This window comes from Klebsiella pneumoniae complex sp. WS1778, assembly GCF_049472055.1.
Taxonomy (GTDB): domain Bacteria; phylum Pseudomonadota; class Gammaproteobacteria; order Enterobacterales; family Enterobacteriaceae; genus Klebsiella; species Klebsiella quasipneumoniae.
The window spans coordinates 1456492-1512826 of record NZ_JBKGTJ010000001.1; the positions used below are offsets into that span (position 1 = coordinate 1456492).

Here is a 56335-nt window from a genome sequence, read left to right on the forward strand (position 1 = left end):
CTCCCTCCGTTAGCGCACAATACGCCGTTTTCGTTTTTTCGGGTTTAACGTTATGTCTCACCGCGATACGCTTTTTTCCGCGCCGATTGCCAGCCTCGGCGACTGGACCTTTGATGAACGGGTTGCTGAAGTCTTCCCCGATATGATCCAGCGTTCTGTGCCTGGCTACTCCAATATCATCTCGATGATCGGCATGCTGGCCGAGCGCTTCGTTCAGCCCCACACCCAGGTTTACGATCTTGGCTGTTCGCTGGGCGCCGCCACTCTTTCCGTGCGCCGCAATATTAGCCACCCGGGCTGCCGCATTATCGCCATCGATAACTCCCCGGCGATGGTGGAGCGCTGCCGTCGCCATATTGACGCCTATAAAGCACCGACGCCGGTCGAGGTGATTGAAGGGGATATCCGCGATGTGGCCATTGAAAACGCCTCGCTGGTGATCCTGAACTTTACCATTCAGTTCCTTGAGCCGGGCGATCGCCAGGCGATCCTCAATAAAGTCTATCAGGGGCTGAATCCCGGCGGCGCGCTGGTGCTCTCGGAGAAATTTAGCTTCGAAGACGCCCACGTCGGCGAGCTGCTGTTCAATATGCATCATGACTTTAAGCGCGCGAACGGCTACAGCGAGCTGGAGATCAGTCAAAAACGCAGCATGCTGGAAAATGTAATGCTGACCGACTCTGTGGAAACCCATAAAAAACGCCTGCGTCAGGCTGGGTTCGAACATGCCGAACTGTGGTTCCAGTGCTTTAACTTTGGCTCGCTGGTGGCAGTAAAATCCGGGGAGCAGGCATGATCGACTTCAGTAACTTCTATCAGCTGATCGCCAAAAGCCCGCTGTCTCACTGGCTGGAGACGCTGCCTGCCCAGGTAGCCGCCTGGCAGCGCGAGGCCCTGCACGGCAAGTTTCGCGAATGGGAGCGCGCCGTTGAGTTTCTTCCGGAATTAACGCCCTGGCGTCTGGACCTCCTGCACAGCGTCACCGCCGAAAGCGAAACGCCGCTCAGCGAAGGCCATCGGCTGCGGATAGAAAATCTGCTGAAAAACCTGATGCCATGGCGCAAAGGGCCTTATTCGCTGTACGGCATCAACATCGATACCGAATGGCGCTCCGACTGGAAATGGGAGCGCGTCCTGCCGCACCTGTCCGATCTTAGCGGACGAACCATCCTCGACGTGGGCTGCGGCAGCGGCTATCACATGTGGCGGATGATCGGCGCCGGCGCGCATCTGGCGGTCGGCATCGATCCCACCCAGCTGTTCCTGTGTCAGTTTGAAGCGGTACGTAAGCTCCTCGGCAACGACCAGCGGGCGCATCTCCTGCCGCTGGGCATCGAGCAGTTGCCGGCGCTGGAGGCCTTCGACACCGTGTTCTCGATGGGCGTGCTCTACCACCGCCGCTCGCCGCTGGATCATCTGTGGCAGCTGAAAGATCAGCTGGCGCCGGGAGGCGAGCTGGTGCTGGAGACGCTGGTGGTCGAAGGGGATGAAAATACGGTGCTGGTTCCGGGCGACCGTTATGCGCAGATGCGCAACGTCTATTTTATCCCCTCGGCGGCGGCCCTGAAAATGTGGCTGGAGAAGTGCGGATTTATCGATGTGCGCATCGTCGACGCCTGCGTCACCTCGACGGAGGAGCAGCGGCGCACAGAATGGATGACCAGCGAATCGCTGGCCGATTTCCTCGACCCGCGGGATCAGCGCAAAACCGTGGAAGGCTATCCGGCGCCATTACGGGCTGTGATCATTGCCACTAAACCGGAAACCCAGCAGTCGCTGGCAAAAAAAGCGAGATAAAAAAAGGCCCCTGTTTAATGGGCAGGGGCCTGGTACGGGCAATCATCATATTGGGCGACATGATGTGCAGCAAAAACCGTTTAACTTCTGTTAGCGGAAATTATCTTTTTCATCTCCGCCACCGCTGCGCCATTCACGGCGTAGCGTCTGTATTCGTCCGCATCGGGATCGGCTGACATCGAAACGCCTGGATGACGAAAGCGCATTTCCGATGGCAACCACTGGCCTGCAGAGCTATGAACCTCTTTCACCCCCGCCTGCAGAAACAGCGGCAGGTTCGCGGCGCGCACTCCCGCACCGGCCATAATGATTGGAGTATCCCCTGCGGCAATAAGTTCCGTAATTAATGAAATACCTTTCTCCGCCGAGGATTGCTGACCGGAAGTCAGGATACGTTTAACCCCCAGCTCACCCAGCGTCTCCCAGGCCTGACGCGGGTCGGCGCACAGATCGAACGCGCGATGAAAGGTCACCGCCAGCGGCCCGGCCGCAGCCATTATTTTTTTCATCCGCGGGATATCGACCTGACCATCGACATCCAGTACGCCGGTCACCAGCCCGGGAAAGCCGAGCTCCCGCACCATGCGGATGTCGCTAAGCATCGCGGCGAACTCCTCTTCGGTATAGCAGAAGTCGCCGCCACGCGGGCGGATAATCGGATGCACCGGGAGAGTAATCGCCTCGCGGACCGAGACCAGCACCCCGTAAGAGGGGGTTAATCCCCCTTCCTGCGGCGCGGCGCAGAGTTCAATACGATCGGCGCCGCAGCGCTCAGCTTCCCTGGCGCACGCCATGCTGTAACAACAAACTTCCAGTACCGCCATTCCTCACTCCCTGATCCAGACAACTTTCTTAGCATGTCATGATTTCACGCGGCAGACGCCGCGCAGCTTCACACTGTTACGTATCGGCTTGCTCGCTGGCGACGATTTGTTCAATAGACCACGGATGAAATTTGACCGTCACGCTGCCGTCGGTGACCGCCAGGGTGGGATTAGGCAGGCGCTCGTGTTCCCCTTTCGGCGAGCTGGTTTTGACGACGATCCCCGGCTGGCTGAGTCCGTCATCGGCCAGCAGCGCCAGAGCGCGGGCATTTAAGGTAGCCGGATCGCCGGGCAGGACAATTTCGATATGCTCCCAGCCTTCATGGGGATAGCGCTTTTCACCCGGCCACGGCAGCTCAACGATATGGAAGCGCCAGTGCGCCACGCAGACCGGCTCCGCCAGTTTAAACAGGCAGATAGGCCGGCCGTTGATTATATTCTCCGACAGCAGAGTGCCGCACTGCGCCAGACCGCTGCGCCAGCGCTCCGCGGTAGCGTTCTGATGACAGCGCAGGGAGATATGGTCGGCGTCGAGTCCGCCGATCTCCAGTCCCACTCGCGCAGCGAAGCGCTGCAGTGCATCGGAAAATCGCGGGAGATCCGCCGTAATATCGGCCAGTTGTTCAATCTGCTGCCAGTTCGCCATGGGTTTGCTCGTCAATTAGGTTCGTCAATAATAAAAAGGCTAATCTACCGTGTTTCCGGCCGCGGACCAACCGCCACCCTGCCGATGCGTGACTGACCGGCGATGGATTGCCCACGCCGCCGGGCCGCGCGCGATGCTGACGGACGGGGACAAATGCAGTATACTCCCGCCCTAATTTGTCCACATTCCGGCGCCGCCTCCCTCGGGGGCTGGCGCATTACACGTAAGGTATTCCGGTGAATATTCAGGCTCTTCTCTCAGAAAAAGTCAGCCAGGCCCTGATCGCGGCAGGCGCGCCTGCCGATTGCGAACCTCAGGTCCGCCAGTCAGCAAAAGTTCAGTTCGGTGACTATCAGGCCAACGGCGTGATGGCTGTCGCCAAAAAACTGGGCATGGCGCCGCGACAACTTGCAGAGCAGGTACTGTCTCATCTTGACCTCAACGGCATTGCCAGCAAGGTTGAAATCGCCGGGCCGGGCTTTATCAATATTTTCCTTGACCCCGCGTTCCTGGCGGACAACGTCAACCGCGCGCTGCAGTCCGAACGCCTGGGCGTCGCCACGCCGCAGGTACAGACCATCGTCGTCGACTACTCGGCGCCGAACGTGGCGAAAGAGATGCACGTCGGCCATCTGCGTTCGACCATCATTGGCGATGCCTCGGTCCGTACCCTGGAGTTTCTTGGCCATAAGGTGATCCGCGCCAACCACGTCGGCGACTGGGGCACCCAGTTCGGCATGCTGATCGCGTATCTGGAAAAACAGCAGCAGGAAAACGCCGGTGAGATGGCCCTGGCCGACCTCGAAGGTTTCTATCGCGAAGCGAAAAAACACTACGACGAAGACGAAGCCTTCGCCGAGCGCGCGCGCAGCTACGTGGTTAAGCTGCAGGGCGGCGATGAGTACTTCCTGCAGATGTGGCGTAAGCTGGTCGACATCACCATGTCGCAGAACCAGATCACCTACGATCGCCTGAATGTGACGCTGACCCGCGATGACGTGATGGGCGAAAGCCTGTACAACCCGATGCTGCCGGGGATCGTCGCCGATCTGAAAGCCAAAGGGCTGGCCGTTGAGAGCGAAGGCGCCACCGTGGTGTTCCTTGATGAGTATAAAAACAAGGAAGGCGAACCGATGGGCGTCATCATCCAGAAAAAGGATGGCGGCTACCTCTATACCACCACCGATATCGCCTGTGCGAAGTATCGCTATGAAACGCTGCACGCCGACCGCGTGCTCTACTACATCGACTCCCGTCAGCACCAGCACCTGATGCAGGCGTGGACCATCGTGCGCAAGGCAGGCTATGTGCCGGACTCCGTGCCGCTGGAGCACCATATGTTCGGCATGATGCTGGGTAAAGACGGCAAGCCGTTTAAAACCCGCGCCGGCGGCACCGTGAAGCTGGCGGATCTGCTGGACGAAGCGCTGGAGCGCGCGCGTCGCCTGGTGGCCGAGAAGAACCCGGAGATGTCCGCTGATGAGCTGGAAAATCTGGCGAAAGTGGTGGGTATCGGCGCGGTGAAATATGCCGACCTGTCGAAAAACCGCACCACCGACTACGTTTTCGACTGGGATAATATGCTGGCGTTCGAAGGCAACACCGCGCCGTATATGCAGTATGCCTATACCCGCGTGCTCTCCGTGTTCCGCAAAGCCGGCATTGACGAAAACGCCCTCACCGACGCACCGGTGGTGATTGCAGAAGATCGCGAAGCCCAGCTGGCCGCGCGCCTGCTGCAGTTTGAAGAGACCCTCTCCGTGGTCGCTCGCGAAGGGACGCCGCACGTGATGTGCGCCTACCTCTACGATCTGGCAGGCCTGTTCTCCGGTTTCTACGAGCACTGCCCGATCCTCAGCGCGGAGAGCGAAGCGACCCGCAACAGCCGCCTGAAGCTGGCGCTGCTGACGGCGAAAACCCTCAAGCTGGGTCTTGATACCCTCGGTATCGAAACCGTCGAGCGTATGTAAAACCAACCCGGCGAAAGCCGGGTTAATTTTTTCAGGCGCCGCGCCAGCGGGCTCTCTTGCTCAGAAATACTTGCGCAGATACTCGGTCAGACAGAGGATCGCCATCGCCTGGCCGTAGGGCATCGAGGTGAGTGGGATCTGGCGATAGAAATCGAGGTCTGACCCCATTCCGGTGCCAAAGGAAGTCTGCAGCAGCTCCCCCTGCGGCGATATATTCTGCACAATTCCGCGAATCGCTTTTTCTGCCACCCCGGCATAGTGCTGCCCGACATATCGCTTGCGCACCGCTTTAAGTATGCCGTAGGCAAAGCCGGCGGTCGCCGAAGCCTCAGGATAAGAGTGCGGGTCGTCCAGCAGGGTATGCCACAGGCCGCTGTCATCCTGGCATTTCGCTAAAGCGGCAATTTGCGCGTTCAGCACCTCGGTCAGATAGCGCCGTACCGCATTCCCTTCTGGAAGATCCACTAACTCAAGAAAATCCGGGATCACCATGGTTAGCCAGCTGTTGCCCCGTGCCCAGCGCGCCCGGGCAAAGTTATGCCGACCGTCATAGCTCCAGCCGTGAAACCACAGTCCGGTTTCCCGGTCCATCAGGTTTTGCACATGAAGCAGGAACTGATAGGTCGCCTCCTCCACATAATGCGGACGGTGAAGCAGCTTGCCTATTTTGGCTAACGGCAACACGGTCATCATCAGCGTGTCATCCCACATTTGCTGGTGGTTCTCTTCCGCCAGGGTGATGTGCTGCATACCGCCCTGCTCGGTACGCGGCATCTCATACATCGCCCACTCCGCCCAGCTCTCCAGCCACGGCAGATACACCTTACATCCGGTCTCTTCAAAGCGATAAGCCAGGGTCAGGAACGGCGCCATGGTGTTGACGTTTTTGGTCGTTGCCCCCTCGGCGAAGCGGTCGGCAAACCAGCGGTCGATGATATCGCGCATCTCGATATCGCCGGTTTGCTGATAATACTGATAGATGCCGTACAGCCCTACGCCGTGGGTCCACTCCCAGCCGGCCCAGCCTTTGGTATCAATAACGCGCCCGTCATCCAGGCGCAGTAAAAATTGCCCGCTCTCATCCTTAATATTCACCAGGTTTTGCGTCACGTTGCGGATCAGCGCCTGCAGTTCGCTGCGGGCGATAAAACGCTCAGGCTGACAGAGTAATGGGCTATGTTTGACCGGCCAAACTTTCATGTTGTTAACCTCGGGTATATGTCGAATTCAAAGCGCCGCCCTGGGTGAGCGCCGGGGCAGCAGGTTTATGACGATTCAGATAGCCAATATTGTTATTCCCCCACAGGCAGTCGTAGGGCATCCCCGCCAGCATCTCGACCACCGCGCGGTGTTCCGCACTGGTCAGCTCCGGCCGGGCGTGACCGCTTTCGCGCATTCTGAGGGTTTCGCTGCGCAGGACGCTGTGGGTGTGCAGATTGAGTTTGAAGCGCAGTGAAACGAGGAAGCCGCAGGCTAACACCACCAATGTACCGACGCTGAGGATCAGCAGAATGGTATGGCTGACCCCTTCAGGCTGTATTTTTTGCCCGGAGACAAACCCCGACAGTTGCATAATGATGCCCACCAGCATCACCGCCCCCGCCTGCGAGGCTTTGCGGGTCAGGGTCATGATGCCGGCAAAAATCCCCTCCCGGCGCTGGCCGGTGATCGCTTCATCGACGTCGGCAATATAGGTGTAGGTATTCCACGGCACGTAGTTAATCCCACCGCGTCCCAGTCCGGCGACAGCAGAGATGAGCAACAATAATGAATAGACGTCGCTCAGTCCGGCGTAATAGAGCAGCGCATAGGAGAGCGAACTCAGGCCAAAGAGGACCACCACCATGCGGTACGACGGCGCGGGGCCAAAGCGAATGCACAGCGGGATCATGGCGATCACGGCAATAAACTGGAAAATCGCCATCGTCCCCAGCAGATTCGAGGCGACAGAAGCTTCTTGCATCAGAACAAAGACCACGTAATAGGTAAACACGGCATTGAAGACGTCCTGGGCGATATAGCCCCCCAGATACATGCCGAGGTGCTGGCGGAAAATTTTTATCCGCAGCGTAGAGCTCAGCTCAATCACCAGGCGATTGAGGCTCTGGGCGAGAGTGAGGTTCTGTTTTTCCGCTTCCGCCCGCAGCGCCGCCTCTGACCAGGCCTCACGCGGCCGCTCCCAGGTGAAACACCAGACGAAGGTCAGCATCACCGCGCACAGGACCGAGAACACCAGACTGGCATAAAAGAACGAGCTGGCATTGTCTTTGCCGAGCCAGGTAAGGAGGATCCCCGGCAGAAAGGAGGCTAAAATCGCCGACATTTGCGCCATTGAGATGCGCGCGCCGGAGAATTTGGTTTTCTGTTTAAAGTCATCGGTCATCTCCGGCACCAGCGTCTCGTAGGGCACCAGAATCATGGTGTAGACCATATCAAACAGCAGATAGGTGACCAGGTAGTACCAGAATCCCATCTCGCCGACCCACATCGCCGAGTAGCTGAATACGCAGGGGATGCCGAGCAGAATAAAGAATTTTCTGCGGCCGAAGCGCTTGCCGAGCCAGGTGGTGCCGAAGTTATCGGTGAGAAAGCCCATCAGCGGGCTCACCACCGCATCCAGTACGCGGGCGGAAGCGAATATAAGCGTGGCTTCTATCGGGGAGAGTCCGCAGAAGGTGGTGTAAAAGTAGAGCAGCCATGCGGCGGTTAGCGCCGTGGTGCCGGCGCCGAGAAAATCGCCCGCGCCGTAGGCCAGGTAGTTAGCCAGTCCAATCTTTCGTGTTTTCATCGCCGTGATCCTGTGTCTTTTTTTAAGAGAACGCCGACAATCTTTCCGGATTTGCCACCGGAAGGGAGTGGGTACCTGGCTACACTAAAAGCAGTGAAACGACGTTACCTTTGTGTTTTTGCCACGGAAGAACCGCCGATGGCAAAATGACAAAGAGACGATGTCTCAACTTCACTCATTTATAAAACAGCATTTCTTTTAAATAAAAAATTAGGTTCATTTATGTGATCTTGTCGGGGAAACACGGACTGGCGAAGAGCGTCGCAAATCACGGGAGCGGCCCTTGCGTAGCAGGGTAAACAGGAGTAAAGAAGGAAAGAAAGGGTTATTCCGCGTATCTCAAGGAGGCCAGATGCCTTATTCACATCTGCTGGTTGCCGTCGCGCCAACGCCGGAGAGTCAGGTATTAATTAAAAAAGCGGTGTCAATTGCCCGCCCCGTGAACGCGAAAGTGAGCTTTATCACCCTCGCCACGGATCCGGAGCTGTACAACCAGTTCGCCGCGCCGATGATGGAAAATCTGCGCGAGGTGATGCAGGAAGAGACGCGTGATTTTCTCAACGAGCTGGCGCGTCACGCGGACTACCCGATAGAAAAAATGACCATCGCCTGCGGCGAACTGGGCCATCATATTAAGGACTTCTGCCGGTCACACCAGGTCGATCTGGTGATCTGCGGCAATCATAATCATTCCCTTTTTTCGCGCGCCACCTGCTCGGCGAAAAATATCGTCGGCAGCTGCGGCGTCGATGTCCTGCTGGTTTCCCTTGAAAAGGGCTAACGCCGGTTAGCCCTTTTCCTGAACTAGGCCAGTTTAGGGAACGTGGCTATCTTCCCCCGCAGGCGGCTCTCCTCGCTGCGCGGCGAAATATGCTGCAGATCGTCGACAAAGCGCGCCTGCCAGTTATGAATATCATTCTCTCTGATCACATCCAGCATCGCGGAATGACGGGCAATACGTTCCGCCAGCGGCATGCTTAGGGCGCGATCCAGCGCGGCAGCAACCTCGTCGCGATCGTAGGGATTGACGATCAGGGCGCTGTTCAGCTCTTGCGCCGCGCCGGCAAACTGCGACAGGACCAGTACGCCAGGGTTATCCGGATCTTGCGCCGCCACGTATTCCTTCGCCACCAGGTTCATGCCATCGCGCAGCGGCGTCACCAGCCCAACGTCAGAGTAGCGGAAGACCTTCATCAGCAGCTTACGGTCAAAATGCTGGTTCAGATAGTAAAGCGGAGTCCAGCCAAGCTGGCCGAACTGGCCATTGATGCGTCCGGCTGCGGTTTCCAGCTGGTGGCGGATATCCTGATAGGCCTGCACATCGCCGCGGGACGTCGGCGCGATCTGGGTATAACGGATCTTACCGTGATGCTGAGGATACTTTTCGAGCAGCGTCTCATAGGCGAGGAACCGCTCCGGCAACCCTTTCGAGTAGTCAAGGCGCTCCACTGAGAAGATATTCTTCACGTTTTTGAGCTCGTTTTTCAGCTGGACCAGCTTCGGCGGCAGCGGACCTTTGGCGTTGCGCGTAATCTCGTCCGGATCGATCCCTATCGGATAAACCTCGGTGCTAAACGCTTTACCCCACGCCTGATAGCGTTTGTCTCCGAGGTCGGAGAGTCGGGTCTGCATGGCTATGCTGTCGAGAAAGGCGGTTCTGTCGCTTTCAGTCTGGAAGCCCAACAGATCGTAGTCGCACAGTTGCTCCAGCAGCTCAGCGTGCGGCGGTAGCGCGTTAAAAATCTCCGGCGTCGGGAAAGGAATATGCAAGAAGAAGCCGATGCGGTTGTTGACCCCGCGCTTGCGCAGTTCGCTGGCGAAGGGCAGCAGATGGTAATCATGGATCCACAACGTATCATCTGGCTCGATCAGCGGTAGAAGCTTGTCCGCCAGCATGGCGTTAACTCGCTGATATCCCTCCCAGGCTTCGCGCTGGAAGCTGACCAGATCAAGACGATAGTGGAAGGCCGGCCACAGCACGGCGTTAGAGAACTGGTTGTAGTATTCATCATGGTCACGTTCGTTAAGGTTGAACGATGCCCATGAAATATTTCCGCGGGAGACCTGCTTCAGCGGCTGCTGGTCATCGCCAATTTCGCCGCTCCAGCCAAACCACAGACCCCCTGCCGCTTTCAGTGCCCCCAGGATGCCGACGGCCAGACCGCCAGCGCTCGATTTTTTATCGTCCGGTAAGGCGATACGGTTAGAGACTACGACTAAACGACTCATGGTCATCCCTCCTTTCGGTTTGCGCGTCATACGCCAGATGTTGCAACCACGTCCTTACGGCGGCGGCATCCGCCAACCGCCAGTGCGCCTGAGTTTCCCCGGCGCCAACTTTTATCGACATTCCCTGCAGTTGATTCACCACGCTGAATCCCGCCTCGTCGGTCAAATCATCGCCGACAAAAACCGGTTCGCGACCGGCAAACGGCGCTTCCTGCATGAAGGCAGTGATCGCCTCCCCTTTGTTGACACCGCGGGGTTTAATCTCCACCACGCACTTGCCAAGCTGCAGCGCCAGCAGCGGGTAGCGCTGAACAATGCGCTGCGCCAGCTCCAGCACCGCGGTCTGCTGCTGCGGGGCCTGACGGTAGTGCAGCGCGAAGGCCATCTCTTTACTCTCCAGCTCGCACCCGGGGAGCGCCTGCAGTGCCGAGCTCAGCTCAGCCGCGATTTCATCCCGCAGGGCCGACGGCAGAGAGACAATATAGGTTTTACCATTGATATCACGGCGCTCGGCCCCGTGAACGCCGGCCAGCGGTAGCCGCCAGGGATGGGTCAGCGCGTCAAGTTCAGCCATTGAGCGCCCTGAAATCAATGCCACCGCCCCGCCCTGCTGCCGGGCCAGCGCGTTGAGCGCCTGCAGCGTGTTGTCGGGTATCACCACCTGATCGGGGTGCGGCTGGATATCGGCAAGAGTACCGTCGAGGTCAAAGAAAAAAGCGTAGTTTCCGGTTAGCGCAGGCGGTACAGATATCTGGTTATCCACCCTGTTTCCTCCTTATCATGGCCAGCCGAAGCTGGTTGTTAATTATATGTTAGCCATGTAAGTATAGACAGTGTGACCAACCTCGCCATTTTTGATAGATACCGCCAGCGAAACGGGCGCTGGCGGCAATTACTCTGTAGACTTAAAAGTTATGCCTGAAATCAGGCCGCACGTTTGGCTTTTTGTTTGTAGCGGTCAAAGATCACCGCCGCCAGCAGGATGACCCCGCGCACGACGTATTGCGAGAACGGCGAGATGTTAAGCAGGTTCATCGCATTCTCCACGGTCCCGAGGATCAGGATCCCGGCCACCACGTAGGAGATCTTGCCGATCCCGCCCTTCAGCGACACCCCGCCCAGCACACAGGCCGAAATAACAATCAGCTCATAGCCAATCGAAGTCATCGGCTGGCCGCTGGTCATTCGCGACGCCAGGATAATCCCCGCCGCGGCGGACACCAGACCGGAGAGCACAAAAATAATAATCTTGGTGCGCACCACCGGAACGCCGGCCAGACGCGCCGCCTCTTCATTGCCGCCTATAGCCAGCGTATTACGGCCAAAGGTGGTTTTGTTTAGTAATAATCCGAAAACCACCAGGCAGGCGACCGTCAGCCAGATCGGCGCCGGCAGACCAAACCAGTTGGCGTAACCGAGGGTGAAGAAGCGCTCATCTTCGATCCCCACCGCTTTACCGTCGGAGATAATGTAGGCCAGGCCGCGGACAATCTGCATAGTGGCCAGCGTGGTGATCAGGGCGTTTATCTTCAGACGGGCAATGACAAAGCCGTTGACCAGGCCACTGACCGCCCCCAGCAGCAGACCGGCGGCAATCCCGAGCCACAGACTTTCGCTCAGGTTAATCACCACCGCGGTAGTGACCCCGGCACAGGCGATAACCGACGCCACCGACAGGTCGAAATCGCCGGAGGCCAGGCAGAAGAGCATGCCGCAGGCCACCATCCCGGACATCGAGATCGCCAGCCCCAACCCCTTCATGTTGACGAATGAGGCAAAGTTAGGCACAAAAATTACGCAGCCGATAAACAGCACCGCAAACACCACCAGCATGCCAAACTGATCCCAGATACGGGCGAAGCTAAAGGCAGAGCGGGTAGCGCCGGACGTAGTCACTGATGACATCATTTACTCCTTACTCAGGCGACAGCCTGACTCACTTTTGGCATCGCAAGGCTTAACGCCTGCTGTTCATTGGCTTCTTCATGCAGCAGTTCGCCGGCGACTTGCCCTTCACGCATCACCACGATGCGGTCGGCGACGCCCAGCACTTCCGGCAGGTCGCTGGAGGCAAATACCACGGCGACACCGGCGGCGGCGAGGCCATATATCACGTTGTAAATTTCATGTTTGGCGCCGACATCGATGCCGCGGGTGGGCTCATCAAGCAGGATCACCTTCATCTCTTCCGACAGCCAGCGGCCAAGGATCGCTTTCTGCTGGTTGCCGCCAGACAGGTTCATGATCAGCTGTTCCGGGCCCGGCGTTTTAATGTTCAGCGACTGGATATGCTGATCGGCGTTGTCCGCCTCCCAGGCGTTGTTGATCAGGCAGCCGGCGTGGATATGCTTGCGCCGGGCGCTGATATTGATGTTGTCGCGCACGGAGTGAACCGGAATAATCCCCTCCGCTTTACGATCTTCCGGACACAGCATCATCCCGGCCTGGATGGCCTGGGCCGGTTTGCGGATGTCGACGGGCTGGCCATCGATATACACCTGACCGCCGGTGATCCGCGTCCCGCCGAAAAGACCTTTCATCAGTTCGCTGCGCCCGGCGCCCACCAGCCCGAACAGGCCGACGATTTCGCCACTGCGCACCGAGAGGCTGACCGGCGTGCGCACGCCCGGGGCTTTGACCTCCTCCAGACGCAGCCGCTCTTCGCCATAGGGACGAGGTTTCCAGCCGTAAATATCACCCAGATTGCGCCCGACCATCGCCTGGACCAGCGCGTCGTGGCTGACGCTCGACATATCGTCAAAGGTGCAGACGTAGCGACCATCCTTAAAGACGGTGATGGCATCGCTGAGGGCAAAAATTTCTTCCATCCGGTGTGAAACATAGATGATGACCCGCCCCTCCTCCCGTAGCTCGCGGATAACGCGAAACAGGTTGTCGATCTCCCGGGCGGAGAGCGAGCTGGTCGGTTCATCGAAGGCGATAATCTTGGCGTTACGCGCCAGCGCTTTGGCAATCTCCACCATCTGCCACTGGCCAATGGAGAGATACTTCAGCGGCGTCTCCGGGTCGATATCCAGCCCCAGATGCTCCAGCTGCAGACGGGCCTCATAGTTGAGCAGCGAGCGGTTGACGATGCCGCCTTTGTGCGGCAGCTGGCCAAGATAGATATTTTCGGCGACGGTCATCTCCGGGATCAGATGCAGCTCCTGATAGATAATCGCCACGCCGGCGTTGAGCGCCGCCATCGTATAAGTGAACGCCATCTGCTGGCCGCCGATCTGCAGGTGGCCAGCGGTGGGGATGTAGTTACCGCTGAGAATTTTCAACAGCGTCGATTTGCCTGCGCCATTTTCGCCCATCAGCGCGTGGATCTGTCCTGGGTAGCAGTCAAAACTGATATCGGACAAGGCCTTTACGCCAGGGAACGTCATGGTGATGCCGCGAAATGAGAGATAAGGGGTAGACTGTTGCATAACGACTCCGCTCTTCTGCACTCAGCCCCCGCCGCGGCGGGGGCCAGTTCAACCGGGCTGTTACAGCCCTTTTTTCGCCAGCTCTTCTTTGAAGTTATCGCGGGTAATCAGCACCACATCGGTCACCGCAGTGAACTTCGGCGGCTCAACGCCCTTGGTGACCCAGTTGTAGAGCATTTCACTGGTTTTATAGCCATGGATGTCCGGGCTTGGCAGCAGGGAGCCATAGAAGCCGGTCGGCTGCGCCTTCGACAGTTCGTTGACGGCATCCACGCCGTTGATGCCAATACCAATCACATCCGGCGCTTTAAAGCCCTGCCCTTCAGTGGCACGCACGCCGCCAAGCACAGTGTTATCGTTCATCCCAACGATCAGCCAGTGTTTCACCTGCGGGTGCTGGACCAGCATTGAGTTACCGGCGTCAAACGCCCCCGGGATATCGTTAGATTTTGTCGGAACGCGGTAGATTTGCGCTTCCGGGAAGCCGGCCGCCTTCAGGGCATCGATGGAGCCGGTGGTGCGACGACGGGCGGTGTCCAGCTCATCGGCGGTGATGGCCATCACCGCAGTGTCTTTGACATCCCAGCCGCGTTTCTGCATTTCTTTATACAGCTCCTGTCCCTGGCGGGCGCCAATTTCGCTGGCCGCCATCATCACCAGCGGCACGCTCTCCATCGGTTTACCTTTGGCGTTGACGAACTGGTCATCGACGGTAATCACCTTCATGTCATAGCCGCGTGCTTTAGCGACTATCGCCGAGCCGAGCTTAGGATCGGGGGTACAGATGACAAAGCCCTTCGCGCCGCTGGCCGCCAGGCTATCGATGGCGTTCAGGGTTTTCTCACCATCCGGTACCGCTATTTTAATGACGTCAAAGCCTAAATCTTTTCCTGCTTTATCAGCAAATTTCCACTCGGTCTGGAACCATGGCTCTTCCGGCTGTTTCACCAGAAAACCTAATTTAAGGTTTTCCGCCATAGCTGATTGTGACATAACCGCTGCGAGACCAATGGCCGCCAGCGCTTTAGTAAATTTGTGCATGGTAAACTCCAGCTTTAATTCGCTTTCATGTAGGGAAAAATCGGAATTAACTTTTTTATCAGCATCAAAACAAGGCATTAGAAAAATCGCATCCCCTACTGCCGTTGTTAGAGTAGTAATACCCGGAAATTATTTCTCCATACGAGAGCATTATCACATCGCGGAATTACAGTAATTGCGTACATAGATTTAGCAAAAAAAGACATAAAAAAAGACATAATTGTCATACAATTTAACCAGTGAATAGCAGGATCATCTATACCACCAGCAGGCTTATCCTTGTGATGTCAGTGGGTGTTTAACAGAGGGTTACGGCACTGTTATAACCAGCGGCTAAGGGGGTCGCAGCGGCGGTCGACTGCCCGCCGGCGCTGTTGTGCAACAGACGCGCGCCGCCAGTCCAGCGTCGGCCGTTTTATATCGCGATAAAACGGATCTTTTGCGTAATTTATTCCGAATTGATAAAAGATATTCCCGCTGCATAGAAAAGCCTGCAACAAAAAATAAAAATAATTATCATCACAACGAAACATTGCCCTCTGAAATAACTTATAGCTTTGAGTTATACGATGAATCTCGTAGTCAAATATCTATAACTTATACCTGACACACCGCACCAACGCCCCAGCCTGAGCCGCAATCCCACTGCATGTCGTCATGCAGGAATAATGGTGTAACAAAACGTAAATTATCCATCTTGAGAGTTTTCTTAATCGCATTCAGCGAGTATTCTTAAATTGTCGGCAAGTGGAAAAATTACCCGACTCATACGGAATGTGTAGAGTTTTATTATTCTGCAACAGTGCAGCGCGTCACTCTTTTATCCTGTTGTTTGCTCCAGGAACCGTTGACGCGCACCAGTAACCCCTTCCCGGTTAATAAGGATATTTTTATGGCAGTTCCAGGAATGGCACAAAAGCTAAACACCCAGATGAACCTTGAGTTCCACGCCTCTAACGTTTACCTGAACTTAAGCGAGTGGTGTGCCCGTCATCGCTTCGACGGCGCCGCGACATTTCTGCGCAACCGCGCGCAATGCAGCATCACCCTCACCATGCGCGTATTTGACTATCTGAAAAAAGCCGGCAGCTGGCCGATAGTCAATCCCGACCGCGCCTGTAATCCCGAATGTACCTCGCTGGAAGATCTCTTTACCCAAACCCTGGTCGATTACCGCCAGCGGAGCAGTATGCTGAGCGGTCTCGCCGAGGAAGCCAAAGCGCAGAGCGATGACAACACCTGGCGTTTTCTGACCCGCCTGGCGGAAGAGCAGCAGCAGGATGGGCTGCTGCTGCAAAGCGTGCTCGAGGAAATTCGCAATGCCGACAAAGCCGGGATAGGTATGGAACAGACCGATCGCCGTCTGATGACCCTCGTCGGAGCGTCACAGAACCCCCACTAATCAGACGCGCCGGGCCTTTCTCGCCCGGTCAGGGGGAGCGCGTTCGCGCTGCCCCGCCCTGTTTATTAATCCGTTCTTGCTATTCTCCCCTGCTATTTATTCCTCAAACGAATAAAAAAGTTTTAACTCGATCCCATTCCCTCGTCACTGTTACCCCTTAGGGGGGATTAGTGAGCGCGGTCACTTTTTGTTGAGTCATAAAGAAATATAAAAACACTGTTTCAAAAATATAAAACACGAGGTTTATTTTTTATGGCTAGATACACGGCTTCAGCCTCTGAAGGGCTGCATGGAAGACCGATCTTGTTACGCCATCAGTTAGCCTACGGCGGCGGTAACCTGTTAGGGAGTGGCGCACTGGCGATAAGCGGAGCATGGCTACTCTATTTTTATACGACCTTTTGCGGCCTGACGCTGATCGAGGCCTCATTTATCTTCTCCGTCGCCAGCATCATCGACGCCATCAGCAACCCGCTGATGGGCTATCTGACGGATAATTTTGGCAAAACGCGGTTAGGCAAGCGCTTTGGCCGTCGGCGCTTCTTTTTGCTGATCGGCATTCCTCTGATGCTGTTCTACCCGCTGCTATGGGTAGAGGGCCTGAGTTTCTGGTACTACCTGTGTACCTATGTGGTGTTTGAGATCATCTATACCTCCATCATGGTGCCCTATGAGACGCTGGCGACAGAGATGACCGATGATTTCTCGCTACGCTCAAAGCTCACCGGCTATAAAGCCATCTTCGGCAAGCTGGCCAACTTCCTCGCCGCGTTTATTCCCGGACAGTTCATTCTGCTGTACGGCAAAGATTCCGCCACCCCTTTCTTCCTCACCGGGCTGACCTATGGCGCGATCCTGATCGTCGCGATTACCTGCCTGTGGCTGTGCAGCTGGGAGCGCGAGCGTGCGGAAGCCGTGGATACCAGCGCGAAAAAGGGGCTGCTGAGCACCCTGCTGTCGCTGGCGAAAGACATGCGTTCCACCTTTTATCTGCGCGTGTTCCGCAAACATCTCGGTATGTACCTGTGCGGGTTTGGCGCGGAATGGCTGTTTGCCTCCATCTTCACCTATTTCGTGATATTCGTTCTGCAGCACGATCCGGCAATGGTGGCCGGGCTGAACAGCCTGAACTCGATTCTGCAGCTGATCTCCACCGCGCTGTTTATCGGCCTGTGTGTGAAAAAGGGCTTTAGCAAACCCTATATCCTCGCGCTGGGGATCGTGATTTTCGCAGTCCTGCTGTATACCTCGCTGTGGTTCTTCCATCTGCCGTCAGGCCTGGCGACAGTGCTGATGTTCGGTATTACCGTGCTGTTCGGCCTGGGGACCGGCGGGGTTTACTATATTCCCTGGACCGTTTACACCTTCCTCGCCGATGTCGACGAAATCTACACCGGACGCCGCCGGGAAGGCATCTATGCCGGCGCCATGACCTTCTCAGGGAAAATTCTGCGCTCGATTGTGGTGTTTTCGATGGGAGCCATCCTGAGCTTTTACGGTTTCCAGTCAAAAGCGCACAGCCAACCGGAAAGCGCCGTGACCGCCATCGCGGTGGTATTCTGCGTCGGTGTCGTCGCCTTAGCCCTGGCCGCCATCGTCTTCAGTAAGCAGATGAAACTGGACCGTAAAGCTCATCTGGTGGTTCTGCAGGAAGTCGCGCGGATTAAAGCAGGCGGTAAAATCAGTGATATTGCGCCGGAGGTGCGGGCAATCGTAGAGGATCTGGTTGGCCATCGCTACGAAGAGTGCTGGGGCAACAGCAAATTGTTTAAAACCGCTGAGCCTGCGCCAGTGCAGACCGTGGTTTCTCATTAAAGAAAAAGGCCCCGGCGGTAATCCGCGGGGCCGGTTATTAATGCGTTTCTTCCTGCGGGGTAAACTTCAGCTCAATCAGGGCAATCGCTTTTTGCACCGCGCGAAGCGTCACCGGGTCGGCAGAAGCCGGGTGACTGGCGAAGTCGATGGCTTTCAGCTGACTGGTCATTTTTTCACGCACTTCCACCGGCGCGATGACGTCAATCACGTCGAGGATCTGCTTGATAACCAGCTGGCAGGCAACCACATCGGAAACCAGCTCGTCGTGTTCGGTAAGATGTTGAGACATTAATTACTCCTTTTTTCAGGAGCGTAATAGTACCCTAAATCGATAACGATAATAAAACCTGCCGCGGCAGGTTTTTTTCACCACCCGAGTGGCTGGCGGCGCCTCTGCTGCCGCTTTGCCGAGGATCCCCTTGATGGCAGCGACAACATGAACACCGCGATCTCTTCCGGTAACGAACGTGCTTTTTCAGCCCCGGCGCTGCTGGTGGCTGGCGCCTTTTTTATGGAGTTTCTCGACGGGACGGTGATCGCTACTGCCCTGCCCGACATGGCGAGAGATTTTGGCGTCACCGCCGTCGAGCTTAATATCGGCATCAGCGCCTATCTGATAACCCTCGCGGTGCTGATCCCGGCCAGCGGCTGGATCGCCGATCGCTTCGGCGCCCGGGCTATCTTCACCCTCGCTCTGGCCATTTTTACCCTTGCCTCGATCTTTTGCGGCCTCTCCAGCGAGGTGCATACCTTTGTCGCCATGCGTATCCTGCAGGGAATTGGCGGCGCGCTGATGGTCCCCGTCGGCCGTCTGGCGGTACTGCGCACCACGCCGAAACACCTGCTGATTAAAGCCATCGCCACCCTCACCTGGCCTGCGCTGGTGGCCCCCATTATCGGCCCGCCTTTGGGAGGCTTTATTACCCGCTACGCCAGCTGGCACTGGATCTTCTTTATCAATGTCCCGCTGGGCGTTGCGGCGATTATCCTGTCGCTGCGCATCATTCCTGATATCCGCGAAACGGAGCGGCGCGCCTTCGATATGACAGGATTTATCACGACCGCGGTGGCGATGGTTAGCCTGGTCACCGCGATGGAACGGCTCGGCGCTCGCCAGCCGGAGATCTGGCCCACGCTGGCCCTCGCGGCGCTGGGCTTCGGCTGTCTGTTATATTCCATTCGTCATTTCCGCCGGGCGGCGGCGCCTATGGTTCGTCTCGACGCCCTGCAGGTGCCGACGTTCCGGGTGACGATGTACGGCGGCTCGCTGTTCCGGGCCTCCATCAGCGCGGTGCCCTTTCTGCTCCCCCTGCTGTTCCAGGTGGGGTTCGGTATGGATCCCTTTCACTCCGGCCTGCTGGTGCTGGCGGTATTTGTCGGCAATTTAACCATTAAACCCGCCACCACGCCGCTGATCCGCTGGCTGGGCTTTCGTCGCCTGCTGTTGATCAACGGCGCGCTGAACGTCTGTTCGCTGCTGGCATGCGCGCTGCTCACGCCGCAAACCCCGGTCTGGGCGATCATGCTGATCCTTTATCTCGGCGGGGTGTTTCGCTCTGTTCAGTTCACGGGCGTGAGCACGCTGGCCTTTGCCGATGTCCCCGCCGCGCAGATGAGCGATGCCAATACCCTGTTCAGTACCGCGTCGCAGCTGGCGGTGGGGCTGGGGATCACGCTTGGGGCGATCGGCATTCGCCTGGGGGAACAGGTCGGCGACTGGCTGCACCTTTCCGCCGTGCCGGGGATCAGCTTTCGCCTGGCATTTGTGTTTATCGCGGTGATCTGTCTGGTGGGGATGATCGACAGCCTTCATCTGGCTAAAACGGCAGGCAGCAGCGTGTCGGCGAAGAAAACCTGAATGATGGAAGGGCCAGCGGCGCTGGCCCTGATAACGATTACCCGACGATCTGACGGACGAACGCTTCGATCGCTTTATCCTGGCAGTTTTCGAAGAAGCACTGCTGGAAGCGAGGGCCAGAGACCGCAGTTTTCACCAGCTCCGGATCGATGGCGCGCAGGGTGTCGAGATAATTTTCTTTGACTACCGCCGCTTTGACCTGGTTGAGGATCCCGGCATTACGCACCTGCGGTTCTTTGCGCTCCGGCGGATAGCCTTCGCCGTTACGACCGGTAAAGGCTTTTTCAAAGATAAAGCGCACATTCAGCTCGGCGCCCCAGCCGAAACCTTTGGCAAACGGCAGCGACAGCGCGTTACCGTTGTTGATCTGGGCAAACAGGAACGCGTCCGCCGGGTCGATACAGTAGCCGCAGACCACGCCAGGATGGATGTTCAGCGACATCAGCGCTCCCTGGCCGGTACCGCAGCCGGTGACCACGAAGTCGACCGCCTTCGAATTCAGCAGGATGCTGGCCATGATCCCGAGGTGAATATAGGTCAGATGATGATCGTTCTCATCGCTCATACCGACGTTAAAGACCGGAAATCCTTTTTCGTCGGCAACCGCGTTAAGCTCCTTGAGGATGATGGCGTTTTTGTTCGCCTGGCTGTTCTCCATCATCAGTGCAATCTTCATGGTTTACTCTCCTGAATGCTGTGCGGGCCTGCCCGCAGAATGTCATTGGCGTTGACTGCACTCTACTACCTGGAAAACAAACTTTCAAATTTTATGAAAAGTTGTTTTAAAAATTACGCAGCGCTTCACACTTTCACCGCCTCTGCCGCTCAGGTTACCGTGTCGCCCCTCATCAGGACGACTCCGCATGGCGCTCCCCACCAGGCAACCCGCAGAGGGCGTCGTTTCGCTTCCGCAAAAAACTAATAATAAATTAAAACTATTCTCATTTATTATTAAATTGCCAATGCGTGTTATTCCCATTAGCATTTTAAATAAAATATTTTTAAATTTACTTTTTGCAAATAATTAAATAACAAATTATAGTGGCAGCCGATAACATCTATTTTTTAATTCCAGGAGCGCGACGATGCTGAAAACGGAAATGATCGACAAACTGAATGAACAGATGAATCTTGAACTTTATTCTTCTCTTCTTTATCAGCAGATGAGCGCCTGGTGCAGCTACCATAGTTTTGAAGGGGCTGCGGCCTTCCTGCGTCGCCATGCCCAGGAAGAGATGACCCATATGCAGCGCCTGTTCGACTACCTGACCGACACCGGCAGCCTGCCGCGCATCAACGCCATCGCCTCCCCGTTTGCCGAGTATGCGTCACTGGATGAACTGTTCCGCCAGACCTATGAGCACGAGCAGCTGATCACGCAAAAAATTAATGAACTGGCGCACGCGGCTATGACCAGTCAGGATTACCCGACCTTTAATTTCCTGCAGTGGTATGTCGCCGAACAGCATGAAGAAGAGAAATTATTTAAATCGGTAATTGACAAACTGACCCTCGCCGGGAAAAGCGGTGAAGGTCTGTACTTTATCGACAAAGAGCTGGCCACTCTCGATACGCAGAATTAATTGCTCGCGCCGCGAAGCTTCTCCGTCGCGGCATTTTTAATCCTGGCAAATCTTATTTTCTGCGGTGGTAAACCCTGTCGCTCTGGCAATAAATTTACCTTTTTGCTCTAAAAACGCCACCAGCTCCGCAGCGCTCAGATTTTCCGCCGAACAGGTGTGAAAGCGCGCCTCTGCGCCAAAGCGACGGTGTATGGCCGCCTCCAGCGAAGCTGCCGTCCAGCACTCCCCCGACGCCAGCATCATCTGCAGCACTTCATGACCATGAATAGAAGACATAACCCCTCCGGAAAAAACGTCAGCTTAGGCCAGACCGGCGGCCCGTGCCTTGCGCCAGCGCAGGCTTTCGCCCTTTCGAGTTCGTAAAGTTTTAATTACACTGCCTGTAACCCTGATTTGACGAAAGACGCAATATCCCCTACTCTGCGCGGCATAAATTATTGTGATTTGCTGTAGGGATAGCGAAAAGCGTGAAGAACCGCACTCTGGGCAGTATTTTAATCGTAGCCGGCACCACAATCGGTGCAGGAATGTTGGCAATGCCATTGGCCGCCGCAGGCGTCGGGTTTACCGTCACGCTGGGTTTACTTTTCACCCTGTGGGCATTGATGTGCTATACCGCCCTTTTGCTGCTGGAAGTCTACCAGCATGTCCCTGCCGATATGGGGCTCGGTTCTCTGGCGGCGCGCTATCTGGGCCGTTACGGACAGTGGATCACCGGGTTGTGCATGCTGTTTCTGTTATACGCCCTCACGGCGGCCTACATCAGTGGCGCCGGCGAATTACTCGCTTCCAGCCTCAACCAGTGGCTGGACTGGCAGCTGCCGCCGGCCGCAGGCGTACTGATCTTCACCCTGCTCGGCGGGGCGGTGGTGTGCATTGGCACCGCGCTGGTCGACCTGTTCAATCGCTTCCTGTTTAGCGCCAAAATCGTCTTCCTGGTGATTATGCTGGCCCTGCTGATGCCGCACATTCATCAGGTGAATCTCCTCACGCTGCCGGTTGAGCAAGGCCTGGCGCTGTCGGCCATTCCGGTGATCTTTACCTCCTTCGGCTTTCACGGCAGCGTGCCGAGCATCGTCAGCTATCTGGGGGGCGATATCCGTAAACTGCGTCGGGTGTTTATTATCGGCAGTTTTATTCCGCTGGTGGCCTATATTTTCTGGCAGCTGGCGACGCTGGGCAGTATTGACGCCCCAGCCTTTACCGCCCTGCTGGCGCAACATGCCGGTCTGAACGGTCTGCTGGAGGCGATCCGCGAAGTGGTAGCGTCACCGCACGTGGAGCTGGCAGTACACCTGTTTGCCGACCTTGCGCTGGCGACCTCCTTCCTCGGCGTCTCGCTCGGGCTGTTTGATTATCTGGCCGATATGTTTCAGCGCAAAAACAACGTCAGCGGGCGTCTGCAGAGCGGGATGATCACCTTTTTGCCGCCGCTGGCGTTCGCCCTGTTCTATCCCCGCGGCTTCGTCATGGCCCTGGGCTACGCCGGGGTGGCGTTGGCCGTTCTGGCCCTGATGTTACCGGCCATGCTGGTCATGAAGAGTCGCCGACTGCATCCGCAGGCCGCCTGGCGGGTGGCCGGCGGCGCCCCGGCGCTGTGGCTGGTCCTGCTGTGCGGGATCGGCATCGTGGCGATCCAGTTCTGCATCGTCGCCGGGCTGTTACCGGCGGTGGGATAAAAGAAGGGGCCAGCCGGCCCCTTTTTCATTTCGCTAAGCAACACTGCTTATACTTTTTACCGCTGCCGCACGGGCAGGGATCGTTACGTCCGACTTTCGTCTCATTTCTTACCGGCTGCGGGACCACCTCCGGCTGCGGATTCGCCATCCAGTACTGGTAAAGCGCCAGCGCCGCCGGGGTGATACGCTCGATACTGGCGATAAATTCATCCGCCGTCAGATTATCCAGCGCGGAAAACTGTTCTTCGCTACCGTGAAGCGCAATCGCCTCCAGCTCAGGCTGAAGTTCAGCGGGTAGCGTCGACCAGTCGCTCAGCGCCACGCCGCGCAGATAGCCAAAACACCACTCTTCAACGATGGTCAGTTCCTGACCTTCCGCTTCGCGGGTGCCGAACAGCGGTTCGAACTGATCGGGATAAGACTCAAGCCGTTCGGCGATATCGCTCATATGCTGCAGCGTCAGATTGACAAAGCGATCGCGCTCGCGGTCGTTGGCCCAGCGTGGCACATTATCTGCGCCACCCCAGATCGCCAACAGCCACTGGGCGGGTTCAATAGCGGTGGGCGCCGAGAGGATCGCCGTCAGCAGGCCATCCAGTTCAGAGACATCCAGAATAGCGCCTTCGGTGGCGTATTTCGCCAGCGTCTCGTCCAGCCATTCCAGTTCGTTTTCGTTTAAGGGTCCGGTATTCATTCACAGGCTCGCATGGTAAAAATCGGGCCTACAGTAGCCGAAATGCCGGCAGAAAGCCACCCGGCTGCTCCCATTGCGCCTGCGCCGACCCGACACAATCAGGCCAGCCCTTGTAGCGCCGCCGCCACGTCGCGACATGCCTCCGCTCCTAACGGCAGCAAGGGGCGGGGAAGCGAGTCAGGGTCGCACAATCCCAGAATGGCCGCAGCGGCGGCGACCACCCGCAGGCTGCCGCCGTAGCGGTCAAAGCACCGCCAGAGGGGCGCCAGTTGCTTATTCAGCGCCGCCACCTGTTCCGCGTCGCCGTGACGGATGGCTTTTACCAGCGCCAGTGAGATCCGGGGAAAGAGTCCGCCGCAGACCGAGTACCAGACCTCACAGCCGGCCTGCAAGCCGGCTGTCGCCTGGACGTCACCACTCACGCCAAGCGTGACGCCGCAAGGCAGATGACGACGCAGCGCCGCCACCCGTTCGCTGGCCTGTGGCGCGGGCAGACCGGGAATTTTAATCGAGGCGATGGCCGGTAAGGCGGCAATGCGCCCCTGCAGCTCATCCGATAACGTCACATGGGTGGTACGGGGATTGTCATACAGGCAAACCGGCACCGAGGCATGCCGGCAGACCTCCTCGTAAAAAGCATAGATCTCCTCCGCAAACAGCGGCTGATAGGACATCATCGGCAGGAGCAATGCATCCGCCCCGGCCTGCTGGGCATCTTCCACCAGCCGCAGCACCTCGCTGGTGGCGATGGCGCCGACGCCGACCATCATCGGGGTCGACCCGGCATGCGCCTTCGCCACCTGCACTACCCGCTTGCGCTGCTCACGACTGAGATAAGCGTAGCTGCCGGTTGAACCTAAGATGCCCAGGGAGTCGACTCCCGCATCGGTAAGACGAGCAAGAATACGAATAAACGCTTTTTCATCGATATTTTGCTGATGCAGCGGCGTTAACGGAAATGCGCAAAGCCCTGTGAACATGATGCCTCCGGCAGGCTGGGAGAAGTGTCCGGACGATAGTAGCAGGGAGAGATGGTTTTGTCCTGGGACAAATCAGCGATTGCCGGTGACAATGGGGTGGTTCCCCACTACGGGGTGATCCCATTCGCGATATTGCCGCTTTCAGCCCAGACATCGATAGCCACCCGATTCTGCCGAGGATATTCAACGACGCCGTTCCCTGCAGTCGCTATTTTTGCTGCATTGCCAATCTTAAATCAATTTGCCATAAGACCGCATGATTGATGTTGTTATATATAAGCAGCAATTAAATAAGGTACCACTACGGCTTCAAATGGATAAAAAATGGCAGATGACAACCAGGAAAAATATCTAAAAATATGATTAATAAAGTCAACGTATAAAATATTACTGGGTCGACCTGGAGATCCTCACGCAACTTCTGACAAGCCGCTTGCAGAATCAACACAACTTCTTAACGCATCGCTGATAAACAGTGACGAGTTCATGGGATTAACAACATCCAGAATGGCATTCGAGAATATGTGTCTCCCGCCACATTGTGTATCAGGGACGGAGACTCAAGAGCGGTTGGCTGTAAAGCACATTGTGTCGCCAGGAAGCCATTGTTTAACATCGCGGACACTGAAAAAATTCAATCTGAAAACACCACACTGCCTTTTGACTGGATTTTTTCCTGCCCCGCGATGGTCATCGATTGCCTGAAGGACGATTTTCACCCATCGCGATCCCTCGAACCGTTTAGGCGTATTACGTCCGGGCAGTAAAGAGGTTCAGGAACATATTAAAAAGCGCGGATGGCAAGCTTTTTGTCATTTGCTGCAGAGAAGAGATCATTCTTGTAAAGGTGCCCCCGGCATTAGTCGCCGAACTTGCTCAGCATACGACGAACTTCTATCTGTTAGCTTTTTCACTGCGGAAACCCTCTCATATTCAACTGGAGAGCATCGCTCCTGGGGACAATTATTCGCTATATCGTTTTACCCCGGAGTCTGAAGAAATATTTACCGGCAAATTCCCCTCGCTTACGGATGAGATGGTATTTATATCGACAGTACTTTCTTTCAACCTCGAACTATAGAGACGGTTTCAACGCCGGTCCGCTGTCTCGTCTTGTACCCACTCGCTTCCTCCCTGCTGGCCTGGGGGAGCGAGATCGTCCCGAACGTATAATCACCCACCCGTTAAGCGACCCGGACCTGCTTCGCGACGGTAAGCCTTTACGCCAGAAGTCTGTGCCGGTCACAGACCTTGACTTCAAGCTTCTCCTTGCCCGGATTCAGAGCGGGACCCCGTATCTCCAGGCGCAGGCTTAGCCAGTGACAATAATTCGGGTGTAGCGCAAGATGGACAAGAGAAACAGGATGACATGTCGTGATGAAGAGGGATTTAAAAACAAAAAAACCACCCGTAGGTGGTTTCACGACACTGCTTATTGCTTTGATTATTCTGCTTTTATCCCAATGGTACCCGGAGTGGGACTTGAACCCACACAGCGCGAACGCCGAGGGATTTTAAATCCCTTGTGTCTACCGATTCCACCATCCGGGCTCGGGATATAAAGTGGAGGCGCGTTCCGGAGTCGAACCGGACTAGACGGATTTGCAATCCGCTACATAACCGCTTTGCTAACGCGCCTTTGATACTGAAGCACCCGCCTATGCCGATGCTATTAATTTGGAGCGGGAAACGAGACTCGAACTCGCGACCCCGACCTTGGCAAGGTCGTGCTCTACCAACTGAGCTATTCCCGCATCATCAAGTTATTTGCTAATCACTTGATTTTGTTATCGTCTGGAAGACTGTGCCGCCGTTCGATGCGTTGCATTCTACTTATCTCTCGCGGTGAGTCAACGGTATTTTTCGCAACTTTGCATCGTTTGCTGAAAATAACGGCGAAACGATCACTGATCAAGCAAATCGCCGCGCGCCGCGTTCAAATATTGCAGCATCGACCACAGCGTCAGCACCGCCGCCACGAGGAAAAGCGCGATCCCTGCCCATTCCACCCACGGATAAGGACGCCACAACATCCACACCAGGGCGGTCATCTGCGCGGTGGTTTTTACTTTGCCAATCCACGAGACCGCCACGCTGCTGCGTTTTCCCAACTCCGCCATCCACTCGCGCAGCGCGGAGATAATAATTTCCCGGGCAATCATCGTCGCCGCCGGCAGCGTGACCCACCAAGTGTGATAGTGCTCAGCGACCAGCACCATGGCGATAGCCACCATGACTTTATCGGCCACCGGATCGAGGAAGGCGCCGAACCGGGTACTCTGGTTCCAGCGACGGGCGAGGAAACCATCAAACCAGTCGGTCACAGCGGCAACAAAGAAAATCAGCGCGCAGGCAAACGGCGCCCAGCTAAAGGGCAGATAAAACGCCAGCACAAAGAACGGGATCAGGATGACGCGGAACAGAGTAAGCAACGTAGGGATATTAAATTGCATAGTGACGGGTAACTATCTGTTGTAAGTAAAAATTAGCCCTATGTTGCTACAGAGCCCCTAATGTTTCAACGAGTAGAAGATCTTTTCTGCCAGAGCGTGAGAGATGCCCGGTACTTTGGCAATTTCTTCGACGCTGGCCTGCTGCAGCCCCTGCAGTCCACCCATGTACTTCAGCAGCATCTGGCGACGCTTCGGCCCCACCCCCTCGATAGTCTCAAGCGAGCTGGTGTTCTTCACTTTCGCCCGTTTTTTGCGATGGCCGGAGATTGCATGATCATGCGATTCATCGCGGATATGCTGGATCACGTGCAGAGCCGGCGAATCCGGCGGCAGGCTAAACCCCTCGCCTTCCGGCTCAAAGAATAACGTTTCCAGGCCGGCTTTACGATCGCTACCTTTCGCCACGCCCAGCAGCAGCGGATGATGTTTATCCCAGGGGACGTCCAGCTCCGCAAACACCGCTTTCGCCTGCGCCAGCTGCCCCTTGCCGCCGTCTATCAGGATCACATCAGGAATCTTGTTGTCATCAATCGCTTTACCATAGCGACGGCGCAGGACCTGATTCATCGCCGCATAGTCATCGCCCGGGGTGATGCCGGCGATATTGTATCGCCGGTACTCCGCGCGCAGCGGACCATTGCTGTCAAATACCACGCAGGAGGCGACGGTCTGTTCGCCCATGGTGTGGCTGATATCAAAGCACTCCATCCGCTTCACCGCCGGCAGCTCCAGCACGGAGGCCAGCGCCTGCAGACGCTGATGAATAGTCGATTGCTGAGACAATTTGGTGGTTAACGCCGTCGCGGCATTGGTGCGCGCCAGCTTAAGATAACGCGCCCGGTCGCCGCGCGGCTTGGTCTGCACATGGATTCGACGCCCCGCCAGTTCTGACAGCGACTCGGCCAGCAGCGTCTTATCTCCGAGGTTAAAGTCGAGCAAAATTTCCCCCGGCAGCGTGCGCATCTGGCTGCCCTGCAGATAGAACTGGCCGACAAAGGTCTCGACGACCTCGCCCAGCTCGGTACCGCCCGGCACTTTCGGGAAGTAGCTGCGGCTGCCCAGTACTTTACCCTGGCGGATAAACAGTACATGGACGCAAGCCATGCCGGCATCGAAGGCAACCCCGATCACGTCAAGATCGTCGCCGGTGTTAGAGACAAACTGTTTCTCCGTCACGCGGCGGACGGCCTGAATCTGGTCGCGAATGCGCGCCGCCTCTTCAAACTCAAGGTTCTGGCTCGCCTTCTCCATCCGCGCGATGAGCTGAGTCAGCACCTGATCATCTTTGCCGGCAAGAAACAGCCGCACATACTCCACCTGCTGAGCATACTCGTCTTCACTGACCAGCCCCGCCACGCACGGCCCGAGGCAGCGGCCAATCTGATACTGTAGACAGGGACGGGAGCGATTGCGGTAGACGCTGTTTTCACACTGACGGATGGGAAAGATCTTCTGCAGCAGCGCCAGGGTCTCGCGCACGGCATAGCCGTTGGGAAAAGGACCAAAATACTCGCCCTTCGCATGTTTGGCGCCACGATGCATCGCCAGACGCGGATGGGTATCGCCACTGAGGAAAATAAAAGGATACGACTTATCGTCGCGCAACAGCACGTTGTACCGCGGCTGGTACAGCTTGATATAGTTGTGCTCAAGCAGCAGCGCTTCCGTCTCGGTATGGGTGACGGTCACGTCGATTTGCGCGATCAGCGCCACCAGCGCTTCCGTTTTACGCGACGCGAGGTTGCTGCGGAAGTAGCTGCTGAGCCGCTTTTTCAAATCTTTGGCTTTGCCAACATAGATGACGGTTCCGCCAGCATCATACATCCGATACACACCGGGCTGGCTAGTTACCGTTTTCAGGAAAGCTTTTGCGTCAAAAACATCACTCACTGGCTTGCTAACGACTCCGCATTACACAGGCCATGGCGAATTGCCAGGTGGGTCAGCTCGACATCGCCATGAATGTTCAATTTGCTGAACATCCGATAGCGATAGCTGTTAACCGTTTTAGGACTCAGATTCAGCTGCTCTGAGATCTCATTCACCTTCTGACCTTTGGTGATCATCAGCATAATCTGCAATTCGCGTTCAGACAAACTGGCAAACGGCGATTCTGTTTTTTCCGGTTCAATCTGACTTAACGCCATTTGCTGAGCAATATCAGAGGCAATATAACGTTGCCCTGACGCGACGCAGCGAATCGCATTCACCACTTCCTGTGGCGCGGCGCCCTTACTGAGATAGCCGGCCGCCCCCGCCTGCATGACCTTGGCAGGTAAGGGATTCTCAGTATGCACGGTCAACATGATCACTTTCGTGCCCGCTACCGAGCGCGCAATTTTGCGCGTCGCTTCCAGACCCCCGATCCCGGGCATGTTCATGTCCATCAGGACGACATCGGCGGAATTAGCCCGGCACCACTTGACGGCGTCTTCGCCGCAGCAGGCTTCGCCAGCGACTTTAATCCCTTTTATATCTTCCAGAATGCGTCGTATCCCTGCGCGCACCAGTTCGTGGTCATCAACAAGAAGAACGTTGATCAAAGGAATAATCTCCAGAATGAGGGATAACGCTACTGATACTTTATCTCCCACATATTACCGGGTTTTATTGCTATTTTAAAAGGCAAAAAAATGCCCTCGCCTCGATTTGGCTCTCATTTATGGCAATGTCTGTGCACACTCAGTGGAAAGTCATTGCGAACAGTCGGTTGCACGAGTCTTATTTTTTAACAATCCCCATACAGAAGGCACAAAAAACACAACAGATTACGTAGCGCATAAATACGAAGCTAAATATGTAACAATTATTAACGTACTAAATAGATAGTGGCAATTATTGGCCTGACGATGGCTATTACGTCTTATCTGAAGCATAAAACCATTCACAGCTCAGATGAGAGAACAGAAATTAAGCACTCCTTTTTTTTCTGTCGCTTGTGGTATACTGCGCGGCCTTCACATTGAGTAGAGCGCAATAGCGCAGCGAGTAAACGAGGATATCGATGAGCACACCAGATTTTTCCACTGCAGAAAATAATCAGGAACTGGCGCAGGAAGTCTCCTGCCTGAAAGCGATGATGACGCTGATGCTGCAGGCGATGGGCCAGGCAGATGCGGGTCGCGTGATTATTAAAATGGAAAAGCAGATCGCGCAGATGGAAGATGAGGCTCAGGCCGCCGTATTCTCCAGCACCGTTAAGCAAATTAAACAAGCTTATCGGCAGTAATCCTGTACCGGCTGAAAGTATGACTGACAGCCGGTATCACGTCTGGCACGCAGAACGGCAGGCGCCTTCAGATTAACCCTGTCGCCACAGCGTAACAGGCAATTTGCGTTTTATTCGGCGCGTTAAATTTCCGTTGCATATTCTTCTGATGGAAATTGACCGTATTTTCCGAAATCGAGAGGATCATCGCCACCTCCGCAGAGGTCTTTCCTTCCGCGGTCCATTTGAGGATCTCCAGTTCGCGCCGGCTGAACTTCATCTCCGGTGGCATCACCATCTCATCTTCAAGACGCAAGAGCGTCAGCAGGCTCAGCTCCGTCAGCGTTCGCAAGCGCAGCTCCAGCTCATCTTCAGCATAAGCATTCGGCAAACGGTTGTTCGCGGAGACGGAGAGAAAACCCTGAGCATGATTCGGCAACGTCAGGCACTGTGTCACCCCTTTTTGCAGACCATGGTCGCGCGCGCCGTCCCATAACGCCTGCGCATCGCGAAACAGCCCATCTTCCCACGGCAGATGGCCACGCATAAAATTCTCCGGGCGTAATACGGGATCTATGGCGAAATAATTCTCTGCCTGGTAATGAGACATCCATGCGCGGGGATAGGTCGACTGAAACGTGACGCGGGGGCGAGTGAAAGGCACCGGGTGACGCACACAAAGCGTATAGAAATCATATTCCAGCGTTTCTGTTTCTCGTTGCAGGAGATTATAAACCTCCTGAGCGGCGGCCATGGACTGAAATTGATGCAGCATATCCCGCCGCCAGCTGAAAAAATCATTGTCCCTCATAGCTGTGCAAATAACTCCTGATTGATAATCATTATTATAAATACAGAAAACTAACACATAAATCTTATTTATATGTATAAAATATCGTAGCTGTCGCATTTATTAGCCTGAAGACTTGCCTTTTCCCAGTTCGCTGCGCTGAAACTAAGGCCCCTCCCTTCATTTTCTACACCCTACAAGGGGGGATGGGAAGCGGTGTATACGGCCAGGGGAGTAAATAGCACAAAGACGTGACGATGGGGTGTTACCCCAGCGTGGAATTGGGCTCATTGCGGCGGCTCACACGAAGGCGAGCCGCCGCGCCTGCGCCTGCTCTATTGCATCAGGAATTTTTCGAGGAACTGGCGGGTACGCGGCTGCTGAGGCGAGGCGAACAGCGCTTTGGCCTCGCCTTGTTCAACGATGCGTCCCTGATCCATAAAAATCGCCCGATCGGCAACGTCGCGAGCGAAGCTCATTTCATGGGTCACGATAACCATGGTACGTTTCTCCTGCGCCAGCTGGCGGATGGTATTGAGCACCTCCCCTACCAGCTCGGGATCGAGAGCCGAGGTCGGTTCATCAAACAGGATCACGTCCGGACGCATGGCCAGCGCGCGGGCAATGGCGACCCGCTGCTGCTGCCCGCCAGAGAGGCGGCGCGGATAGCTGTTCTCTTTGCCGCTGAGGCCCACTTTCGCCAGCAGATCGCGCGCCCGCGCCATCGACTCCTGCTTGTCTTCACCTTTTACGATGACCGGCCCTTCAATGATGTTCTCCAGCACCGTCCGGTGGGGAAACAGGTTGAAGTTCTGGAAGACAAAGCCAACGTGCTGGCGCAGCCGACGGATAAGCCCTTTTTGCGGCCCGAGGCTGCGACCAGCGTCGATCGTCACATCGCCGACGCGGATAGTGCCGCTCTCCGGTTGCTCCAGCAGATTAATGCTGCGCAGCAGGGTGGTTTTACCCGAGCCGCTGGGGCCGATGATTGCCACCACTTCGCCTTCCTGCACCTCGAGGTCGATACCGTGGAGCACCGTCTGGCCATGGAATTTTTTCACCAGGCTTTTTACTTCAATCGCACTCATTTCGGATCACGCTCCTGGCGGTTCAGCTGGTTTTCAAAATAGTTCTGCAGCGAGGAGAGTACCGTCGCCATCACCCAGTAGATCAGAGAGGCGGCCAGATACATGGTGAAGACCTCCAGCGTACGCGAGGTGATAAGCTGCGCCTGACGGAACAGCTCCGGCACCTGGATCGTCGCCGCCAGCGAGGTATCTTTTACCAGGCTGATAAAACTGTTAGAGAGCGGCGGCAAAGCGACCCGCGCCGCCTGGGGTAAAATAGCCCGACGCATCGTCTGCCAGGGGGTCATACCGATACTGGCCGCCGCTTCCCATTGCCCTTTGTCAATCGAGGCGATGGCCGCGCGCAGGGTTTCCGCCGCGTAGGCCGCCGTGTTCAGCGATAAGCCGATCATCGCCGCCGGGATCGGGTCAAGCTCAATGCCAAACTGCGGCAAACCGTAGTAGATCATAAACAGCTGAGCGATAAGCGGTGTCCCGCGAAAAATGGAGATATACATGCGCGCCAGCCATTTTACCGGCCAGAGGGTCGACATGCGCATCAGCGCCAGGATAAAGCCCAGCACCAGGCCGAAAAACATCCCGCCAATGCTCAGCTGCAGCGTAAAGACGGCGCCTTTCAGCAGAAAAGGCGCAGAATCGATGACCAGTTGAATACTTTCTTGCATGCTGTGGTTTCTGTATTAGAGGTGAGGATGATAGGCAAACAGCGCCGGCGCTCCGCCGGTATGGACGAACAAAATCGGCCCTTCATCCTTAAAGCGTTTCTGCGTAATGCCATCGATAAGTCCGGCCATCGCTTTGCCGGTATAAACCGGGTCGAGCAAAATACCTTCCAGTTGCGCCAGCAGCTTCACGGCGGCAATTCCTTCCTCATTTGGCGTCCCGTAGCCTGGGGCAAAGTAATCGTCCCACAGGATGATGTCGGCTTTCGCCTGCAGCTCAAGGCTGTTGGCCACGGCCTGCTGCAGCGCTACCACTTTCGGCAGCTGGTCGGCAACCGCACGCGACACCGTCACCCCAATCAGTTCCGCCTGCGGCATCAGCTGTTCAAGGCCGACCGCCAGTCCGGCATGGGTGCCGGCGCTCCCGGAGGCGACCACCACCGACGAAATCTCCACCGCGTCTTCGCACTGCTGGGCGATTTCCAGCGCGCTTTCCACATAGCCTAGCGCCCCAAGGGCGTTTGAACCGCCGACCGGAATGACATACGGGCGGTACCCCTGCGCTTCGATACGGGTCGCCAGCTCGTCGAGCTGCGCAGCGGGATCGGTCAGGGCATCGCACATCTCAACCTGGGTATTAAACAGATCCAGCAGCAGGCGGTTGCCATTGCTCAGATAATTCTCCGCACGGGTGCCGATGGGATTTTCCAGCAGCGCCACGCAGTGCAGGCCCAGTTTGGCGGCGACCGCCGCCGTCTGGCGCACATGGTTAGACTGGATCGCGCCGGCGGTAATTAAAGTATCCGCCCCTTCGCGCAGCGCATCGGCGGCGAGAAACTCCAGCTTGCGCAGTTTGTTTCCTCCCATCGCCAGCGGCGTCGTATCATCACGTTTGATAAAAATTTCGCGCCCGAGGTGATCGGACAGACGCGGCAGATACTCCAGCGGCGTCGGCGCGCCGATCAATTCCAGACGCGGAAAGCGGGTTAAATTTTGCAGTGACATGGCCCCTCCTGACTCAGTTATGCTTCATTATGCACACAGTTACGCGCTAAATAAAAAAAGGCGCTTCCAGGAGCGCCTTTTTTCACCGCTGGCCTTTATTTTGTCACGTCAGCGCCAAACCATTTCTCTGACAGGGCCTTCAGGCTGCCATCTTTCTGCATATCCGCGATCGCGCCATCTACCGCTTTCAGCAGGTCATCGTTGCCTTTGCGCAGTGCAACGCCAGCTTCCTGACGGGAGAACGCTTCGCCGGTTACCGCCAGCGTGTTGTTAGTTTTCTTCACCAGATCCAGCGCCGCCAGACGGTCAACCAGAATCGCGTCAATACGGCCTACGCGCAGATCCTGGTATTTGGTCGGATCGTCATCATAGGTGCGGACATCCACGCCCTGGACGTTCTGACGCAGCCACTCTTCATAGTTAGTGCCCAGCCCGACGCCCACTTTCTTGCCTTTCAGATCCGCCGCGGTTTTAATCGCGCCTTCGTTGCCTTTCTTCACCAGCGCCTGCACACCGGAGATCGTGTACGGGGTGGAGAAATCGTATTTTTTCTTACGTTCATCAGAGATAGTGACCTGGTTAATCACCACGTCAATGCGCTTGGAATCCAGCGAGGCCAGCATACCGTCCCACTTGGTCGGTTTGAGGTCAGCCTTCACGCCCAGATGTTTCGCCAGCTCGTTGGCGAACTCCACTTCAAAGCCGGTCAGCTTACCGTCATCGCCCTGGAAGCTAAAAGGAGGATAGGTGCCTTCGAGGCCCACGCGCAGGGTGCCGCGCTCTTTAATCTGATTGAGCAGGTTTTCCGCCGCAAAAGTTTTCACGCTAACGCCAGCCATCAAAACAACGGCCATCGCGCCCATCAGCGCCTGACGACCCAGAAGTGCTAATTTCATAGATACCCCGAAGGTTAGGATTTTCCTGTAGTGTAAAGCGCTTAACGGCCCGACACCAACATCGTTACGCTACATCTTATGCAAATTTATTATATATGATCCGCTTTAGGGTATAGCGAAATTCAGGGCTTTCCTCACCCGTTTTGCGGGATATCTCCCATACTGCAAAGGTCAGCCTGTTGACGTCTGGAGCATGGAAGATGAAAAACCCCACCTTGTTGCAATGTTTTCACTGGTACTACCCCGCCGGCGGCGAACTGTGGCGTGAAGTCGAAGCGCTGGCCCCCAGTCTTAACGAAATCGGCATCAATATGGTCTGGTTGCCCCCCGCCTACAAAGGCGCCTCGGGCGGCTATTCCGTCGGCTATGACACCTACGATCTCTTCGACCTCGGCGAGTTTGATCAAAAGGGCTCTGTCGCCACCAAATATGGCGATAAGACCCAGCTGCTGGCGGCAATCAACGCCCTGAAGGAGCACGACATCGCCGTGCTGCTGGACGTGGTGGTGAACCATAAAATGGGCGCCGATGAAAAAGAGGCCCTGCGCGTGCAGCGCGTTGATGAGCAGGATCGCACGCAAATTGACGAGACGATCATCGAGTGCGAGGCATGGACTCGCTATACCTTCCCGGTGCGCGCCGGACAGTATTCGCAGTTTGTCTGGGACTACAAGTGCTTTAGCGGCATTGACCACATCGAGAATCCGACGGAAGACGGTGTATTTAAAATCGTCAACGACTACACCGGCGAAGGCTGGAATGAACAGGTCGATGACGAGCTTGGCAACTTCGACTACCTGATGGGCGCCAATATCGATTTTCGTAATCACGCCGTCACCGAAGAGATCAAATACTGGGCGCGCTGGGTGATGGAGCAAACCGGTTGCGACGGTTTTCGTCTTGACGCTGTGAAGCATATCCCCGCATGGTTTTACAAAGCGTGGATCGAGCATGTTCAGGAGGTAGCCCCGCAGCCGCTGTTTATTGTTGCGGAATACTGGTCCCATGAAGTGGAAAAGCTCCAGCAGTATATCGATCTGGTCGAGGGCAAGACGATGCTGTTTGACGCCCCGCTGCAGATGAAATTTCATGAAGCGTCCCGCCAGGGGCGCGATTACGACATGAGCCAGATTTTCAGCGGGACGCTGGTGGAAGCCGACCCCTTCCATGCCGTCACCCTGGTCACCAACCATGATACCCAGCCGCTGCAGGCGCTCGAGGCGCCTGTTGAGCCATGGTTTAAACCGCTGGCCTATGCGCTGATCCTGTTGCGTGAAAATGGCGTACCCTCGGTCTTCTATGCCGATCTCTTCGGCGCCTCCTATGAGGATACCGGCGGCGACGGACAAACCTACGCCATAGAAATGCCCGTTATCGAACAACTCCACGAGCTGATCGACGCCCGTCAGCGTTTTGCCCACGGCGTGCAGACTCTCTGGTTCGATCACCCCAACTGCATTGCCTTCAGCCGCAGCGGCACGGACGAGGATCCCGGCTGCGTGGTGGTGATGTCCAATGGTGATGAGGGAGAAAAGACCCTGACGCTGGGCGAGAATTATGGCAACAAACGCTGGCGGGATTTCCTGGGCAATCGGGAAGAGATTGTCGAAACCGACGGCGAAGGCTGCGCCACCTTTACCTGTAACGGAGGAAGCGTCAGCGTGTGGGTGCTGGAGGCGGTGCTGTAGTCATCTGACGCCGGACGGGCCAGCGGTGGCCCGCCGGAATCTTAGTGCGCGGTGGTCGGCGCGCTGACTGGAGCGGTGGCACGCGCTTTAGCCCACGCTTTCTCGCACTCCGGGGTGAGACGTTCAACGCGGGTCAACGTCATACGATCGTAGGAAAGGGTGTTGCCCTCGCGCTCGATCGGGTAGATATCCAGGGAAGCGGTCACGTTGTAGATATCGCTATCGCGGTTCATCAGTTTCCCCGGCTGGGCGATCACGCGCTGCCACTGGCGGCAGTCGAAGGTGTCCCCATCTTTGGTGACGATCAGGCTGGCGATGGCGTCCGGACTCATCATCTCACTCTGCGGCCCTTTCGTCTGCCAGTAGCCTTCCAGGCCTGCCGGCGCAGGGGCTTTAACAACGTCTTCGTAACGATCAACCTGCACGCATCCGGCCAGCGCCACCACCATGCCAGCAAAAACTAACTGTTTCATCATTCATCCCACAAGCTGATAAAAAAGTATTGTGGCATTAAAGCGTTAAGCCTTCCACCCCCGCTGCGGGCGGAGAAGCCGGGTAAAACACGGCCAGGCATCGCGACCTTCATATGAAATAAGGAAATTCTGAAAGTAAAAGAATCTTTGGCGCCTAACCATAGCAGCCACGGGCACTTTTTGTTTTTAATTCGCTCACACTACCGGTTCTCGACTTTACTTTAAGAGTTTTCCTGGCAAATTATATGCAGAGATGCGGAATAGTTTAATGGAACTAATGGGTTCTTTCTTAAACCTACTATTATTACCGCCCGCAAGGACTGCTTCGCACAGCCAGTGCGAAGTGTATATCGTTACGTGTTGATTGAGGATGGGTCATGTCAACGATGATTATGGATTTGTGCAGTTATACCCGGTTAGGACTTACGGGATATCTGACCAGTCGGGGAATTAAAAAACAGGAAATCGTTGAGGTCAACTGCGCTGAGGATCTGCACAGGCACTGTGCGTCATGTTGCCCGGCGGTGGTGTTTCTGAATGAAGATTGCTTTGTGCATGATGATGAAAGTAATAACATTATTCGCCAGATCATCACGCAAAATCCGGCGACGCTGTTTGTGATTTTTATGTCGCTGGCGAACATCCATTTTGACCGCTATCTGCGGGTACGTAAGAATCTGCTTATCAGTTCAAAATCGATCACCCCAAAAGACCTTGATGTCATTCTGGTTAATTATCTTAAATACAAGAACACGAGCCTGGGGCAGTTGAATTTACCGACGTTGTCGCTAAGCAAAACAGAATCAAATATGCTGCAAATGTGGATGGCCGGGCATGGTACTTCGCAAATTTCAACGCAAATGAACATCAAAGCGAAAACGGTATCATCGCACAAAGGTAATATTAAAAAGAAAATACAGACGCATAATAAGCAGGTGATTTACCACATCGTTCGGCTGACCGAAAACATTACCAGTGGTATTCAGGTGAATCTACGCTGAAACAAACTGGCGGTGGCCCCGCCAGTTCGGTTTTACGAGATTTCTTTTTCCACGAAGATCCCATCCGGGTGCCCTATTTCATTGAAAAACCAGATCCCCAGGGGATAGTCTTCCAGCGAAACCAGATACATCGTCCCTTCGCTAAACGACTCAATTGCCAGCACTACGCCCGATCGACGTGGGCCACCGTCGGTCTTCACCGTGACACGATCGTTCACCTGCATAATCCATCTCCTCTCTATTTTCAGCCAGTGTAGAACAAAACCACGCCGCTCGCAGCGTCGCGGCCGGTGACTGGCGTTTTTTTAGACCGACTATACTTAAAAAGGCTTGAGCGACGCTCAGCGAGGGGGGTAATGATGAAGAACCGATTGACAGACCAGACCGGGAACGACGTTGATGTCAACGTTGATGCCCTGCTGGCGGCGATTAATGAGATCAGTGAAAGCGAAGTCCACCGCATCCTCGATGACCCTCAGCGCGCCAGTATCGATGGCCGCGGGGCGCATACCTGGCGCGAACTGGCGGAGGCATTTGAACTCGATATTCATGATTTCAGCGCCAGTGAAGCCAACCGCTAGCGATGGGCGAAAAAAATCCCGACTCGCAGGAGTCGGGATCAAACTTGCTAATGCAAGAAGCACTTGAAAATTCGTTACACCGGGAAATCCGATGCGTTGAAACATTATCCTCAATTATTTTGCATGACAAGAGATATTCATGACGCAAAATATTGAGAAAGTCGGCGCTTCGCAGCAGAAAGGGCTGCAAGGCTGATGCGAGAAGGCTTAGCCGCAAACCGGTTTCATCCGATAGTACAATCGCCAGACATTACTTTAAGATAAATCTCAAATCCGCTGGCGCGAGCGAAACGTTTTACTCACGCTTCGCTGCGATAACAGACCTGGTTGCGGCCATTCTGCTTGGCCAGATACAGTCGACCATCGGCGACCGACTGCAGCGCTTCAAAGTGATACTCTCCCTGCTCTTCGCTGGCGCTTACCCCTAACGACGCGCTGACCCGCAGCGTCACGTTGTTATGCAAAAAGACCTCCCGGCCATGAATACGCAGGCGTAGCCGCTCCGCTATCGCCGCCGCTTCCTGCAGCGTGGTATTCGGCAGGACGACACAAAACTCCTCTCCCCCCACGCGGCCCAGCAAATCGCCTTCCCGCACAGTGCCGGCAAGGGTACTGGCCACCATCGACAGCACCCTGTCACCTGCCTGATGACCATAGCGATCGTTAATGCTCTTAAAGTGATCCAGATCGAGCTGGATCACCGCCAGCGGTAGTCCGCTGCGCTGGCAGGCGCTGGCGACCGCCATCGCCTTTTCAAACAGCGCCCCGCGATTGAGCAGGCGGGTTAAGGCATCGTGCCAGGCCTGCCACTCCAGAGAGGTCTGGAGGACGCTCATATTGCGGACCATACGGCGGATCACCAGCCAGGAGAGCAGCAGCATCAAGGTGAAGAGGATCCACATCAGGGTCAGGGCGATGGTGATGGTGCCAAAGTTGCCGCGTACGCCTTCCCGCAGGGTGTGGATCCGCAGCAGCACGCCGTCAAAATTCCGTAGTTTGGCCCAACTGATATAGCGCGTCAGCAGACGCAGGCCGCCCTGGTTATCATGGGCAAACGCGCGGCTGAGCAGCTCCTGCTCGCGCGGCGACAGCAGCGTCAGGACATTCCCCGGCGCAGAGGAGGCCAGCAGGCTAAGATGGCTGTCATAAAGCTGGTATTCCCCCTCCTGCCCGCCCTTCATCGCGCTGATTAAAAATGCTTTTATTTCGCTGACTGAGAAATCCATCGCCAGCACGCCGCGCCAGTAACCGGCAAAATCCAGCGGTATCGAGGCGGTAACCACCTGCTCTTCCAGCTGCGGGTCATCGTCAGGAAAGGTTTGCCAGATAACGCCGCGGTACGGATTGTTCCGCTGGGTCTGCCGGGTAAACCAGAGGGCGCTGATAGCGCGCGAATAGTACGTCTTCACCTGCGATTCATCGCGCAGCGGCAGGGTCGAGGTGAAAAAGCCGCTGCGGGAGATATATTGCATCCGCTCGGCAAAATCGCGGTCATGCTGCGTCAGATTTAACAGATAACCCAGCTCCAGCGTCGCCATCAGTTCATTGACCACCAGCGGATCGTCCGGCAAGAGCAGCGGGTTCTCCCTGACGACGCTCTCCGAGACGCCAAACACCGGCAGCGTCCGGCGGTTCGGGAGCGCCACCCGCCAAATCTCCTGATGGCGCTGGTTCAGATAGCGCTGGCTGGCCTCGTGCAACACATCGACGTCGAGGGGGCGTTCAAGTGCGGACTGCATACCGTGGCGAAAAAACATCATCCTGTCGATGTTAAACTGCAGCAGCCCATCCATTTCATGCGCGACGTTAGCCAGATTATTGCGCTGGTTCGCCACGTAGGCCTCTTCCAGGACGTTGATTTCACGCCAGATCAGCAGCGTGGAGAAAAATAGCACCACGATAAAACAAACGTTAACCACATGTGCCGGGCGAGTCAGGAAGTAGCGCTTTTTCAACTTCAACCGCAGTGGCTTATCCATCTTTCTCTCGTAGTACGTTGCGCAAACCTGACGTCGTCAGCGCACGCGGTTTCTGTCGATACCGGACGCGCTTTTTAGCGTAGACCACGCGGCGCCAATACGCGGCGCCGCACCTGATTACTTCGCAGCGCCACGCAGGCGGCTCACCGCCTTGACGCCGGCCAGGACCACCGCACCGATGATAAAACCCAGCACCAGATTGACCACCATCGGCAGCAAGGCGGCCAACATGCCGCCCAGGCCCGCGCTCCAGTGCTCAATGGCATGGTGCAGCGGCGCAATACCGTGGACCACAATCCCGCCGCCAACGAGGAACATGGCCAGCGTCCCGACGACAGAGAGCAATTTCATCAGCCAGGGAGCCACGGCCAATAACCCTTTGCCCAGCCACTGCGCCAGCGTACTGCGTTTCTCCGCCAGCCAGTAACCCATGTCATCCAGCTTGACGATCACCCCCACCAGGCCATAGACCCCGATGGTGACCAGAATCGCGATCCCCGAGAGAATGAGGATCTGATTCAGCAGCGGCGCTTCCGCGACAATGCCGAGGGTGATGGCGACAATTTCCGCGGACAAAATAAAGTCGGTGCGAATCGCCCCTTTTACTTTGTCACGCTCAAAGGCCAGCGGGTCACGATCCGCCAACGCCTGAAGACGCTGCTGCCGTTGCGCTGGGTCCTCCTTGTGCTTACGCGCTTCCAGACTGTGGAGCACCTTCTCCACCCCTTCAAAACAGAGAAACGCGCCACCCACCATCAGCAGCGGCGTGATCGCCCAGGGAATAAAGGCGCTGATCAGCAGGGCCAGCGGCACGAGGATGATTTTATTGACGAACGACCCTTTCGCCACACCCCAGACCACGGGCAGCTCACGATTTGCCCGCACGCCGGTCACCTGTTGGGCATTCAGGGAAAGATCGTCGCCCAGCACCCCCGCCGTTTTTTTCGCCGCCAGCTTGCCCATCATGGAGATATCGTCCAGCAGCGTGGCGATATCATCAAGTAATGTTAAAAGACTACTTCCTGCCAAAATGATTTTCCTTCTCTTTTCATCAATGTCTCCCTCGAGTATGCGTTAAAAAACGGCCGCTGCCCAAGGTACAATTAGTCAATATAAATTTAACAACCTGGCGCAAATTAAGCGCTCGCCAGCAGGATAGTTTTCACGTTTACTATATGTCCCCTTTCTATCTCTGCACCGTCGTGAGGAAGTATGTCTACCCGTCAGCTGTTACCGCTTATCGGGGCGCTGTTTGCGCTGTATATCATTTGGGGCTCTACCTATTTCGCCATCGCCGTCGGCGTCGCCAGCTGGCCGCCGCTGATGATGGCCGGAATTCGCTTTCTCTCTGCCGGCGTGCTGCTGCTGGGATGGCTGTTGGCCACCGGCCATAAACTGCCGGCCCGCAGGCCGTTGCTTAATGCCGCGCTGATCGGGGTTTTGCTGCTGGCCGTCGGCAACGGCTTTGTCACCCTGGCCGAACATCAGCACGTTCCCTCCGGGATCGCCGCGGTGATGGTCGCCACCGTTCCGCTGTTCACCCTGTGCTTCAGCCGCTTTTTCGGCATCGCCACTCGGAAGCTGGAGTGGCTGGGGATTGCCATTGGCCTCGCGGGTATTGTGATGCTTAACAGCGGGGGCAACCTGAACGGCAACCCCTGGGGCGCACTGCTGATTCTGATTGGCTCTCTGAGCTGGGCCTTCGGCTCGGTTTACGGCTCGCGGATCGTGCTGCCGACCGGCATGATGGCGGGGGCAATCGAGATGCTCGCCGCCGGGATCGTCCTGCTGGCCGCCTCATGGCTGAGCGGTGAAACCTTAACCCGCGTTCCGTCGTGGTCCGGGATCGCCGCCGTAGCCTATCTGGCTATCTTTGGCTCGCTGATTGCCATCAACGCCTACATGTTTTTGATCCGCAATGTCACCCCGGCGGTGGCCACCAGCTACGCCTATGTCAACCCGGTGGTAGCGGTTCTCCTTGGCACCGGATTCGGTGGCGAAAGCCTGTCACTGATCGAGTGGCTGGCGCTGGCGGTGATTATTTTCGCCGTCGTGCTGGTGACGCTGGGCAAATATCTCTTCCCGGTTCGCAGCGAAGTTACTCCTTGTAAGGCGTCGAAATAAGCGCCAGTTCGCGGATCCCCTGGGTGTCGATCTGCGCGTCGTGTCCGGCGCCGCAGATCCACTCTTCCAGACGCTCGGTGAGCGCCTCGTCATTCAGCTTCAGGCGACCGCGCAGGGCGCACTCCCAGACGATAAGCACCCGCCAGCCCTGCGCGGCCAGCTTTTGCCGGTCACGGGCATCGCGCGCTACGTTGCCGGCGATCTTGTCCAGCCAGAACGCCGTCCGGGTGGCCGGCACCTTAAACAGGTAACAGTCATGGTGGTGCCAGAAACAGCCGTGGGTAAAGATGACGCAACGGTAGTCGGGTAAAGCGAAATCGGGGCGCCCCGGCAGCTCGCGATCCTGAGCAATAAAGGTGAATCCCGCCTGAGTCAACAGCGCCGCTATCCGCTTTTCGATCGCCGTATCGCGCGTGGCGATAGCCCGCATATTTTTACTGCGTGTGGCTTTATCGTGAACATCCGCCATCGTTATCATCCGCTTCGCGACGCGCCACCGCCTGAGCGATGCGCGGGGCCAGGAGCTTCGCCACCGCGGCGAAGACCGGAACCACTACCGAGTTGCCGAACTGACGATAGGCCTGGGTATCCGACACCGGGATGCGGAAACGCGCCCCCTGAGGCGATTCGAAGCCCATCAATCGGGCGCACTCCCGCGGCGTCAGCCGACGAGGACGCCGCTGTTGATTCTGCGGATCGTCAAAATGCGTCTCGCCCAGCGGCCGGTCCCAGCCGCGATCGACGAGAATTTCGGCGCCATCTTTATAGTAGCGGGCGGAGAGCGTCCGGGCCACGCTGTGAGGATTCGCGGGGTCCACCAGGCCATAACCAAAGCCATTGCCCCGCGCCTGATGCTTGCGCGCATAGCGATAAAGATATTTCCACAGTACCGGCGTGAGGATAAATTTGGCATCCACCGTCGGCTCCAGCAGCTCGCCAAATGTTGGCCGAACCGCCGGGTAAAGCGCCGCGATATCGCGCAGCGTAAACCCTTCGTGCAGGTGCAGATCGCGACGGAAGCCTACCAGCACGATGCGCTCCCGGTGCTGTGGTAAGAAATGGCGCCCGTCGATCACTTTCGGATCGTCCGGCCCGCTATGCCCGGCGTCAGCGACCTCATACCCCAGCTCATCCAGTGTCTGCATGATGATGCGGAAGGTGCGTCCCTGATCGTGACTTTTGAGATTTTTAACATTCTCCAGCACAAAGATCGCCGGCTGACGGGCGGCGATAATTCTCACCACATCAAAAAACAGCGTCCCCTGGGTTTCGCAGGCAAAGCCGTGGGCGCGACCCATGGCATTTTTTTTCGATACGCCGGCGAGTGAGAAAGGCTGGCAGGGAAAGCCGGCCAGCAGCACATCATGCTGCGGGATAGTCTCGCGGATATGCTGCGCCGCCTCGTCATCGCTAACGTCGGGGCGATGGCTGAGGGTGATATCGCGGATATCTTCATTGAAACGGTGTTGCTGCGGATCGCAATACCAGTTGGCCTTATAGGTGCGCACCGCATGCTTATTCCACTCGCTGGTAAAGACGCACTGCCCGCCGATGGCTTCAAAACCGCTGCGGATCCCGCCGATACCGGCAAACAGATCGACAAAGCGGAACCCATAGTGCGGATGATGGGCCGGCGGCGCCGGCAGCAGCGTCGCCAGATGAGCGACCTCCTGCGGACGCAAACGCCCCGCCGCGCGGCCGAGGGCCGCCACGCGCTTGAGGATCGCCGCGCTCCAGTGCTGCTCCCCGACGCTAACCAGCTCGGCGACCAGCGTTTTCACATCGTAGATCGTCATCAGCTGACGCAGCAGCGCCTGAGCCTCTTCACCGGCCTGCTCCGTCAATGACAACGACCTGTTTTCCTTGATTAACTTTTGTGGCATATCCTCAACCAGCGCGGACGATTTTTGCAGAGAGTACCATAAATCACTGGTCGGTTGACGGCTGTGGTGCAAAGCGGCGTAAAACCGCCTCATCCAGCGCCATAGGCTCCCCCTTCAGCTCCGCGCTGATCTTGGCCATAAACTCAACGAGGAAGCGCGCATTATGCTGCGCCATAGCCCTTCCTGCGGCGGTCTGCATGGTTTCCGGCAGGCGCAGGAGTTTGCACTGGAAATGGTCGAGGGCATATTTTCTGTCATCCAGCGCTCGCCGGTCGGCGAAAGGATCGTCGGCATCAAACAGAATGGTGTTCAGGGCGCCGGCGACGGCGAAGACCCGCGCCAGGCCAATCGCCCCAAGCGACTCGAGACGGTCGGCGTCCTGGACGATTTTCGCCTCCAGCGTGCGCGGCGGGATCGCCGCGCTAAAGCTGTGCGCCTCAATAGCATGGCTGACCGCCGCATAGCGGTCTGCGGGAAAATCGGTAAACGACGACTGCAAAATCGCAAGGGTTTTCTCGGCAGCCATCATCGAAGAGCGGCTTCGCTCCGGATGATTTTTAGGCAGACTGACAATGTCATGAAAATAGCAGGCCGTGAGAAGCACCAGCCTGTCGACTTCCACCTCCCCGGCGGCCAGCCGGGTGGCGGTGGCCCAGACGCGACGAAAATGGGACAGATCGTGCGCCGCATCCTCCTGGGCGTGGTGCGTCAGTATCCAGTGCTCAAATCGTTGCTGCCAGTCTACCAGGTTCATAGGCGTTCCTTATCTGAAGGTCAGCCTCGAGCATAGCAACTTTACGACCGATGATCCCGCCTGCTTCTGGCGGGCCGTGTATACCAGACGACAGCACCTAGGATCGCGCCAATGCCGGCGAGCACCAGCATCCCCAACAGGGCGCCAAGCCATTTCCCTGCCATTGTGCCAAAGTCGCCCTCCGCGCTGGCGCCGGGAACGCTGTGAATTTTCCCTACCACCCACCAGTAACGCACAATGACCCAGACACAATATCCGCAAAAGGCATACAACGCCCAGAGCGCGAGTTTGCCGCCCGGGCTGCGTTTTGCCTGCTCTTCCATCTCATTCTTCTCCGTGACAAATCATACTACTGCCACCCAAAACGTGACACACATCACATTATAGCGCCAACCTGCGCCACAGGCAGCAGTTTCATCCTTGTCTTCTGCACCTACTTATCACTTATGCTGCCAATGGAAATACCCAAGGGTTTGTTCTTTATTACTTACCCACAGGATTAAACATTAACGACATCAACCATGCCGCGTATTGTACTTATCTCACCCGGCGAGTTTGTCTCATAAATTATATTTAAATGCTGAATAACCCCCTCGCCGCAAATTAATAAAAATAATTTCATTTGGTTAACCGAGTCCGCAACAAAACAACATAACCTATTGCTATATAATAAAATAATAATAAAAGCAGATTCATTTAAATTTAATATAACGAACCATTTGGAAATATTTTGCAATATCTTACATTATTTATTTACATATTTTATTTTAAATAAAAATGAACCTGGTCGTTAGTATCTGATAGTCATTCCGGAGGGATTGTCATAATTCACAGAAATTATTATTAAAAGGGAATATATAATGAAAAGAAAAGTACTGGCTCTCATGGTTCCGGCATTATTAATGGCCAATGCCGTTAATGCCGCGGAAATCTATAACAACAACGGCAACAAACTGGATCTTTACGGGAAAGTCGCCGGCCTGCACTATTTCTCAGACGACACTTCAGAGGACGGCGATCAGACCTATGCACGCTTTGGCATCAAAGGCGAAACGCAGATCGCTTCCGAGTTAACCGGCTACGGTCAGTGGGAATACAATATCAAGGCCAATACCAGCGAAAATGAAGGAGCGAATTCCTGGACCCGTCTGGCCTTCGCCGGTCTGAAGTTTGCTGACTATGGCTCACTGGACTATGGCCGTAATTACGGCGTGGTGTACGACATCGAATCCTGGACTGATATGCTGCCGGAATTCGGCGGCGATACCTACACCCAGACCGACGTTTACATGACCGGCCGCACCAACGGGGTGGCCACCTACCGTAACAGCGATTTCTTCGGCCTCGTCGACGGCCTGCATTTCGCCCTGCAGTACCAGGGTAATAATGAAAACGCCGGTTCTGGCGAAGGCACTAACAACGGTGGTGCTCGTAAACTGGCGCGGGAAAATGGCGACGGGTTTGGTATCTCCAGCTACTACGATCTCGATATGGGCATCAGCTTCGGGGCAGCCTACTCATCTTCCGACCGTACCCATAACCAGCTGACGGCAGCACGTAGCAGCCATATTTATGCCAACGGAGATAAAGCCGACGCCTGGACCGTCGGCGCCAAATATGACGCCAACAACATCTATCTGGCCGCCATGTATGCGGAAACCCGCAACATGACCTTCTACGGTAACGGCGCTATTGCCAATAAGACGCAGAACTTTGAAGTCGTCGCCCAGTACCAGTTCGATGAGTATAATTTACCGCTGCGTCCGTCTGTGGCCTATCTGCAATCAAAGGGTAAAGATCTCTACTCCTCTTCTCGCTTCGGCGACAAGGATCTGGTCAAGTATGTCGACATCGGCATGACCTACTACTTCAATAAAAATATGTCCACCTATGTGGATTACAAAATCAACCTGCTGGATGAAGACGACCGCTTTTACAGCAACAACGGTATCTCGACCGATGATATCGTGGCCCTCGGTCTGGTTTACCAGTTCTGATCCCCATCTAAGCCCGCGCTCAGCGGGCTTTTTCTTGTTCCCGCTCCGTTGAGATCACTCTTTTCGACATTGCCGCTTTCCAGGCGTACCTTCCCTCTTTATGATGCGTTTAAGCTCGTTCGGGCAAATTGCGGCGGTAAGACCACAAAAGGACAAGGCACAGTACCGCGTCTTTACGCTGAAACCAGGACGATGATGATGGCGATACCCCAGCGCAGGCGTTATACCTGAAGCTAACGGTGTTATTGAAGGGGAATGGTCAGAGAAAGAAGAGTGGCGGAGAGAGGGGGATTTGAACCCCCGGTAGAGTTGCCCCTACTCCGGTTTTCGAGACCGGTCCGTTCAGCCGCTCCGGCATCTCTCCGCTGTTGTGGTTGCTATAATGCCAGGATCTTTGGCATTTTAATAGCTCCCGTTTCGGTAATCGTGTTCAAGTGACGACTTTGCGAGCAATATGATGTTTAAATGGCCCTGGAAAGCAGATGATGAGTCCGGCAACGCAGAGATGCCCTGGGAGCAAGCGCTTGCCATTCCGGTTTTAGCCCACCTTTCGCCCGCTGAGCAGCATAAGCTGACGCAGATGGCTGCCCGTTTCCTACAGCAAAAACGTCTGGTAGCGCTTCAGGGACTGGAGCTGACTCCGCTGCATCAGGCGCGGATAGCTATGCTCTTTTGCCTGCCGGTACTTGAGCTGGGGATAGAGTGGCTGGACGGTTTTCATGAAGTGCTGATCTACCCTGCCCCGTTTGTCGTGGATGATGAATGGGAGGATGATATTGGCCTGGTCCACAACCAGCGGGTGGTGCAATCGGGGCAAAGCTGGCAGCAGGGTCCCGTGGTGCTAAACTGGCTGGATATTCAGGACTCCTTTGATGCGTCAGGCTTTAACCTTGTGGTGCATGAGGTAGCGCATAAGCTCGATACGCGGAATGGCGATCGGGCCAGCGGGGTGCCGCTGATCCCACTGCGCGAAGTCGCCGGCTGGGAGCACGATCTCCACGCGGCGATGAACAACATTCAGGATGAGATAGATCTGGTGGGGGAAAGCGCAGCCAGCATTGACGCCTATGCCGCCACCGATCCCGCTGAGTGCTTTGCCGTCCTATCGGAATATTTTTTCAGCGCGCCTGAACTGTTCGCGCCCCGCTTCCCGGCCCTGTGGCAGCGTTTTTGCCATTTTTACCGCCAGGATCCGCTGGCGCGCAGACGGGAGAATGGCCTGCAGGACGAAGACGATCGGCGCACTGTTCACTAAAACAACGTGTTGAGCTAAATTTAGCCATTTGAATCAGCAGGTTAATTTTAGTGTTGACACAAAAATGCCGGGCCAGTAGTATGCGCCTCGTTCACACGATTCCTCTGTAGTTCAGTCGGTAGAACGGCGGACTGTTAATCCGTATGTCACTGGTTCGAGTCCAGTCAGAGGAGCCAAATTTAAAAAGCCTGCTTTTAAGCAGGCTTTTTGCTTTTCGGGTCCCGCCGGGCCGCCATCCCGCATCAAGGCTTAACTTTTTCCACCGCTACAAACTTCCCTGCGCCGCTGTGGCGCTGATATTCACCGGCATGCCGGAGCGGCGCAGCAGGGTTTGCTCGGCCTGCGAAGAACTCACTCCCGGCCCCTGAGTAAATTCGCGCAGCGCCGAGGTCATCGGCAAGGGGACTTTTCTGTCGGATTCAAATTCCGCCCGGTTGCGCGACAGCGGCTCGTGCACCTCCAGCCAGTGGCTGCCATCCGGTTCCACGGTGTACTTCACCGGCTGATCGATCAGCTGGACGCGCGTCCCCACCGGTACGTTATCAAACAGGAATTTAATGTCGTCATTGCGCAGGCGGATGCATCCCTGGCTGACGCGCAGCCCGATGCCAAAGTTGGCATTGGTGCCGTGGATGGCGTACAGCCTGCCGATATAGATCGCATACAGCCCCATCGGATTATCGGGGCCGGGCGGCACCATCGCCGGCAGGGTTTTGCCCTCTTTCGCATATTCACGGCGGGTATTGGCGGTCGGTACCCAGGTGGGCCCTTCCTGCTTGCGCTCTACCGCCGTCACCCAGTTACGCGGCGTTTCGCGTCCCGCCTGGCCAATGCCGATTGGCAGGACTTCCACGCTATTGCCCAGCGGCGGGTAATAATAGAGGCGCATCTCGGCGACGTTGATGACGATCCCCTCCCGCACGGTGTCAGGCAGGATCAGCTGTTGCGGAATGGTCAGCGTCGAACCGGAGTGCGGCAAATAGACATCGACGCCGGGGTTAGCTTCCAGCATATTGCTCAACCCCTGGCCGTACTGGGCGGCAAAACTTTCCAGTGGTTGAGTGTTATTCTCCGGCACGGCAATGGTAAATGCGCTGCCCACCAGACGGCTCCCCTCCGGCGGCAGCGGATAGCTAACGGCCAGTGCGCTGTGGCTGGCGAGCAGCATCAGCGCCGAACAAAGTAATTTCACACGCCGCATCGTCATTTTCCCTTCCTCAGTCGCGACTCTCATGTGTGAATTATAGCGGTATTTCCTCTCCCCGATCCGCTGGCCAGCATTTCCTTAAATCTGATAGTCGATAGCGGCCTCTTCCGGCTCCATCGCCTGGCGCTTGATCTCATCCAGCGACAGTCCGGCATTGCACAATTCGATAAAACGCCAGACGTAATTACGCTGTAGCTGGCCCCGCTTCAGTCCCAGCCACACGGTATTGGCATCAAACAGATGGCGGGTATCGAGGCGCGTAAAGGTGTCCGCTTCGCGGGCATCCCCGGACTGCTCGGCGACCAGCCCGACGCCCAGCCCCAGCTCGACGTAGGTCTTGATGACATCGGAATCCTGGGCGCTCAGCACAATATCCGGCATCAGCCCTTTGCGGTTGAAGGCCTCATCGATCCGCGAACGGCCGGTGATCCCCTGGCGATAGGTGATTAACGGCCAGCGGGCAATCGCCTCCAGCGTCAGAGGAGACACCTGGGTCAGGGGATGGTCTTTGGGTACCAGCAGGCTGTGATGCCAGCGGAACCAGGGGAAAGCCGCCAGCGTAGGATCGTTGCTCAGACGCTCGCTGGCGATGCCGATATCCGCCCCACCGTTATGCAGCAGCGCTTCAATTTCCTGCGGAGTGCCCTGCACCAACTCGACGCGAACGTCGGAGAACAGCTCGCGGAAGGCTTTAATCACCGGGGGCAGGCTGTAGCGCGCCTGAGTATGGGTGGTGGCGATGGTTAAGACGCCGGAGGCATCGTTAGTGAAGAGATCCGCCAGCCGTCGGACGTTGCTGGCTTCATTGAGGATCCGCTCGGCAATGGATAACAGCGCTTTACCCGGCTCGGTCATGCCTAACAGGCGTTTGCCGCGACGGATAAAGATCTCAATCCCCAGTTCCTCTTCCAGTTCCCGGATATGGCGGCTGACGCCTGACTGCGAGGTATAGAGCATATTCGCGACTTCCGTCAGGTTGTAATCCTGACGGGCCGCCTCACGGATAATTTTCAGTTGCTGGAAGTTCACCCTTTCCTCCGGGCCAATGGACTTAACGTATCTGCTATTGTTAAAGTCTGTTGTCCCGGGTAACAAATAATAAAAACCAGCAACTTATTCCTTAAGAGAATATAGCCTAACTCACCAGCTGCAGTTCGCGGTTCTCCAGCGATGGACGGCTCACCAGAGACAGCAGGATCTCCTTCACCGCCTGCGCCTGCGGCGACAAACCGCCGCGCGCCGACATGTTCAGCGACAGCGACAGGCTCATTGACGGCGTGCTAATCCGCGCCATCCAGCCGTTCGCCGCGCCGCACAGGGAGCGGGCAGCGGATTCCGGCAGGACCGTCGCCCCCATGCCGCTGGCGATGGCCGCGGTCAGGGTGGTAATGGATTCAATCTCGCCGATAATTTTCGCCGACAGCCGACGCAGGGTGAACGCTTCGGTGACCCGCGCCCGTACAGCGCTGTAGTCGCGCGGCAGAAACAGGTTCATCTCCGCCACCGCCGTGAGGTCCACGCTCTGCCCCGGGCAATCGCGGGTACCGACCAGGTAGAGATCTTCTTTCAGCAGCGGCTGGCTGACGATGCCGGCCACCGGCGAACGCTCATACAGCACCGCCATATCCAGCTGGCCCGCCAGCAGCTTGTCATTCAGCGCCGTGCCGCTGCTCTCCTGCAGATAGACCATCACCTCGGGCAGTTCATTACGCACCGTCTGCAGCAACGGCATAGTAATGGCGGAGGCCGCCGTGCCCGGCGCCAGGCCGATCGAGACCTGGCCACGCAGCGTCTGACCGACGTTATTGACCGCCAGCTGCGCCTGCTCACACTGGCGCAGGATGGTCCGCGCATGGGTATACAGGATTTTACCGGCTTCCGTTGGCGTGACCCCTCGCTTAGTGCGTATCAGCAGCTGCTGGTCCATTTCACCTTCCAGGGTCGCGACCTGCTGGCTGAGGGCCGGTTGGGCGATGTGCAAGACTTCAGCGGCCTGGGTCAGACTGCCGATATCGACGATTTTCACAAAATATTTCAGTCGTCTTAAGTTCATTTTGCCTCCTGTAAGGAACGCCAGCGTCAACGCTGGAAGTATGATGAAACTGGTTTTGCAATTTGCTTGCCAGCTTTTCATTTCCGCTGCCGCTGCCCGCCACAGGCGGTGTTATAAGGGATAGTGATAGCAATCCGGTTTTTATTTGCCCGGTAAGCAGATTGTGGTATGCCCCATTAGGGGTACATTCGCACTACAACGGTGCAATATGCTGAAAAAAACAGCGCACGAGTGAGGGTTGCTGAAATTGTCAGCAGTCGAACGCAATTCTTTGAATCAGGCTTTGACAAGGCCGGGTGGCATCGTTAATATGCGCCCCGTTCACACGATTCCTCTGTAGTTCAGTCGGTAGAACGGCGGACTGTTAATCCGTATGTCACTGGTTCGAGTCCAGTCAGAGGAGCCAAATTTAAAAAAGCCTGCTTTCGAGCAGGCTTTTTGCTTTTCCGCGCCAGCTGCGCGGCCGGAGGGCGAAGGATCCCCCTCCAGCAATGGCGCCCCTAGCGCAAACTCTCTTCCTTCAGGTCTATCTCCCGCAGCACCTCATAAAAGGTGATATCGCTAATGTTGTGGGCGCGACGCAGCCGGAACAGCTCCTGACGCTGGGCGATAATGACCTCTCTTTGCATATATTTCTCCAGCCTGGCGCGCTTCGCCAGCTCCAGCCCGACGTCCTGCCCTTCGTCATTGTCGTTATAGTGAAGCCGACGCTGGTAGGTTTCCAGTAGCATATTACCGGCATCCGCCCGCAGGGCCTGCTCAGTGGGATCCTCCACCGGCTCGTCGAGTAGCGCATTTAGCCGGTTGATGGCCACTTCGGTCATGACGGCGCCAATATCGTCCTTGCCGGTGTCATGGGGTAAATCATCGGCAAGATAGCGGGTCATGAACGGCAGACCGATAGCCGCCACCACCAGCGACATCAGGATCACCGCCATTGAGAGAAAGATCAGCAGTTCGCGGCCCGGGAATGGTGAACCATCCGCCAGCACCGCCGGCAGCGTCAGAATACCGGCGAGCGTCACGGAGCCTTTAACCCCCGCCAGCGCCATGACGGCGAGGATGCTGAATCGCGGACGGACGGTGATGGCCTTGCCCCGGCGTTTACGGCGAAAAATGGTCAGCGTCATCGACAGCCATACCCAGGCGAAACGCATCAGACCGAGCGCGAGAGTGATGGCCACGGCGTACAGCAGCAGATACCAGGGCGAAGGGACGCCGGCCTGGCTGGCTACCGCCGGCAACGTCCTGAGCATGCGGGGCAACTGCTCGCCCAGCATCAGGAAGATCATCCCATTGAGGGTAGTCTGCAGCATGGACCACACCGCGCTGCTTTTCATGCGCGTCGCGGGAAGCCGTGGCCCCGACAGCTGCTCATAGTGCATCGCAATGCCGGCGGCGACGGCGGCAAGAATGCCGGAGACATGGAACGCCTCGGCCAGCAGGTAGGCGGCGAAGGGGATAAGCAGGCTGATCAGGATCTGGATGGCCGGCTCCTCGCGGGTGCGCCGCACCAGAAAGTTATTACATTTGCCGGTGACCCACACCACCACGAGCCCACTGAGGATGCCCCCGAACGCCATCAGGAAAAACTTCATCACCGCCTCTCCCGGTGAGAAGCTGCCGGTCAGCACCGCGGCGATGGCGAAATTAAAAGCGACGAGACCCGAAGCATCGTTTAACAGCGACTCCCCTTCGAGGATATGCGCCATCCGGGAAGGCAGCGGCGAGCTGGCGGTCATTGCCGATACCGCCACCGGATCGGTGGGTGACAGAATCGCCGCCAGGGCGAACCCCGCCGCCACGGTAATCGCCGGAATAAGCCAGTGAATAAACAGGCCAATACCGAGGATAGTCACCATCACCAGGCCTATCGCCAGCGACAGAATCGGCTTCATATCGCGGAAAAACGCGTCTTTCGGGATCCGCCAGCCATCGAGGAAAAGCAGCGGCGGGATAAACAACAGCAAAAAGATGTGCGGATCGAAATCGACCTGAAAACCACCGGCGGCCAGCGCGGCGCCCGCCGCAATCTGGATCAACGGCAGCGGCACTTTAACGGGCAGAAGATGGGAAATGAACACCGTCACCACGATGGCCATGATAAAGACCAGCACAATAGCGATTAGCGACATTCCTCCCCTCCTTTGACGGCAATATTCATTCTGTACATCAGGCTGTTATTCCTTTTTCGCAGGTGTGGTTTCAGCGGCGGGTTATTTATCCAGACGCCGATAATAAAGGACAGGCTTTCCTGTCTGGCGGCGTGTTTATTTAAACTGAGGTGGCAACCGGCGCCCGTTCAGGGGGGACAATGTGTTTTATCATGCCGGCATTGTCAATCCGCTATGGTCTGCAAATCATCGTCAGCCCGGCAATATAATCTCTACCATTCATCCTTATCATTCCGTGGCGGCCAGAGAGATATATGGTCAGCGGAATAGCCTCAGCGGATTGATATTCTCTGTCGTAACGGCCCGATATCCATGCATTAGCCATTATTGATAATCCGCGTTGCCTTTCATAAGCCGAATGCCTCGAAATCCCGCCCTTCGCTGCCATACATTGCTTGCCCCATACCAGGATTGGGGGTACCCTGACAAACAATTAAACCATACGGTCTAAATGATGAATCCCGCTATCTCCGCCAACCTGAAGCCCCGCCGCGGCCGACCGCCAAAAGCCGATCGGCAGTTTGTCGACACCCGCCAGGCACTGATTCGCTCGGGCCTGGAGGTGCTGACCGAAACGGGCTATCTCGCGGCGGGGATTGATGCGGTAATCAAGAATATCGCCGTGCCAAAGGGGTCGTTTTACCACTGTTTCAAAAGCAAGGAGGCCTTTGGCCTCACCGTGCTTGCCGCCTATGGCGACTACTTTGCGCATAAATTAGATAAATTCCTGCTGGACGACGCCGTGCCGCCGCTGGAACGGATGGCGGCCTTCGTGCGAGATGCCGGTCAGGGAATGGAGAAATACCAGTTTCGTCGCGGCTGTCTGGTAGGCAACCTGCTGCAGGAAGCTCCGCTGTTGCCCGAGGCATTTACCCAGCGGTTGCAGGCCATCCTGGCGGCATGGGAGGCGCGCGTGGCCCGCTGCCTGCACGAGGCGCAGGCTGCCGGGGCGATTGCCAGCGACACCTCACCGGAGGCGCTGGCCCAGGTGTTCTGGATCGGCTGGGAAGGCGCGGTGATGCGCGCCAGGCTGGTCCAGTCCGCCGCTCCCCTTAACCAGTACTGGGATTTCTTTGCGCACAATATGATGACAATAACACCTGCACAGGACGGCGATAGCGCCGATAACTCCCTTCAGACGAGGAATACTCAGTCATGAAAGCATTAGTTCTGGACCAGATTGACAACCGCACCGTGGCCGCCGTCAAAGCGATTGACCTGCCCGCCCTTGCCGAAGGCGACGTGCGGGTCGCCATCGACTGGTCGAGTCTCAACTATAAAGATGCCTTGGCGATCACCGGCAAAGGCAAAATCATCCGCCAGTTCCCGATGGTGCCGGGGATTGATTTTGCCGGCAGGGTAAGTGAAAGCCGCGATCCGCGCTTTGTTCCCGGCCAGGCCGTGATCCTCACCGGCTGGGGCGTGGGCGAAAACCACTGGGGCGGTCTGGCCACAGAGGCCTGTGTCAAAGGCGACTGGCTGGTTGCCCTGCCGGAGGCACTCAGCGCGCGCCAGGCGATGATCATCGGCACCGCCGGCTTTACCGCAATGCTGTGCGTCGATGCCCTCGTCAGTGCGGGCATCACCCCGGAAAGCGGTGATATCCTGGTCACCGGCGCCAGCGGCGGGGTCGGCAGCACCGCCGTGGTACTGCTGAAAGCGCTCGGCTACCGGGTGACAGCCGTATCGGGCCGCGAGTCGACGCACGATTACCTTCGCCAGCTCGGCGCCGACGCCATCCTGCCGCGCAGCGACTTCGCAGAGACCCGCCCGCTGGAGAAACAGCTGTGGGCGGGCGCGGTGGATACCGTTGGCGGCACGATGCTGGCTAAAGTGCTGGCGCAAACGCAATATCGCGGCTGCGTCGCCGCCTGCGGTCTGGCCGGGGGCTTCGATCTGCCGACCACCGTAATGCCGTTTATTCTGCGCAATGTGCGTCTGCAGGGGGTGGATTCGGTGATGGTGCCCACCGCAGAACGCGACGCGGTCTGGCAGCGTCTGGCCCAGCTGCTGCCGGAGGGCTACTACCAGCAGGCAGCCACCGAAATCACGCTGGAGCAGGCGCCAGCGTATGCCGCAGATTTCCTCAGCAACAATATTCATGGCCGCACGCTGGTCAACATCGGCCAGTAATTCTCTCCTCCCGGCGCCCCATGGCGCCGGTCCCCCGGGCGATCCTGACATATCATTTCCTTCCCCACGGGATTATGATGACGCGAACGAATGGCTTTGCGAGTGGTAAAGAACGTAAATGGATGTCATAAGCATCATTATGGCGGCGGGCAAATCGTCCGTTGACGTCGCGCTGTATACGCTGTTGCCGA

General features: G+C 56.5%; 53 protein-coding genes, 6 tRNA genes and 3 pseudogenes (2 of these 62 running past the window's edge). 23 read left to right on the top strand and 39 right to left on the bottom strand.

Going from position 1 to position 56335, the window contains the following annotated elements:
- The 3 genes in view from ACLEXF_RS07425 to cmoB are tightly spaced (at most 39 nt apart) and all read left to right on the top strand, a layout consistent with a single transcriptional unit that may run on beyond the window.
- A protein-coding gene (locus ACLEXF_RS07425) for an MAPEG family protein (RefSeq protein ID WP_004203421.1) crosses the window boundary here: on the top strand, positions 1 to 13 show its 3' end. The gene continues 383 nt to the left of window position 1, outside the view; the window shows 13 of its 396 coding nt (coding positions 384-396); its start codon lies beyond the left edge, outside the window; it ends in the stop codon at positions 11 to 13.
- Positions 14 to 52: 39 nt separating this feature from the next.
- Entirely contained in the window at positions 53 to 796 is a 744-nt protein-coding gene (gene cmoA, locus ACLEXF_RS07430; RefSeq protein WP_004203422.1) for a carboxy-S-adenosyl-L-methionine synthase CmoA, read from the top strand.
- Positions 793 to 1797 (top strand): tRNA 5-methoxyuridine(34)/uridine 5-oxyacetic acid(34) synthase CmoB, encoded by a 1005-nt coding sequence (gene cmoB, locus ACLEXF_RS07435; RefSeq protein ID WP_017900222.1) that lies wholly within the window; start codon positions 793 to 795, stop codon positions 1795 to 1797. The genes cmoA and cmoB overlap by 4 nt, the downstream gene beginning before the upstream one ends.
- A gap of 80 nt (positions 1798 to 1877) precedes the next feature.
- Here the strand turns inward: cmoB and cutC are convergent, their stop codons facing one another.
- On the bottom strand, positions 1878 to 2621 hold the full coding sequence (cutC, locus tag ACLEXF_RS07440; RefSeq protein ID WP_022066256.1) for a copper homeostasis protein CutC: 744 nt from the start codon (positions 2619 to 2621) through the stop codon (positions 1878 to 1880).
- A gap of 76 nt (positions 2622 to 2697) precedes the next feature.
- Positions 2698 to 3267 (bottom strand): VOC family protein, encoded by a 570-nt coding sequence (locus tag ACLEXF_RS07445; RefSeq protein ID WP_017900224.1) that lies wholly within the window; start codon positions 3265 to 3267, stop codon positions 2698 to 2700.
- A gap of 236 nt (positions 3268 to 3503) precedes the next feature.
- Here ACLEXF_RS07445 and argS point away from each other — a divergent pair, with 236 nt between their 5' ends.
- Positions 3504 to 5237 (top strand): arginine--tRNA ligase, encoded by a 1734-nt coding sequence (argS, locus tag ACLEXF_RS07450; protein ID WP_004203428.1) that lies wholly within the window; start codon positions 3504 to 3506, stop codon positions 5235 to 5237.
- A gap of 60 nt (positions 5238 to 5297) precedes the next feature.
- On the opposite strand, the gene ACLEXF_RS07455 is transcribed toward argS, so the two are convergent.
- Both ACLEXF_RS07455 and ACLEXF_RS07460 read right to left on the bottom strand, forming a co-directional pair.
- Positions 5298 to 6437: a glycoside hydrolase family 88/105 protein gene (locus ACLEXF_RS07455; RefSeq protein ID WP_064177653.1), complete on the bottom strand. Its 1140-nt coding sequence runs from the start codon at positions 6435 to 6437 to the stop codon at positions 5298 to 5300.
- A gap of 4 nt (positions 6438 to 6441) precedes the next feature.
- Positions 6442 to 8025 carry an MFS transporter gene (locus ACLEXF_RS07460; RefSeq protein ID WP_017900226.1) on the bottom strand — a complete coding sequence of 528 codons (1584 nt, stop codon included), beginning with the start codon at positions 8023 to 8025 and terminating at the stop codon, positions 6442 to 6444.
- A gap of 352 nt (positions 8026 to 8377) precedes the next feature.
- On the opposite strand from ACLEXF_RS07460, the gene uspC reads away from it, so the two are divergent.
- Positions 8378 to 8806, top strand: coding sequence for a universal stress protein UspC (gene uspC / locus ACLEXF_RS07465; RefSeq protein WP_004203433.1), 429 nt, complete (start codon positions 8378 to 8380; stop codon positions 8804 to 8806).
- Positions 8807 to 8829: 23 nt separating this feature from the next.
- On the opposite strand, the gene otsA is transcribed toward uspC, so the two are convergent.
- The 5 genes from otsA to ACLEXF_RS07490 all read right to left on the bottom strand — a co-directional run bounded on the left by otsA (position 8830) and on the right by ACLEXF_RS07490 (position 14729).
- Positions 8830 to 10254: an alpha,alpha-trehalose-phosphate synthase gene (gene otsA, locus ACLEXF_RS07470; RefSeq protein ID WP_004203435.1), complete on the bottom strand. Its 1425-nt coding sequence runs from the start codon at positions 10252 to 10254 to the stop codon at positions 8830 to 8832.
- Positions 10229 to 11017 carry a trehalose-phosphatase gene (gene otsB / locus ACLEXF_RS07475; protein WP_004203436.1) on the bottom strand — a complete coding sequence of 263 codons (789 nt, stop codon included), beginning with the start codon at positions 11015 to 11017 and terminating at the stop codon, positions 10229 to 10231. The genes otsA and otsB overlap by 26 nt, the downstream gene beginning before the upstream one ends.
- 161 nt (positions 11018 to 11178) lie before the next feature.
- Positions 11179 to 12159 (bottom strand): L-arabinose ABC transporter permease AraH, encoded by a 981-nt coding sequence (gene araH / locus ACLEXF_RS07480; protein ID WP_004203438.1) that lies wholly within the window; start codon positions 12157 to 12159, stop codon positions 11179 to 11181.
- A gap of 14 nt (positions 12160 to 12173) precedes the next feature.
- Positions 12174 to 13688: an L-arabinose ABC transporter ATP-binding protein AraG gene (gene araG, locus ACLEXF_RS07485; RefSeq protein ID WP_407259710.1), complete on the bottom strand. Its 1515-nt coding sequence runs from the start codon at positions 13686 to 13688 to the stop codon at positions 12174 to 12176.
- A gap of 60 nt (positions 13689 to 13748) precedes the next feature.
- On the bottom strand, positions 13749 to 14729 hold the full coding sequence (locus tag ACLEXF_RS07490) for an arabinose ABC transporter substrate-binding protein (RefSeq protein WP_004203441.1): 981 nt from the start codon (positions 14727 to 14729) through the stop codon (positions 13749 to 13751).
- An 892-nt stretch (positions 14730 to 15621) separates the two neighbouring features.
- Here ACLEXF_RS07490 and ACLEXF_RS07495 point away from each other — a divergent pair.
- Positions 15622 to 16131, top strand: a complete 510-nt coding sequence (locus tag ACLEXF_RS07495) for a non-heme ferritin-like protein (RefSeq protein WP_032425947.1) — start codon at positions 15622 to 15624, stop codon at positions 16129 to 16131.
- 160 nt (positions 16132 to 16291) lie between these two features.
- On the opposite strand, the pseudogene ACLEXF_RS07500 reads toward ACLEXF_RS07495, so the two are convergent.
- Positions 16292 to 16369 (bottom strand): annotated as a pseudogene (locus ACLEXF_RS07500) (succinate dehydrogenase); the annotation flags it as partial.
- 65 nt (positions 16370 to 16434) lie between these two features.
- On the opposite strand from ACLEXF_RS07500, the gene ACLEXF_RS07505 reads away from it, so the two are divergent.
- On the top strand, positions 16435 to 17946 hold the full coding sequence (locus ACLEXF_RS07505) for an MFS transporter (RefSeq protein ID WP_004203444.1): 1512 nt from the start codon (positions 16435 to 16437) through the stop codon (positions 17944 to 17946).
- 37 nt (positions 17947 to 17983) lie between these two features.
- On the opposite strand, the gene ACLEXF_RS07510 is transcribed toward ACLEXF_RS07505, so the two are convergent.
- Positions 17984 to 18235: a DUF2766 family protein gene (locus ACLEXF_RS07510; RefSeq protein WP_004203448.1), complete on the bottom strand. Its 252-nt coding sequence runs from the start codon at positions 18233 to 18235 to the stop codon at positions 17984 to 17986.
- Positions 18236 to 18382: 147 nt separating this feature from the next.
- On the opposite strand from ACLEXF_RS07510, the gene ACLEXF_RS07515 reads away from it, so the two are divergent.
- Complete coding sequence (locus ACLEXF_RS07515; RefSeq protein WP_065696918.1) at positions 18383 to 19804, top strand: MFS transporter; 1422 nt, start codon at positions 18383 to 18385, stop codon at positions 19802 to 19804.
- Between the two features lie 37 nt (positions 19805 to 19841).
- Here the strand turns inward: ACLEXF_RS07515 and ACLEXF_RS07520 are convergent, their stop codons facing one another.
- Positions 19842 to 20480: an RpiB/LacA/LacB family sugar-phosphate isomerase gene (locus tag ACLEXF_RS07520; RefSeq protein WP_004203450.1), complete on the bottom strand. Its 639-nt coding sequence runs from the start codon at positions 20478 to 20480 to the stop codon at positions 19842 to 19844.
- Positions 20481 to 20721: 241 nt separating this feature from the next.
- Between ACLEXF_RS07520 and ACLEXF_RS07525 the strand changes: the two are divergent.
- Together ACLEXF_RS07525 and ftnA are read left to right on the top strand one after the other, a co-directional pair.
- Positions 20722 to 20832, top strand: a pseudogene (locus ACLEXF_RS07525) (hypothetical protein); the annotation flags it as partial.
- A gap of 57 nt (positions 20833 to 20889) precedes the next feature.
- Positions 20890 to 21387, top strand: a complete 498-nt coding sequence (ftnA, locus tag ACLEXF_RS07530; protein WP_004203451.1) for a non-heme ferritin — start codon at positions 20890 to 20892, stop codon at positions 21385 to 21387.
- A 36-nt stretch (positions 21388 to 21423) separates the two neighbouring features.
- Here the strand turns inward: ftnA and ACLEXF_RS07535 are convergent, their stop codons facing one another.
- On the bottom strand, positions 21424 to 21663 hold the full coding sequence (locus tag ACLEXF_RS07535) for a YecH family metal-binding protein (protein ID WP_043520585.1): 240 nt from the start codon (positions 21661 to 21663) through the stop codon (positions 21424 to 21426).
- Between the two features lie 191 nt (positions 21664 to 21854).
- Between ACLEXF_RS07535 and tyrP the strand changes: the two genes are divergently transcribed.
- Positions 21855 to 23066, top strand: a complete 1212-nt coding sequence (gene tyrP, locus ACLEXF_RS07540) for a tyrosine transporter TyrP (RefSeq protein ID WP_004203453.1) — start codon at positions 21855 to 21857, stop codon at positions 23064 to 23066.
- Positions 23067 to 23091: 25 nt separating this feature from the next.
- Here tyrP and ACLEXF_RS07545 read toward each other — a convergent pair whose 3' ends face one another.
- From ACLEXF_RS07545 to uvrY, 8 genes are all read right to left on the bottom strand, one after another.
- The gene (locus ACLEXF_RS07545; protein WP_004203454.1) at positions 23092 to 23760 is read right to left on the bottom strand and encodes a YecA family protein; all 669 of its coding nucleotides are present in this window, start codon (positions 23758 to 23760) and stop codon (positions 23092 to 23094) included.
- A 98-nt stretch (positions 23761 to 23858) separates the two neighbouring features.
- Complete coding sequence (locus tag ACLEXF_RS07550; RefSeq protein WP_332096678.1) at positions 23859 to 24740, bottom strand: dihydrodipicolinate synthase family protein; 882 nt, start codon at positions 24738 to 24740, stop codon at positions 23859 to 23861.
- Between the two features lie 1464 nt (positions 24741 to 26204).
- Positions 26205 to 26291 (bottom strand) — tRNA-Leu (locus ACLEXF_RS07555).
- A gap of 13 nt (positions 26292 to 26304) precedes the next feature.
- Positions 26305 to 26378 (bottom strand) — tRNA-Cys (locus ACLEXF_RS07560).
- A gap of 40 nt (positions 26379 to 26418) precedes the next feature.
- Positions 26419 to 26494: transfer RNA gene (locus ACLEXF_RS07565), tRNA-Gly, on the bottom strand.
- Between the two features lie 150 nt (positions 26495 to 26644).
- Complete coding sequence (gene pgsA / locus ACLEXF_RS07570; protein WP_004141115.1) at positions 26645 to 27193, bottom strand: CDP-diacylglycerol--glycerol-3-phosphate 3-phosphatidyltransferase; 549 nt, start codon at positions 27191 to 27193, stop codon at positions 26645 to 26647.
- A gap of 57 nt (positions 27194 to 27250) precedes the next feature.
- Complete coding sequence (gene uvrC, locus ACLEXF_RS07575) at positions 27251 to 29083, bottom strand: excinuclease ABC subunit UvrC (protein ID WP_017900233.1); 1833 nt, start codon at positions 29081 to 29083, stop codon at positions 27251 to 27253.
- Positions 29080 to 29736, bottom strand: coding sequence for a UvrY/SirA/GacA family response regulator transcription factor (gene uvrY / locus ACLEXF_RS07580; protein ID WP_002911539.1), 657 nt, complete (start codon positions 29734 to 29736; stop codon positions 29080 to 29082). The genes uvrC and uvrY overlap by 4 nt, the downstream gene beginning before the upstream one ends.
- A gap of 461 nt (positions 29737 to 30197) precedes the next feature.
- Here uvrY and ACLEXF_RS07585 point away from each other — a divergent pair, with 461 nt between their 5' ends.
- Positions 30198 to 30422 carry a DUF2594 family protein gene (locus ACLEXF_RS07585; protein WP_004203457.1) on the top strand — a complete coding sequence of 75 codons (225 nt, stop codon included), beginning with the start codon at positions 30198 to 30200 and terminating at the stop codon, positions 30420 to 30422.
- Positions 30423 to 30489: 67 nt separating this feature from the next.
- On the opposite strand, the gene sdiA is transcribed toward ACLEXF_RS07585, so the two are convergent.
- The 5 genes from sdiA to tcyJ all read right to left on the bottom strand — a co-directional run bounded on the left by sdiA (position 30490) and on the right by tcyJ (position 34842).
- Complete coding sequence (sdiA, locus tag ACLEXF_RS07590) at positions 30490 to 31212, bottom strand: transcriptional regulator SdiA (protein ID WP_004203458.1); 723 nt, start codon at positions 31210 to 31212, stop codon at positions 30490 to 30492.
- A 314-nt stretch (positions 31213 to 31526) separates the two neighbouring features.
- The gene (gene tcyN / locus ACLEXF_RS07595) at positions 31527 to 32279 is read right to left on the bottom strand and encodes an L-cystine ABC transporter ATP-binding protein TcyN (protein ID WP_004203465.1); all 753 of its coding nucleotides are present in this window, start codon (positions 32277 to 32279) and stop codon (positions 31527 to 31529) included.
- Positions 32276 to 32944 (bottom strand): cystine ABC transporter permease, encoded by a 669-nt coding sequence (tcyL, locus tag ACLEXF_RS07600; protein ID WP_004203466.1) that lies wholly within the window; start codon positions 32942 to 32944, stop codon positions 32276 to 32278. Before tcyL ends, tcyN begins: the two co-directional genes overlap by 4 nt.
- 15 nt (positions 32945 to 32959) lie before the next feature.
- Complete coding sequence (dcyD, locus tag ACLEXF_RS07605) at positions 32960 to 33946, bottom strand: D-cysteine desulfhydrase (protein ID WP_053810177.1); 987 nt, start codon at positions 33944 to 33946, stop codon at positions 32960 to 32962.
- Positions 33947 to 34041: 95 nt separating this feature from the next.
- A complete protein-coding gene (gene tcyJ, locus ACLEXF_RS07610; protein WP_004203468.1) occupies positions 34042 to 34842 on the bottom strand; it encodes a cystine ABC transporter substrate-binding protein in 801 nt (266 codons plus the stop codon).
- A gap of 200 nt (positions 34843 to 35042) precedes the next feature.
- Between tcyJ and amyA the strand changes: the two genes are divergently transcribed.
- On the top strand, positions 35043 to 36530 hold the full coding sequence (gene amyA / locus ACLEXF_RS07615; protein ID WP_004203469.1) for an alpha-amylase: 1488 nt from the start codon (positions 35043 to 35045) through the stop codon (positions 36528 to 36530).
- A 41-nt stretch (positions 36531 to 36571) separates the two neighbouring features.
- Here amyA and yedD read toward each other — a convergent pair whose 3' ends face one another.
- Positions 36572 to 37006: a lipoprotein YedD gene (yedD, locus tag ACLEXF_RS07620; RefSeq protein ID WP_072140493.1), complete on the bottom strand. Its 435-nt coding sequence runs from the start codon at positions 37004 to 37006 to the stop codon at positions 36572 to 36574.
- Positions 37007 to 37380: 374 nt separating this feature from the next.
- Between yedD and rcsA the strand changes: the two genes are divergently transcribed.
- A complete protein-coding gene (gene rcsA, locus ACLEXF_RS07625) occupies positions 37381 to 38004 on the top strand; it encodes a transcriptional regulator RcsA (RefSeq protein ID WP_004203475.1) in 624 nt (207 codons plus the stop codon).
- Between the two features lie 32 nt (positions 38005 to 38036).
- Here the strand turns inward: rcsA and dsrB are convergent, their stop codons facing one another.
- On the bottom strand, positions 38037 to 38228 hold the full coding sequence (gene dsrB / locus ACLEXF_RS07630; protein WP_004203477.1) for a protein DsrB: 192 nt from the start codon (positions 38226 to 38228) through the stop codon (positions 38037 to 38039).
- Between the two features lie 135 nt (positions 38229 to 38363).
- On the opposite strand from dsrB, the gene yodD reads away from it, so the two are divergent.
- Complete coding sequence (gene yodD, locus ACLEXF_RS07635; protein WP_004203478.1) at positions 38364 to 38585, top strand: YodD family peroxide/acid resistance protein; 222 nt, start codon at positions 38364 to 38366, stop codon at positions 38583 to 38585.
- 299 nt (positions 38586 to 38884) lie between these two features.
- On the opposite strand, the gene dgcQ is transcribed toward yodD, so the two are convergent.
- Positions 38885 to 40564, bottom strand: coding sequence for a cellulose biosynthesis regulator diguanylate cyclase DgcQ (gene dgcQ / locus ACLEXF_RS07640; RefSeq protein WP_049004332.1), 1680 nt, complete (start codon positions 40562 to 40564; stop codon positions 38885 to 38887).
- A 117-nt stretch (positions 40565 to 40681) separates the two neighbouring features.
- Positions 40682 to 41593, bottom strand: coding sequence for a DUF808 domain-containing protein (locus tag ACLEXF_RS07645; RefSeq protein WP_049004331.1), 912 nt, complete (start codon positions 41591 to 41593; stop codon positions 40682 to 40684).
- Positions 41594 to 41776: 183 nt separating this feature from the next.
- Here ACLEXF_RS07645 and yedA point away from each other — a divergent pair, with 183 nt between their 5' ends.
- On the top strand, positions 41777 to 42688 hold the full coding sequence (yedA, locus tag ACLEXF_RS07650) for a drug/metabolite exporter YedA (protein WP_023318644.1): 912 nt from the start codon (positions 41777 to 41779) through the stop codon (positions 42686 to 42688).
- On the opposite strand, the gene ACLEXF_RS07655 is transcribed toward yedA, so the two are convergent.
- The 4 genes from ACLEXF_RS07655 to drpB form a co-directional block, all read right to left on the bottom strand.
- On the bottom strand, positions 42663 to 43157 hold the full coding sequence (locus ACLEXF_RS07655) for a very short patch repair endonuclease (protein ID WP_023318645.1): 495 nt from the start codon (positions 43155 to 43157) through the stop codon (positions 42663 to 42665). The genes yedA and ACLEXF_RS07655 overlap by 26 nt on opposite strands.
- Positions 43138 to 44538, bottom strand: coding sequence for a DNA cytosine methyltransferase (locus tag ACLEXF_RS07660; protein WP_161992938.1), 1401 nt, complete (start codon positions 44536 to 44538; stop codon positions 43138 to 43140). The genes ACLEXF_RS07655 and ACLEXF_RS07660 overlap by 20 nt, the downstream gene beginning before the upstream one ends.
- A gap of 76 nt (positions 44539 to 44614) precedes the next feature.
- Positions 44615 to 45325, bottom strand: a complete 711-nt coding sequence (locus ACLEXF_RS07665; protein ID WP_004203487.1) for a phosphohydrolase — start codon at positions 45323 to 45325, stop codon at positions 44615 to 44617.
- A gap of 41 nt (positions 45326 to 45366) precedes the next feature.
- A complete protein-coding gene (gene drpB, locus ACLEXF_RS07670; RefSeq protein ID WP_004203489.1) occupies positions 45367 to 45648 on the bottom strand; it encodes a cell division protein DrpB in 282 nt (93 codons plus the stop codon).
- A gap of 537 nt (positions 45649 to 46185) precedes the next feature.
- Here drpB and ompC point away from each other — a divergent pair.
- Complete coding sequence (gene ompC / locus ACLEXF_RS07675; protein WP_064794278.1) at positions 46186 to 47322, top strand: porin OmpC; 1137 nt, start codon at positions 46186 to 46188, stop codon at positions 47320 to 47322.
- 274 nt (positions 47323 to 47596) lie between these two features.
- Here the strand turns inward: ompC and ACLEXF_RS07680 are convergent.
- Positions 47597 to 47686 (bottom strand) — tRNA-Ser (locus tag ACLEXF_RS07680).
- 90 nt (positions 47687 to 47776) lie between these two features.
- Here ACLEXF_RS07680 and mtfA point away from each other — a divergent pair.
- Together mtfA and ACLEXF_RS07690 are read left to right on the top strand one after the other, a co-directional pair.
- The gene (gene mtfA, locus ACLEXF_RS07685; protein WP_074194586.1) at positions 47777 to 48577 is read left to right on the top strand and encodes a DgsA anti-repressor MtfA; all 801 of its coding nucleotides are present in this window, start codon (positions 47777 to 47779) and stop codon (positions 48575 to 48577) included.
- 100 nt (positions 48578 to 48677) lie between these two features.
- Positions 48678 to 48753, top strand: a tRNA-Asn gene (locus ACLEXF_RS07690).
- Positions 48754 to 48842: 89 nt separating this feature from the next.
- Here the strand turns inward: ACLEXF_RS07690 and ldtA are convergent.
- The 3 genes from ldtA to nac form a co-directional block, all read right to left on the bottom strand.
- Positions 48843 to 49784 carry a L,D-transpeptidase gene (gene ldtA / locus ACLEXF_RS07695; protein WP_085840959.1) on the bottom strand — a complete coding sequence of 314 codons (942 nt, stop codon included), beginning with the start codon at positions 49782 to 49784 and terminating at the stop codon, positions 48843 to 48845.
- A gap of 78 nt (positions 49785 to 49862) precedes the next feature.
- A complete protein-coding gene (gene cbl, locus ACLEXF_RS07700; RefSeq protein ID WP_004180456.1) occupies positions 49863 to 50813 on the bottom strand; it encodes an HTH-type transcriptional regulator Cbl in 951 nt (316 codons plus the stop codon).
- A gap of 106 nt (positions 50814 to 50919) precedes the next feature.
- Positions 50920 to 51837: a nitrogen assimilation transcriptional regulator NAC gene (gene nac / locus ACLEXF_RS07705; protein ID WP_004203498.1), complete on the bottom strand. Its 918-nt coding sequence runs from the start codon at positions 51835 to 51837 to the stop codon at positions 50920 to 50922.
- 330 nt (positions 51838 to 52167) lie between these two features.
- Between nac and ACLEXF_RS07710 the strand changes: the two genes are divergently transcribed.
- A tRNA-Asn gene (locus ACLEXF_RS07710) sits at positions 52168 to 52243 on the top strand.
- Between the two features lie 94 nt (positions 52244 to 52337).
- On the opposite strand, the gene ACLEXF_RS07715 is transcribed toward ACLEXF_RS07710, so the two are convergent.
- The gene (locus tag ACLEXF_RS07715; RefSeq protein ID WP_004203499.1) at positions 52338 to 53972 is read right to left on the bottom strand and encodes a Na+/H+ antiporter; all 1635 of its coding nucleotides are present in this window, start codon (positions 53970 to 53972) and stop codon (positions 52338 to 52340) included.
- Between the two features lie 493 nt (positions 53973 to 54465).
- Between ACLEXF_RS07715 and ACLEXF_RS07720 the strand changes: the two are divergent.
- The 3 genes and pseudogenes from ACLEXF_RS07720 to ACLEXF_RS07730 all read left to right on the top strand — a co-directional run.
- A pseudogene (locus ACLEXF_RS07720) lies at positions 54466 to 55291 on the top strand (TetR/AcrR family transcriptional regulator).
- Complete coding sequence (locus ACLEXF_RS07725) at positions 55230 to 56144, top strand: MDR family oxidoreductase (protein ID WP_223171745.1); 915 nt, start codon at positions 55230 to 55232, stop codon at positions 56142 to 56144. The pseudogene ACLEXF_RS07720 and the gene ACLEXF_RS07725 overlap by 62 nt, the downstream one beginning before the upstream one ends.
- Before the next feature lie 118 nt (positions 56145 to 56262).
- Positions 56263 to 56335, top strand: partial view of a nucleoside recognition domain-containing protein gene (locus ACLEXF_RS07730; protein ID WP_004203502.1) — the start only. 860 nt of this gene lie beyond the right edge of the window; 73 of the gene's 933 nt are visible here — the first part of the coding sequence; its start codon is at positions 56263 to 56265; its stop codon lies off the right edge, out of view.

What these genes read in the sequence shown, in the direction of transcription:
- cmoA (WP_004203422.1), top strand. Translation starts at nt 53, where the DNA reads ATGTCTCACCGCGATACGCTTTTTTCCGCGCCGATTGCCAGCCTCGGC.
- cmoB (WP_017900222.1), top strand. Translation starts at nt 793, where the DNA reads ATGATCGACTTCAGTAACTTCTATCAGCTGATCGCCAAAAGCCCGCTG.
- cutC (WP_022066256.1), bottom strand. Translation starts at nt 2,621, where the DNA reads ATGGCGGTACTGGAAGTTTGTTGTTACAGCATGGCGTGCGCCAGGGAA.
- ACLEXF_RS07445 (WP_017900224.1), bottom strand. Translation starts at nt 3,267, where the DNA reads ATGGCGAACTGGCAGCAGATTGAACAACTGGCCGATATTACGGCGGAT.
- ACLEXF_RS07455 (WP_064177653.1), bottom strand. Translation starts at nt 6,437, where the DNA reads ATGAAAGTTTGGCCGGTCAAACATAGCCCATTACTCTGTCAGCCTGAG.
- ACLEXF_RS07460 (WP_017900226.1), bottom strand. Translation starts at nt 8,025, where the DNA reads ATGAAAACACGAAAGATTGGACTGGCTAACTACCTGGCCTACGGCGCG.
- uspC (WP_004203433.1), top strand. Translation starts at nt 8,378, where the DNA reads ATGCCTTATTCACATCTGCTGGTTGCCGTCGCGCCAACGCCGGAGAGT.
- otsA (WP_004203435.1), bottom strand. Translation starts at nt 10,254, where the DNA reads ATGAGTCGTTTAGTCGTAGTCTCTAACCGTATCGCCTTACCGGACGAT.
- araH (WP_004203438.1), bottom strand. Translation starts at nt 12,159, where the DNA reads ATGTCATCAGTGACTACGTCCGGCGCTACCCGCTCTGCCTTTAGCTTC.
- araG (WP_407259710.1), bottom strand. Translation starts at nt 13,688, where the DNA reads ATGCAACAGTCTACCCCTTATCTCTCATTTCGCGGCATCACCATGACG.
- ACLEXF_RS07490 (WP_004203441.1), bottom strand. Translation starts at nt 14,729, where the DNA reads ATGCACAAATTTACTAAAGCGCTGGCGGCCATTGGTCTCGCAGCGGTT.
- ACLEXF_RS07495 (WP_032425947.1), top strand. Translation starts at nt 15,622, where the DNA reads ATGGCAGTTCCAGGAATGGCACAAAAGCTAAACACCCAGATGAACCTT.
- ACLEXF_RS07510 (WP_004203448.1), bottom strand. Translation starts at nt 18,235, where the DNA reads ATGTCTCAACATCTTACCGAACACGACGAGCTGGTTTCCGATGTGGTT.
- ACLEXF_RS07515 (WP_065696918.1), top strand. Translation starts at nt 18,383, where the DNA reads ATGAACACCGCGATCTCTTCCGGTAACGAACGTGCTTTTTCAGCCCCG.
- ACLEXF_RS07520 (WP_004203450.1), bottom strand. Translation starts at nt 20,480, where the DNA reads ATGAAGATTGCACTGATGATGGAGAACAGCCAGGCGAACAAAAACGCC.
- ftnA (WP_004203451.1), top strand. Translation starts at nt 20,890, where the DNA reads ATGCTGAAAACGGAAATGATCGACAAACTGAATGAACAGATGAATCTT.
- ACLEXF_RS07535 (WP_043520585.1), bottom strand. Translation starts at nt 21,663, where the DNA reads ATGTCTTCTATTCATGGTCATGAAGTGCTGCAGATGATGCTGGCGTCG.
- ACLEXF_RS07545 (WP_004203454.1), bottom strand. Translation starts at nt 23,760, where the DNA reads ATGAATACCGGACCCTTAAACGAAAACGAACTGGAATGGCTGGACGAG.
- ACLEXF_RS07550 (WP_332096678.1), bottom strand. Translation starts at nt 24,740, where the DNA reads ATGTTCACAGGGCTTTGCGCATTTCCGTTAACGCCGCTGCATCAGCAA.
- pgsA (WP_004141115.1), bottom strand. Translation starts at nt 27,193, where the DNA reads ATGCAATTTAATATCCCTACGTTGCTTACTCTGTTCCGCGTCATCCTG.
- ACLEXF_RS07585 (WP_004203457.1), top strand. Translation starts at nt 30,198, where the DNA reads ATGAGCACACCAGATTTTTCCACTGCAGAAAATAATCAGGAACTGGCG.
- sdiA (WP_004203458.1), bottom strand. Translation starts at nt 31,212, where the DNA reads ATGAGGGACAATGATTTTTTCAGCTGGCGGCGGGATATGCTGCATCAA.
- tcyN (WP_004203465.1), bottom strand. Translation starts at nt 32,279, where the DNA reads ATGAGTGCGATTGAAGTAAAAAGCCTGGTGAAAAAATTCCATGGCCAG.
- tcyL (WP_004203466.1), bottom strand. Translation starts at nt 32,944, where the DNA reads ATGCAAGAAAGTATTCAACTGGTCATCGATTCTGCGCCTTTTCTGCTG.
- dcyD (WP_053810177.1), bottom strand. Translation starts at nt 33,946, where the DNA reads ATGTCACTGCAAAATTTAACCCGCTTTCCGCGTCTGGAATTGATCGGC.
- tcyJ (WP_004203468.1), bottom strand. Translation starts at nt 34,842, where the DNA reads ATGAAATTAGCACTTCTGGGTCGTCAGGCGCTGATGGGCGCGATGGCC.
- amyA (WP_004203469.1), top strand. Translation starts at nt 35,043, where the DNA reads ATGAAAAACCCCACCTTGTTGCAATGTTTTCACTGGTACTACCCCGCC.
- yedD (WP_072140493.1), bottom strand. Translation starts at nt 37,006, where the DNA reads ATGATGAAACAGTTAGTTTTTGCTGGCATGGTGGTGGCGCTGGCCGGA.
- rcsA (WP_004203475.1), top strand. Translation starts at nt 37,381, where the DNA reads ATGTCAACGATGATTATGGATTTGTGCAGTTATACCCGGTTAGGACTT.
- dsrB (WP_004203477.1), bottom strand. Translation starts at nt 38,228, where the DNA reads ATGCAGGTGAACGATCGTGTCACGGTGAAGACCGACGGTGGCCCACGT.
- yodD (WP_004203478.1), top strand. Translation starts at nt 38,364, where the DNA reads ATGAAGAACCGATTGACAGACCAGACCGGGAACGACGTTGATGTCAAC.
- dgcQ (WP_049004332.1), bottom strand. Translation starts at nt 40,564, where the DNA reads ATGGATAAGCCACTGCGGTTGAAGTTGAAAAAGCGCTACTTCCTGACT.
- yedA (WP_023318644.1), top strand. Translation starts at nt 41,777, where the DNA reads ATGTCTACCCGTCAGCTGTTACCGCTTATCGGGGCGCTGTTTGCGCTG.
- ACLEXF_RS07655 (WP_023318645.1), bottom strand. Translation starts at nt 43,157, where the DNA reads ATGGCGGATGTTCACGATAAAGCCACACGCAGTAAAAATATGCGGGCT.
- ACLEXF_RS07665 (WP_004203487.1), bottom strand. Translation starts at nt 45,325, where the DNA reads ATGAACCTGGTAGACTGGCAGCAACGATTTGAGCACTGGATACTGACG.
- drpB (WP_004203489.1), bottom strand. Translation starts at nt 45,648, where the DNA reads ATGGAAGAGCAGGCAAAACGCAGCCCGGGCGGCAAACTCGCGCTCTGG.
- ompC (WP_064794278.1), top strand. Translation starts at nt 46,186, where the DNA reads ATGAAAAGAAAAGTACTGGCTCTCATGGTTCCGGCATTATTAATGGCC.
- mtfA (WP_074194586.1), top strand. Translation starts at nt 47,777, where the DNA reads ATGATGTTTAAATGGCCCTGGAAAGCAGATGATGAGTCCGGCAACGCA.
- ldtA (WP_085840959.1), bottom strand. Translation starts at nt 49,784, where the DNA reads ATGACGATGCGGCGTGTGAAATTACTTTGTTCGGCGCTGATGCTGCTC.
- nac (WP_004203498.1), bottom strand. Translation starts at nt 51,837, where the DNA reads ATGAACTTAAGACGACTGAAATATTTTGTGAAAATCGTCGATATCGGC.
- ACLEXF_RS07715 (WP_004203499.1), bottom strand. Translation starts at nt 53,972, where the DNA reads ATGTCGCTAATCGCTATTGTGCTGGTCTTTATCATGGCCATCGTGGTG.